Origin of the sequence: Mycobacterium sp. E740 (genome assembly GCF_001672895.1) — a bacterium.
In the GTDB taxonomy this organism is placed as follows: Bacteria; Actinomycetota; Actinomycetes; order Mycobacteriales; family Mycobacteriaceae; genus Mycobacterium.
In genome coordinates this window covers 1-45462 of the sequence record NZ_LZKP01000222.1, presented here as the reverse complement: position 1 = coordinate 45462, position 45462 = coordinate 1, and the positions used below count along the sequence as shown (strand labels likewise).

The 45462-nt window shown below is 68.2% G+C and carries 38 protein-coding genes and 1 pseudogene; 20 read left to right on the top strand and 19 right to left on the bottom strand.

Annotation, left to right across the window (positions count from 1 at the left end; genetic code table 11):
* A pseudogene (locus A5663_RS21665) lies at nucleotides 1–448 on the top strand (DUF4878 domain-containing protein); the annotation flags it as partial.
* A gap of 1 nt (nucleotide 449) precedes the next feature.
* On the opposite strand, the gene fbaA reads toward A5663_RS21665, so the two are convergent.
* Together fbaA and A5663_RS21655 are read right to left on the bottom strand one after the other, a co-directional pair.
* On the bottom strand, nucleotides 450–1490 hold the full coding sequence (fbaA, locus tag A5663_RS21660; RefSeq protein ID WP_068153781.1) for a class II fructose-bisphosphate aldolase: 1041 nt from the start codon (nucleotides 1488–1490) through the stop codon (nucleotides 450–452).
* A gap of 50 nt (nucleotides 1491–1540) precedes the next feature.
* A complete protein-coding gene (locus A5663_RS21655) occupies nucleotides 1541–2554 on the bottom strand; it encodes an alcohol dehydrogenase catalytic domain-containing protein (RefSeq protein ID WP_068153780.1) in 1014 nt (337 codons plus the stop codon).
* Nucleotides 2555–2622: 68 nt separating this feature from the next.
* On the opposite strand from A5663_RS21655, the gene A5663_RS21650 reads away from it, so the two are divergent.
* Nucleotides 2623–3249, top strand: coding sequence for a VTT domain-containing protein (locus tag A5663_RS21650; protein ID WP_068153788.1), 627 nt, complete (start codon nucleotides 2623–2625; stop codon nucleotides 3247–3249).
* On the opposite strand, the gene nhaA is transcribed toward A5663_RS21650, so the two are convergent.
* From nhaA to clpB, 7 genes are all read right to left on the bottom strand, one after another.
* Nucleotides 3246–5099, bottom strand: a complete 1854-nt coding sequence (gene nhaA, locus A5663_RS21645; protein ID WP_068153779.1) for a Na+/H+ antiporter NhaA — start codon at nucleotides 5097–5099, stop codon at nucleotides 3246–3248. The genes A5663_RS21650 and nhaA overlap by 4 nt on opposite strands.
* Nucleotides 5096–6205, bottom strand: a complete 1110-nt coding sequence (locus A5663_RS21640; protein ID WP_068153778.1) for a glycoside hydrolase family 76 protein — start codon at nucleotides 6203–6205, stop codon at nucleotides 5096–5098. Before A5663_RS21640 ends, nhaA begins: the two co-directional genes overlap by 4 nt.
* 15 nt (nucleotides 6206–6220) lie before the next feature.
* Nucleotides 6221–6865, bottom strand: coding sequence for an RNA methyltransferase (locus A5663_RS21635; RefSeq protein ID WP_068153777.1), 645 nt, complete (start codon nucleotides 6863–6865; stop codon nucleotides 6221–6223).
* Nucleotides 6858–7757: a hypothetical protein gene (locus tag A5663_RS21630; protein ID WP_068153776.1), complete on the bottom strand. Its 900-nt coding sequence runs from the start codon at nucleotides 7755–7757 to the stop codon at nucleotides 6858–6860. Before A5663_RS21630 ends, A5663_RS21635 begins: the two co-directional genes overlap by 8 nt.
* Nucleotides 7758–7769: 12 nt before the next feature.
* Nucleotides 7770–8546 carry an SDR family oxidoreductase gene (locus A5663_RS21625; RefSeq protein ID WP_068153775.1) on the bottom strand — a complete coding sequence of 259 codons (777 nt, stop codon included), beginning with the start codon at nucleotides 8544–8546 and terminating at the stop codon, nucleotides 7770–7772.
* Nucleotides 8547–8559: 13 nt separating this feature from the next.
* A complete protein-coding gene (ttfA, locus tag A5663_RS21620; RefSeq protein ID WP_068153774.1) occupies nucleotides 8560–9393 on the bottom strand; it encodes a trehalose monomycolate transport factor TtfA in 834 nt (277 codons plus the stop codon).
* Between the two features lie 80 nt (nucleotides 9394–9473).
* Nucleotides 9474–12044, bottom strand: coding sequence for an ATP-dependent chaperone ClpB (gene clpB / locus A5663_RS21615; RefSeq protein WP_068153773.1), 2571 nt, complete (start codon nucleotides 12042–12044; stop codon nucleotides 9474–9476).
* Between the two features lie 194 nt (nucleotides 12045–12238).
* Here clpB and A5663_RS23700 point away from each other — a divergent pair, with 194 nt between their 5' ends.
* Nucleotides 12239–12649 carry a hypothetical protein gene (locus A5663_RS23700; protein ID WP_068153787.1) on the top strand — a complete coding sequence of 137 codons (411 nt, stop codon included), beginning with the start codon at nucleotides 12239–12241 and terminating at the stop codon, nucleotides 12647–12649.
* The gene (locus A5663_RS23695) at nucleotides 12649–13299 is read left to right on the top strand and encodes a GAP family protein (protein WP_231976867.1); all 651 of its coding nucleotides are present in this window, start codon (nucleotides 12649–12651) and stop codon (nucleotides 13297–13299) included. The genes A5663_RS23700 and A5663_RS23695 overlap by 1 nt, the downstream gene beginning before the upstream one ends.
* Here the strand turns inward: A5663_RS23695 and A5663_RS21600 are convergent, their stop codons facing one another.
* Complete coding sequence (locus A5663_RS21600; protein ID WP_197503529.1) at nucleotides 13300–13941, bottom strand: TetR family transcriptional regulator; 642 nt, start codon at nucleotides 13939–13941, stop codon at nucleotides 13300–13302.
* A 97-nt stretch (nucleotides 13942–14038) separates the two neighbouring features.
* Here A5663_RS21600 and A5663_RS21595 point away from each other — a divergent pair, with 97 nt between their 5' ends.
* The 3 genes from A5663_RS21595 to A5663_RS21585 are packed head-to-tail and all read left to right on the top strand — an operon-like array spanning nucleotide 14039 to nucleotide 17178.
* A complete protein-coding gene (locus tag A5663_RS21595) occupies nucleotides 14039–15070 on the top strand; it encodes a hypothetical protein (RefSeq protein WP_068153771.1) in 1032 nt (343 codons plus the stop codon).
* A gap of 16 nt (nucleotides 15071–15086) precedes the next feature.
* Nucleotides 15087–16250 carry an FAD-binding oxidoreductase gene (locus A5663_RS21590; RefSeq protein WP_068153770.1) on the top strand — a complete coding sequence of 388 codons (1164 nt, stop codon included), beginning with the start codon at nucleotides 15087–15089 and terminating at the stop codon, nucleotides 16248–16250.
* Between the two features lie 25 nt (nucleotides 16251–16275).
* A complete protein-coding gene (locus tag A5663_RS21585; RefSeq protein ID WP_068153785.1) occupies nucleotides 16276–17178 on the top strand; it encodes an aldose 1-epimerase in 903 nt (300 codons plus the stop codon).
* On the opposite strand, the gene A5663_RS21580 is transcribed toward A5663_RS21585, so the two are convergent.
* From A5663_RS21580 to dnaK, 4 genes are read right to left on the bottom strand one after another with little or no spacing between them, the layout of a single operon-like run.
* Nucleotides 17175–17561, bottom strand: a complete 387-nt coding sequence (locus A5663_RS21580; RefSeq protein ID WP_068153784.1) for a heat shock protein transcriptional repressor HspR — start codon at nucleotides 17559–17561, stop codon at nucleotides 17175–17177. The genes A5663_RS21585 and A5663_RS21580 overlap by 4 nt on opposite strands.
* Nucleotides 17561–18742, bottom strand: coding sequence for a molecular chaperone DnaJ (dnaJ, locus tag A5663_RS21575; RefSeq protein ID WP_068153769.1), 1182 nt, complete (start codon nucleotides 18740–18742; stop codon nucleotides 17561–17563). Before dnaJ ends, A5663_RS21580 begins: the two co-directional genes overlap by 1 nt.
* 23 nt (nucleotides 18743–18765) lie before the next feature.
* Nucleotides 18766–19380 (bottom strand): nucleotide exchange factor GrpE, encoded by a 615-nt coding sequence (grpE, locus tag A5663_RS21570; RefSeq protein WP_068153768.1) that lies wholly within the window; start codon nucleotides 19378–19380, stop codon nucleotides 18766–18768.
* Complete coding sequence (dnaK, locus tag A5663_RS21565; RefSeq protein WP_068153767.1) at nucleotides 19377–21245, bottom strand: molecular chaperone DnaK; 1869 nt, start codon at nucleotides 21243–21245, stop codon at nucleotides 19377–19379. Before dnaK ends, grpE begins: the two co-directional genes overlap by 4 nt.
* Before the next feature lie 391 nt (nucleotides 21246–21636).
* Here dnaK and A5663_RS21560 point away from each other — a divergent pair, with 391 nt between their 5' ends.
* Together A5663_RS21560 and A5663_RS21555 are read left to right on the top strand one after the other, a co-directional pair.
* Nucleotides 21637–22506: an alpha/beta hydrolase fold domain-containing protein gene (locus tag A5663_RS21560; RefSeq protein ID WP_197503527.1), complete on the top strand. Its 870-nt coding sequence runs from the start codon at nucleotides 21637–21639 to the stop codon at nucleotides 22504–22506.
* A gap of 99 nt (nucleotides 22507–22605) precedes the next feature.
* The gene (locus A5663_RS21555; RefSeq protein ID WP_231976866.1) at nucleotides 22606–23430 is read left to right on the top strand and encodes an SDR family oxidoreductase; all 825 of its coding nucleotides are present in this window, start codon (nucleotides 22606–22608) and stop codon (nucleotides 23428–23430) included.
* Here A5663_RS21555 and A5663_RS21550 read toward each other — a convergent pair.
* Entirely contained in the window at nucleotides 23427–24752 is a 1326-nt protein-coding gene (locus A5663_RS21550) for a CdaR family transcriptional regulator (RefSeq protein ID WP_068153764.1), read from the bottom strand. The genes A5663_RS21555 and A5663_RS21550 overlap by 4 nt on opposite strands.
* A gap of 115 nt (nucleotides 24753–24867) precedes the next feature.
* Here A5663_RS21550 and A5663_RS21545 point away from each other — a divergent pair, with 115 nt between their 5' ends.
* The 10 genes from A5663_RS21545 to A5663_RS21500 all read left to right on the top strand — a co-directional run bounded on the left by A5663_RS21545 (nucleotide 24868) and on the right by A5663_RS21500 (nucleotide 38285).
* The gene (locus A5663_RS21545; protein WP_068153763.1) at nucleotides 24868–26349 is read left to right on the top strand and encodes a wax ester/triacylglycerol synthase family O-acyltransferase; all 1482 of its coding nucleotides are present in this window, start codon (nucleotides 24868–24870) and stop codon (nucleotides 26347–26349) included.
* Nucleotides 26346–27962 (top strand): long-chain fatty acid--CoA ligase, encoded by a 1617-nt coding sequence (locus tag A5663_RS21540; protein ID WP_197503525.1) that lies wholly within the window; start codon nucleotides 26346–26348, stop codon nucleotides 27960–27962. The genes A5663_RS21545 and A5663_RS21540 overlap by 4 nt, the downstream gene beginning before the upstream one ends.
* A 13-nt stretch (nucleotides 27963–27975) precedes the next feature.
* Nucleotides 27976–28572, top strand: a complete 597-nt coding sequence (locus A5663_RS21535; RefSeq protein ID WP_068153762.1) for a hypothetical protein — start codon at nucleotides 27976–27978, stop codon at nucleotides 28570–28572.
* 56 nt (nucleotides 28573–28628) lie between these two features.
* Nucleotides 28629–30968 (top strand): arylsulfatase, encoded by a 2340-nt coding sequence (locus tag A5663_RS21530; RefSeq protein ID WP_068153761.1) that lies wholly within the window; start codon nucleotides 28629–28631, stop codon nucleotides 30966–30968.
* Between the two features lie 206 nt (nucleotides 30969–31174).
* Nucleotides 31175–31624 (top strand): hemerythrin domain-containing protein, encoded by a 450-nt coding sequence (locus tag A5663_RS21525; RefSeq protein WP_231976865.1) that lies wholly within the window; start codon nucleotides 31175–31177, stop codon nucleotides 31622–31624.
* Between the two features lie 26 nt (nucleotides 31625–31650).
* A complete protein-coding gene (locus tag A5663_RS21520) occupies nucleotides 31651–32274 on the top strand; it encodes a TIGR03085 family metal-binding protein (RefSeq protein WP_068153759.1) in 624 nt (207 codons plus the stop codon).
* A 43-nt stretch (nucleotides 32275–32317) separates the two neighbouring features.
* On the top strand, nucleotides 32318–33250 hold the full coding sequence (locus tag A5663_RS21515) for an LLM class F420-dependent oxidoreductase (protein ID WP_068153782.1): 933 nt from the start codon (nucleotides 32318–32320) through the stop codon (nucleotides 33248–33250).
* Nucleotides 33251–33273: 23 nt separating this feature from the next.
* Nucleotides 33274–33753 carry a hypothetical protein gene (locus tag A5663_RS21510; RefSeq protein ID WP_068153758.1) on the top strand — a complete coding sequence of 160 codons (480 nt, stop codon included), beginning with the start codon at nucleotides 33274–33276 and terminating at the stop codon, nucleotides 33751–33753.
* A gap of 108 nt (nucleotides 33754–33861) precedes the next feature.
* Complete coding sequence (locus tag A5663_RS21505; RefSeq protein ID WP_068153757.1) at nucleotides 33862–37047, top strand: adenylate/guanylate cyclase domain-containing protein; 3186 nt, start codon at nucleotides 33862–33864, stop codon at nucleotides 37045–37047.
* 2 nt (nucleotides 37048–37049) lie between these two features.
* Nucleotides 37050–38285, top strand: coding sequence for a glycosyltransferase (locus A5663_RS21500; protein WP_068153756.1), 1236 nt, complete (start codon nucleotides 37050–37052; stop codon nucleotides 38283–38285).
* Here the strand turns inward: A5663_RS21500 and A5663_RS21495 are convergent.
* From A5663_RS21495 to A5663_RS21480, 4 genes are all read right to left on the bottom strand, one after another.
* Nucleotides 38282–39775 carry a dynamin-like GTPase family protein gene (locus A5663_RS21495; protein ID WP_068153755.1) on the bottom strand — a complete coding sequence of 498 codons (1494 nt, stop codon included), beginning with the start codon at nucleotides 39773–39775 and terminating at the stop codon, nucleotides 38282–38284. The genes A5663_RS21500 and A5663_RS21495 overlap by 4 nt on opposite strands.
* Before the next feature lie 53 nt (nucleotides 39776–39828).
* The gene (locus A5663_RS21490) at nucleotides 39829–41676 is read right to left on the bottom strand and encodes a dynamin-like GTPase family protein (RefSeq protein ID WP_068153754.1); all 1848 of its coding nucleotides are present in this window, start codon (nucleotides 41674–41676) and stop codon (nucleotides 39829–39831) included.
* Nucleotides 41677–41782: 106 nt separating this feature from the next.
* Complete coding sequence (locus tag A5663_RS21485) at nucleotides 41783–42793, bottom strand: IniB N-terminal domain-containing protein (protein WP_068153753.1); 1011 nt, start codon at nucleotides 42791–42793, stop codon at nucleotides 41783–41785.
* Nucleotides 42794–43110: 317 nt separating this feature from the next.
* Nucleotides 43111–43647: an IniB N-terminal domain-containing protein gene (locus A5663_RS21480; RefSeq protein WP_068153752.1), complete on the bottom strand. Its 537-nt coding sequence runs from the start codon at nucleotides 43645–43647 to the stop codon at nucleotides 43111–43113.
* Nucleotides 43648–43872: 225 nt separating this feature from the next.
* Between A5663_RS21480 and A5663_RS21475 the strand changes: the two genes are divergently transcribed.
* The coding region (locus A5663_RS21475; protein WP_156744599.1) for an Hsp70 family protein at nucleotides 43873–45462 on the top strand (1590 nt) is incomplete at its 3' end.

The window sequence follows — 45462 nt, the reverse complement described above, 5'->3', positions numbered from 1 at the left end:
GCAGCAACGCCGCAGCTGGGGTTGGGTGGTGGCCGTGGTGCTGGTCATCGCCGCGCTGGTCGCGATCGCGATTCTGGGCACGGTGCTGCTGACTCGCGACTCGAACAGCAGGGCGTCGCAGGAGCAGATGGTGCGCAGCAGCATCGAGGATTTCGACACCGCGATCCAGAACGGCGATCTGGCGAAGTTGCGCGGCATCACCTGCGGGACCAAACGGGACAGCTACGTCCGCTATGACGACAAGCGGTGGGCCGAGATCCACGAGCGGGTGGCCGCAGCCAAGCAGTATCCGGTGGTCGCCAGCATCGACCAGGTGGTGATCAACGGCGACCACGCCGAGGCCAATGTCACCGCTTTCATGGCCTACGCGCCGCAGACCCGGTCGACGCGCAGCTTCGACCTGGAGTTCCGTGACGGCCAATGGAAGATCTGCCAGGCGCCGCAGTGAATCACCGGCCGGCGGTGACTGATCGGCCTGCGCTGTGTAGATCCTGGCACGCTTCGACGACGCGTTCGCTCATCGACGCCTCCGCCTTCTTCAGATAGCTGCGCGGGTCGTAGACCTTCTTGTCCCCGACCTCGCCGTCGATCTTCAGCACGCCGTCGTAGTTGGTGAACATGTGCGCCGCGACGGGCCGGGTGAACGCGTACTGGGTGTCGGTGTCGACGTTCATCTTCACCACGCCGTACTTGAGCGAGTCCTCGATCTCGGACTTGAGCGAACCGGACCCGCCGTGGAACACGAAGTCGAAAGGCTTTGCGTCAGAAGGCAACCCGAGTTTGGCGGCGGCGACCTGCTGCCCCTCGGCGAGCACCTCGGGACGCAGCTTGACGTTGCCCGGCTTGTACACGCCGTGCACGTTGCCGAATGTCGCGGCCAACAGATATCTCCCGTGCTCGCCCGCGCCGAGGGCCTCGACGGTCGCCTCGAAATCCGCCGCCGTGGTGTAGAGCTTGTCGTTGATCTCGTGTGCCACACCGTCTTCCTCGCCGCCGACCACGCCGATCTCGATCTCCAGGACGATCTTCGCCGCGACGGCCTCGGCGAGCAGTTCGCGGGCGATCTCGAGGTTCTCGCCGATCGGCACCGCGGAGCCGTCCCACATGTGCGACTGGAACAGCGGTTGCCGGCCCTCGGCGACCCGCTGCCGCGAGATCGCCAGCAGCGGCCGGACATAGGTGTCCAGCTTGTCCTTCGGGCAGTGGTCGGTGTGCAGCGCCACCGTGACCGGGTACCTGGCGGCGACGACGTGGGCGAACTCGGCCAGTGCGACCGCGCCCGTCACCATGTCCTTCACCCCGAGGCCGGATGCGAATTCCGCTCCGCCCGTGGAGAATTGGATGATGCCATCGCTGCCCGCGTCGGCGAAGCCCTTGATCGCGGCGTTGATCGACTCCGACGACGTGCAGTTGATGGCCGGGAACGCGAACCCGTGTTCCTTGGCCCGGCCGAGCATCTCCGCGTACACCTCGGGCGTTGCGATGGCCATGAGCGGTCCTCTCGGCAGGTTGCGCCGATTATCCCACCGACCCGCCCGTCTCACATGGTCAAAACCATGCGGTACCGGGCCCGGCCCTCCTCCATCGCCGCGTAGGCCTCGGCGGCCTGCGCCAGCGGTCGCTCCTCGATCCGCGCCCGCACCCCGCTCTGGACGGCGAAGTGCATGGTCTCCTCGACGTCGCGCGACGTGCCCGACGGGTGACCGCTCACACTGAGCCCGTCGGTGATCAGCTGGATGGGCGCGATCGGCAGCGCGTCGGCGGTGACGCCGATGATGACGAGCTCACCCTGCGGTGCGAGCCCGCCGACGGTGGCGGCCATCGCCTGCGAGTTCGCCGCCGTCGCCAGCACCACCACCGCGCCGCCGAGGTCCTGCAGCGCCGCAGCGACGTCCACGGCCCGCGAGTCGATGTAGTGGTGGGCGCCCAACTCGCGAGCGTCGGCCTCCTTGTCCGCACCCCGCGCGATCGCCACGGTCTCGAAGCCCATCGCCCGGGCGAACTGCACCCCGAGGTGGCCGAGCCCACCGACGCCGAGCACGGCGACGGTGTCGCCGGACTTCGCCCTGGTCTGGCGCAGGCCGTTGAACGTGGTGACGCCGGCACACCCCATCGGGGCGGCCTCGGCAAACGACAGGCCGTCGGGGATGCGGGCCAGCGCGGTGACGGGAACGGTTACCGACTCGGCGTAACCGCCGGGATAGTGCCAGCTCGGCACCTGCATGCGCCGGCACTGCATGAACTGTCCTTTGCGGCACGGCACACACCGGTTGCAGTTGCCGCCGAACCATCCGACGGCCACCCGGTCGCCGGCCGCGAAGTCCTCGACACCGTCGCCGATCTCGGCGACCGTCCCCGCGATCTCGTGACCCAGCGTGATCGGCCAGTTCAGGTTCGGGAAGCCGCCTGCGACGAACCCGTGGTCGGTGCCGCACACCCCGCACGCTGCCACGGCGATGCGCACATGGCCGGGGGGCGGCGACGTGGTCTCGACATCGACGAGCGTGAGGAGGGCGCCTGCGGATTCGACGTGAACTGCCTTGTGAGTGGTCATACCCCGGACACTAGGTATGTTGGGGCCCTGTGACCACCGTTCTCGCCACGGGCGATCAGCTCGCGCTCATGCCCGACTTCCTGGATCCGATCAAGCTGATCGGCTACTTCGGGGCCTGGGCGTTGGTGGGCCTGCTGGTCGTGATCTTCGTCGAGTCGGGTGTGCTGTTTCCGATCCTGCCGGGCGACACGCTGTTGTTCGTCGCAGGCATGCTCGCCGCGGGTACCGCCGCGTCCGGGCAGGCCGACTTCCAGCTGTGGCAGCTGTTGGTGTTCATCCCGATCGCTGCCGTGCTGGGCGGCCAGGTCGGCTATTTCATCGGCCGCTACATCGGCACCGCGATGTTCAAGCCGAATGCGCGCATTCTCAAACAGAAGTACCTGGACGAGGCGCATGCGTTCTTCGAGCAGCGCGGCCCGTTCGCGATCGTGATCGCACGGTTCGTGCCGATCGTGCGGACGCTGGCGCCACTCACCGCAGGCGCCGCGCGAATGAACTACGGCGTGTTCACGCTCTTCAACGTCATCGGCGCTGTCGTGTGGGGGGTGGGGCTGACGCTGCTCGGTTACGGCCTCGGCCAGTTCGAGATCATCCAGAAGCTGCTCGAGCCGATCTTCATTCTCATCGCGCTGGCGTCCATCGCGCCGATGATCATCGAGTGGTACAAGCGACGCAGGGCGGCCAAACGCGCCTAACCGGGTCGGGCGTTCTCCAGCGCGCGGATCAAGCTGGCGGCGTCCCACGGCCCCTTGTGCCGCTTGCCGTTGACGAAGAACGTCGGCGTCGAGTTCAGGTCCATCACCTCGGCGTCCTGCGCGTCGTCCTGCACGTGGTGCAGCACCTTCGAGGCGTGCAGGCGCACGTCCTGGTCGAATCGCTCGATGTCGCAGCCCGCCGCCACGGCATAGCGGTACATGTCCGACCACTCCAGGTCGTCCTGGTGGTCGAACAGCTCGTGTGCCATCTCCCAGAACCTGCCCTGGCGGGCGGCCGCCTCGCTCGCCCGCGCCGCGTCGAAGGCCCGCGGATGCGCCCGTTCCAGCGGCAGGTGGCGCCACACGTACCGCAGTTCGCCACCGAAATGGTCGCGCACTTCATCGATCGCCCCGGTGGCGCGGCTGCAGAACGGGCACTCGAAGTCGCCGTACTCGACCAGCGTCAACGGGGCGGCGGGATCGCCCCTGATGTGGTCGCGATCCGGGTCGACCGGCCGCAGCAGTTTCAGCCCGACGGGCTCCGGCGGGCTGCGCCAGTCGGTGATCCGAAACATCACCCACCCCAGCGCGAACGCCACCACCGACGCGATCAGCACGCCGATGATGGCCTGCTGCTGGCGCGCCGGGTCATCGATCGCGATGTCGACGATGAAAAGCGAGATCGTAAAACCGATCCCGGACAGCGCGGCACCGCCGGCGATGCGGCGCAACGTCAGGCCGGGCGCCAACTCGCCGGCGCCCGTACGCCGCATCAGCCACGTCGAGGCGGTGATGCCGACGAACTTGCCGATCACCAGACCGGCGACGATGCCCCACGTCAACGGTGAGCGCAACGCCGCGGACACGCTCTGCCCGTCCAGTCGCACGCCGGCGTTGACCAACGCGAACAACGGCAGCACCAGAAACGACACGTAGGGCCCGACGCTGGTCTGCAGCCGTTCGTTGATCGATATCGAATCGCGAAGGCCGCGGGTCACTTCGCGGGCGTAGCGCGAGTTCGGGGACTGCCGGAACGCCCGGATGCGCGCGACGACCTCCTCGACCTGGGTGCGCTCGGGCAGGAAGACCGGGATCAGCAGCGCCAGGCCGACGCCCGCCAGCGTGGGGTGCACACCGGCCATGAGCAGCGCGACCCACAGCGAGAAGCCCAGCGCGGCATAGGCGGGCCCGCGGGCCGCGGGCAGATACCGCACCAACGCGATCGCCACGATGATCACCGCCGACGCGACGAGCGGAACGACCTCGATGCGTTCGGAGTAGAACAGCGCGATCACGCAGAGCGCGCCGACGTCGTCGACGACCGCCAGCGTCAGCAGGAAGATGCGCAGCCGGCCCGGGAACTTGGGTTTGATGATCGCGAGCGCGCCGATCAGGAACGCGGTGTCGGTCGAGATCACCACGCCCCACGCCTGCGCGTTCTCACCGGACGGGTTGAACAGCAGGAAGATCGCGGCCGGCACCGCCAGCCCGGCGATCGCCGCGACCACGGGGACGGACGCCCTCGCCCGGTCGGTGAGCTCGCCGATCGCGAACTCGTGTTTGACCTCCAGTCCGACGATGAAGAAGAAGAACGCCATCAGGCCGTCGTTGACCAGATGCTTGACGGTCAGCTCGAAGCGGTGCTCACCGAAGGTGAATCCGATGTTGGTGTCGAGGAAGTCCCAATAGCCTTGCGCCCAAGGTGAATTGGCCCAGACGAGCGCGACGAGGGTGAAGAGCAGCAGTAGACCGGCCGCGGTGTTCTCTCCGGTCCGGGCCGTCTTGGCGTCCCCGCTGAACCGTCTCGGCAGCAGCCGGACGATCCGCGGAACCGACTGTGAGTCGCTCACTCCTCGGCTGCGCTGCTGCACGCGTGCGCGGCTTCCATCAGCATCCAGCCCGACAGCTGCACGGACAGATCGCGCTCGGGCACCTCGGAGGCGTTCACCGCGCCCTCGACGAACTGCGCCTGCGCCCCCGCCGCGGCGGGAATCTCGGCGGTGCGGTCCCAGAACGCGCTGAACAGCGGCAGCCCGTCGACCGTCTGCCGGTTCTGCCACGCGGCTTCCGCTGAGGTGAGCACCAGCGAGCGGGCGGCGTCGCGCGCCGCGCCGTCGTCCTCACCGCGCTGCGGCAACGCGGTCGCGACCAGCGCGAGATAGCGAGCCAGGATGCCGTTGAACAGTCCGCCGTCACCGCCGCCTGCACCCTTGAGGACGCCGTCGGGGGCCATGTCGGCGGCGACCGCCGCGACCAACCGGTGCACCCGCGCGGCGTGCTGGGGGTCGTCGGTGCGCGCGGCGAGTTCGGTTTCCAGTCCCAGCACCACGCCCTGGCAGTAGGTGTACTGCGCCCGGACCAGCGATCCGCCCTTGATCCCGTCGAACACCAGGTGGCTGTCCGGGTCGATGAGGGTGTCGTCGATCCAGTCCGACATCTGCTGGGCTCGGCGCAACCGGTCGAAGCGGGCCAGGAAGATCGCCGCCGGGCCGTTGGCCGGGGCATTGAAGAACTGGTCCTGCTTGCGCCACGGAATGCCGCCGCCGTCTTCGGGCACCCATGCGTTGAGGAACTGCTCGGCCAGCTTGTTGCACGCCGTGGGCCGCTGCACCCCCGCCAGCCGCCCGGCCCGTTCCAGCGCCAGCGCCAGCCACGCCATGTCGTCGTAGTAGTTGTTGACCCACCGCAGGTTGTTGCGCAGCCGGTGGCCCCGGATCTGACGCGCGATCCTGGTCTGCCGCTCTGGCTGCGGGTCGCGCAGTTGCGCGTCGACCAGGTTGTCGAGCAGGTGCGCCTGCCACCAGTAGTGCCATGTTCCGAACAGCCGGTGCTGGCGGGCGGCCGGCCAGGCGACGACCCCCAACTGGGTGCCGGGCAGACCCCACAGCCGTCTGAGATGTCGCTTGGTGACCGCGGCCTCGGCGCTGGCTGCCCGGTTGGCCCAGAGCTGATCCATGGTGTCGATCCTGCCCTACCAGGCCGTCGAAAGGTCCCCGTGTTGGGTGATCCAGGTGTGCATCGCGATGCCCGCGGCGACGCCGGCGTTGATGCTGCGGGTGGAGCCGAACTGGGCGATGGACACGGTCACCGCGGCGCCGGCCCCGGCTTCGGGGGTGATGCCGGGGCCCTCCTGGCCGAACACCATCAGGCAGGCCCGCGGCAGCGCGGTGAGCTCGATGCGCGCGGCGCCGGGGATGTTGTCGACGGCGACCACGGTGAGTCCGGCGCGGTGGGCGAACTCGAGCAGCGCGGCGGTGGTGTCGTGGTGGCACAGCCGTTGGTAGCGGTCGGTCACCATGGCGCCGCGGCGATTCCAGCGCCGCCGGCCGACGATGTGCACGGTGTCGACGGCGAACGCGTTGGCGGTGCGCACCACCGCGCCGATGTTGGCGTCGTTGCCGAAGTTCTCGATCGCGATGTGCAGCGGGTGTCTTCGCGTGTCGATGTCGGCGATGATCGCCTCTCGCGTCCAGTACCGGTAGGCGTCGACGACATTGCGGGTGTCGCCGTCGCGCAGCAGCGCGGGGTCGTAGCGCGGGTCCTCGGGCAGCGCGCCCTGCCACGGGCCGACGCCGGGGCTCTCGCCCCATTCAGTCGGTCCCGCGGGTTCAGTCATCCTTCGTCCACAGCGCCGCGTGGGTGCCGACGAGCGAAACCGTCGCATACAGCAGGGCTTTGTTGATCTCGCCCTGCGTGCACAGCGACGCCCGGACCTGGACCGAGTCGCGGGAGATGTCGGGCAGCACCAGCACCGAGGAACCGTAGAGGCTGCAGGCCGGGTTCAGCCCCGGCGCGGGCAGCGTCGGCGAAACCAACACCATCGCGGGGCCGCCGCGCTGCTCGGAGACGTCGCGGTATTGCTCTGCGACACCGCCGATTTCGAGCCCGATCAGCATGTAGCCGTTGCCGGTGAACGCGTTCGGGTCGCCGAGCGCCGTCGGGCTGAGCATGGCGCCGTCGGCGCGGAACGCGTCGAGGCTCGTTGTCTTGATGGACAACCCGGTGTCGTTGTCCCGGACTGCGGGCAGCCCGACCGGAAAGGCCACCGGATGCGCGACGGTGGTGCCCGGCATCCGGTCGCCCGGCGAGTAGGCGTACACGCCTCGCACCTGCACCTGGTCGCGCGCCGGACCGATGCACACGGTGCCGGTGAGACGGTCGGGCGTAGGGGCCGAAAGTGGTTTGAGGTCAAGGCTTTTCACGTCGCGACAACTGCCGAGGGCGTTGGCCTCGACCGGGTGGGCCAGCGCCCCGTAGAGGCCGAACCGAATGTTCTCGGGCTTGGTGTGCGCGCCGCCGGCCTCCGACGGCGAAGCATCGACGTCGAACAGTACGTAGTCGCCGTCGAAACGCAGATTCGACACCGACATGTTCCAGCCCTGCGTCGCAAGCGATTCGCCGACGGTCGCGGTCTGAGCGGCGTACGGCCGGACCGGCCCGCCGTCACCCGAACAGGCCGAGGCCGCGACGACGACGATCGCTGCCAGCGCCGCGGTCAGCGCGCGCACGTAAGTGAAGCTCTACGTCCTGCTGCGGCCACGGCCGACCACCTTCGTCATCGCGCGCACCAGGTTTCGCGGCACCAGCCGGCCCCCGACGATCAACGCCTTGTACTGCAGGCCCGGCACGATCACGACTTTGCCGTCGGCGACGTCGGCGATGGTCTCGCTCACCACGTCGTCAACCTCGAGCCACATCCACGACGGGGTGCCGTCCATATCGATGCCTGCGCGCTCATGAAACTCCGTACGGACGAATCCCGGACACAGCGCGTGTACGCCGACGCCGGTACCGCCCAAGCCGTTGGCCAGGCCCTCGGAGAACGAGACCACCCACGCCTTCGACGCCGAGTACGTCGACCCGCGTCCGGGCACCAGGCCGGCGACGCTGGCCACGTTGATCACCGTGCCCCGGTGCGCGGCCAGCATGGGCGGTAGCGCGGCGTGCGTCAGTTGCATGACCGCGGTGACGTTGACGTCCAACTGGGACTGCAGCAGCGCCAGGTCGGCGGTCCAGAACTCGCCGGCCGTGCCGAACCCGGCGTTGTTGACCAGCACCTGCACGCCGGTCGCCAACCGGTCGGCGACCTTGGCCCGGCCGGCGGCCTCGGCGAGATCGGCAGTGAGCACCTCGACGTTCGCGCCGGCTTCGTCGTGCAGTTCGGCGGCCAGGCGCTCGAGGCGAGCGCTGTCGCGCGCGACGAGGACCAGATCGTGGCCGTCGCGGGCGTACCTGCGCGCGAAGCCCGCGCCGATGCCGGACGTCGGCCCGGTGATCAGTGCGACAGGGCGAGACATGCCCTAAGACTACTTAGCGCTGATAGTGCGGCGACTGCCGTCCGTTGCGCGACTGCGGCGGGCGCCTGCCCGCGTCCGGGCGGGCGGGCTGCTGGGGATAGCGAGGGGCATCCGGGCGCGCGGTTGCATCGGCGCGGCCGGCGGGTTCGGCGCGTCCGGGCCCGGGGGTGAGCGGGCGGCTCGGTGATGCGCTGCGTTTGGCCAGGGTGGCCTGGTTCGTCTGGCTCGCCATCGCCTGCGGAGTCGGCGGCAGCACCCGCAGCAGGTCGTTGAACTGACGAACCGTGCGCAACCCCTCGTCCCACTGGGCCCGCGTACTGGTCACCGGCATGGAGACCAGCGTCCAATGCTCTTCGTTCCACATGATCTCGGCGCAGTCCGGCGCGGTGTGCGCGAACGTCACCATCCGGCGGTCACACGCCCGTCGCGCGGCGTCGAGGTTGGTGGAGTAGACCATCCGCGGGCCGATCGCGCCGAGCAGCCAGATGTCGTTCTCCCGCGGCTCCTTGATGCCCTTGAGCCGCAGGTCGACGACCACGTGGGTGCCGACCTTGCGGTGTAGCGCGATCACGGTCGCGACGTCCTCGAGGTCGAAGATGTACACGGCCTCGCCGCGGATCTGGCCGAGCACGACGTTGCGGGCGGTGACGTCGCCGACGGTCGACATCACCCCGCGCTTCCAGCGGTTCAGGATGTCGTGCGACTCGTGCTCGTAGTCGAAGCCGTGCGACTTGGCCCACGACTTGCGACGGCGCCCCAGCCCGCGTCGACGGTCGATGTCGACGTACAGCAGCACCGCCGCACCCACGAAACAGAGTGCGGACAGCGTGAACCAAAGCGGAACCATTGCGCCCTAGCCTACTGGCAGGTAGTAGCAATCCCCGAACTCGTCCAGATCACAACCGCATCTCGGAAGCGTCAGCAAACTCAGCCCAGGACCAACGAGTCCCCGTCGGCGCTGACGTTGACCGGCACGACGTCGCCGTCGTGCACCTCGCCGGCCAGCAGCATCTTGGCGAGCTGGTCGCCGATGGCCTGCTGGATCAGCCTGCGCAGCGGCCGGGCGCCGTAGAGCGGGTCGAACCCGCGTTCGCCCAGCCACTTCTTGGCCGGCAGCGAGACCTCGAGCGTGAGCCGGCGCTGCGCCAGCCGCTTCGACAGCTGCTGCAGCTGGATGTCGACGATGTGCACCAGCTCCTCCGGGTTGAGCCCGTCGAAGATGATCACGTCGTCGAGCCGGTTGATGAACTCCGGCTTGAACGCCGAGCGCACGGCGGCCATCACCTGCTCCTCGGTCCCGCCGGCGCCCAGGTTGGACGTCAGGATCAGGATCGTGTTGCGGAAGTCCACCGTGCGGCCCTGACCGTCGGTCAGCCTGCCTTCGTCGAGCACCTGCAGCAGCACGTCGAACACGTCCGGATGGGCCTTTTCGATCTCGTCGAAGAGAATCACGGTGTACGGCCGCCGGCGCACCGCCTCGGTCAGCTGACCACCCTGGTCGTAGCCGATGTAGCCGGGAGGCGCACCGACGAGGCGGGCCACCGAGTGCTTCTCGCCGTACTCGCTCATGTCGATGCGGACCATGGCGCGTTCGTCGTCGAAGAGGAACTCCGCCAACGCCTTTGCCAGCTCGGTCTTGCCGACGCCGGTCGGGCCGAGGAACATGAACGAGCCCGTCGGCCGGTTGGGGTCGGCGACGCCGGCGCGGCTGCGGCGCACCGCATCCGATACCGCGGTGACGGCCTTTTTCTGCCCGACGACGCGCTTACCCAGCTCGTCCTCCATGCGCAGCAGCTTGGCCGTCTCGCCCTCGAGCATCCGGCCCGCCGGGATCCCGGTCCACGCCGACACCACGTCCGCGATGTCGTCGGGGCCGACCTCCTCCTTGAGCATGACATCCTCACGCGCCTCGGCCTGCGGTACTGCCGCGTCGAGCTTCTTCTCCACCTCGGGGATGCGGCCGTAGCGCAGCTCGGCGGCCTTCTCGAGGTTGCCGTCGCGTTCGGCACGATCGGCCTCGCCGCGCAGCGTTTCGAGCTGCTCCTTGAGCTCGCGCACGACGTCGATGGCGCCCTTCTCGTTCTGCCACCTCGTAGTAAGCACTGTGAGCTCGGCCTTTTTATCAGCCAGTTCGGCGCGCAGCTTCTCCAGCCGTTCTTTGGAGGCGGCGTCCTCCTCTTTGGACAGCGCCATCTCCTCGATCTCCAGCCGGCGCACCAGCCGCTCGACCTCGTCGATCTCGACGGGTCGGGAGTCGATCTCCATCCGCAGCCGCGAGGCGGCCTCGTCGACGAGGTCGATCGCCTTGTCCGGCAGGAAGCGGCTCGTGATGTAGCGGTCGGACAGCGTCGCTGCCGCGACGAGCGCGGAGTCGGTGATGCGGACGCCGTGGTGCACCTCGTAGCGGTCCTTGAGACCGCGCAGGATCCCGACGGTGTCCTCGACCGACGGCTCGCCGACGAATACCTGCTGGAAGCGGCGCTCCAGCGCGGCGTCCTTCTCGATGTACTTGCGGTACTCGTCGAGCGTCGTGGCGCCGACCAGGCGCAGCTCGCCGCGCGCCAGCATCGGCTTGATCATGTTGCCGGCGTCCATCGAGCTGTCGCCGGTCGCTCCCGCGCCGACGATGGTGTGCAGCTCGTCGATGAACGTGATGATCTGGCCCGCCGAGTTCTTGATGTCGTCGAGCACGGCCTTGAGCCGCTCCTCGAACTCGCCGCGGTACTTCGACCCGGCGACCATCGACCCCAGATCGAGGCTGACGACGGTCTTGTCGCGCAGGCTCTCCGGGACGTCGCCGGCGACGATGCGCTGGGCCAGGCCCTCGACGATCGCGGTCTTGCCGACGCCGGGCTCGCCGATCAGCACGGGGTTGTTCTTGGTGCGCCGGGACAACACCTGCACGACGCGACGAATCTCGTTGTCGCGGCCGATGACCGGGTCGAGCTTGCCTTCCTTCGCGCGCGCGGTCAGGTCGGTGGAGTACTTCTCCAGCGCCTGATACGTGCCCTCGGGGTCGGGGCTGGTGACGCGGGCACTGCCGCGCACCTTGACGAACGCCTCGCGCAGCGCCTGCGGGGAGGCGCCGTGCCCGGTGAGCAGCTTGGCGGTGTCCGAATCGCCTGCGGCGGCCGAGCCGCCCAGTCCTCCCGCGAGCCCGACCAGGAGGTGTTCGGTGGAGACGTACTCGTCGTCCATCTCGGTCGCCAGGTTCTGCGCGGCGGTGATCGCGGCGAGAGCCTGCGGGGACAGCTGCGGCTGCGAAGCCGCGCCGCTGGCGCTGGGCAACCGGTCGAGGAGCCGCTGCGTCTCCGCGCGGATGCTCGCCGGCTCGACGCCGACCGCCTCGAGCAGCGGGGCGGCGATACCGTCGTTCTGGGTCAGCAGTGCCATCAACAGATGGGCGGGCGTGACCTGCGGGTTGCCTGCGGTGGTCGCCGCCTGCAACGCCGCGGTCAGTGCCGCCTGGGTCTTGGTCGTCGGGTTGAACGAGTCCACGACACCTTCCCTTTCCTAGGTTCGTGAGCTTGGAGAAAAATGCTTGTCGGATTGATCAACGCCGTCAATGTTGAGTCTGTTCCGCTCAAGTCTAGCCAATTTTCCGCGCGGCAAACCTGGAGTCCCCGGCTCTGTAGCGCAACACGCCGCGCAAGTGTCACAGTTTTCACACCGGTATCGGCCACGCTGGACGCATGCGTCGACTCGTCGCTCTCACCACCTTCGCGGTGAGCACGACAATCCCCTGGACGGCGGTCGCACCGGCAAATGCGGCAGGCGACGCCGACCAGGTCCGCACCGTCCTCGAGGTGATGAACGGCTCGTACAACCGCTCAGACTTCACCTCCTTCGCCGAGCATGTCTGCACCGCCATGCGCCGTGCGGCGGATTTCGAGAAGAGCTGGTACGCGAGCCGACAGGCCGACGGGCCGACCCGGATCTCGGTCGACTCGGTCACCCTGGCCGGCCAGCCGGCGGCCTCGGCCGTCGCGACGGTGCGGTTCGCCGCGGCCAACCAGCCCGATGCCAAGACCTTCGACGTCGACTTCCTGCGGGAAGGCAGCGACTGGAAGGCCTGCCAGTACCACCCGACGCAAGCCGCATAGTGCTGACCGAGCTGATACCGCTGGCGCTGGTGATCGCGCTGTCGCCGCTGTCGATCATCCCCGCGGTGCTCGTGCTACACACTCCGCGACCTCGGCCGACCGGCCTGGCGTTCCTGGCCGGCTGGTTGATCGGCCTAGCTGTGCTGACGACCGTCTTCCTGCAGGTGTCCGGCCTGCTGGGCGGGCGCGGGGACCGGCCGCCCGGATGGGCGTCCTGGTTGCGCGTCGTGGTCGGCGCGGCGCTGATCGTGTTGGGCTTGTACCGCTGGTTCACCCGCAAGCAGTCGGCGCACACGCCTCGCTGGATGCAGAGCCTGAGCAAGTTGACCCCGGTTCGCGCCGGCGGCGCCGCGATGGCGCTGACCGTCGTCAACCCGAAGGTCCTGTTCATCTGCGCCGCGGCGGGTTTGGCGATCGGCACGGCCGGCGGCGGTTCGCGCGACGACTGGGTCGCCGTGGCGTGGTTCGTCGTCGCGGCCGGGTCGACGGTGGCGGCGCCGATACTGGCTTACGCCGTATCCGGCGACCGTCTCGACGATCCGCTGGCGCGGCTCAAGGACTGGACGGAGCGCCAGCATGCCGCCCTGGTCGCGGCCATCCTGGTGGTCATCGGATTGTTGGTGCTGTACAAGGGAATTCACGGCCTGTAGCTAATCGGCGGCCGGCAGACCGAGCTCGGCGGCCTCAGCGGTCAGGTATCGCGTCACCGTCGGCGCCAGCAGCCGCACGAGGTCGTCGTCGGGCAGCGTTGCCAGCGGCTCGATCCTCATGACGAAGCGCAGCACCGCGGTGCCGACGAGTTGGCCGGCAGCCAACAGTGCGCGCAGCCGGGCCTGCTGCCCGCCGCCGAGCTCACCGGACACCGCGGTCAACACGTAGTTCTGCATGAACCCGCGAAACGCCTCGTGCGCGTCGGGATTCGACGTGGCCGACTGCAGCATCGCCACCATCGTCGGGCCCGACTCCGGGGACTGCCAGATTCGCAGATAGGCCCGCACCATCCGGGTGCCGATGTCGGGCTCGTCGTCCGACGCGCCGGCGACGGCCGATGCCAGCTCCGCCGGGTCGACGATCAGGCTCAGCGACTCGCGGAAGAGGTCGGCCTTGGAGCCGAACAGGTACAGCACCATCGACGGGTCGACGTGGGCGTCCCGCGCGATCGCGCGCAGCGTGGTCTTCTCGTAGCCCTCGGCGCCGAACCGCTTGCGAGCGGCGGCCAGCACGGCGTCCCGAGACACCGGTTCACCTTGACGACGTCCGCGACGCCGCGCTGTTTTGCCTGGTGAAGCCATCAGACGATGCTATCATTTCAATGGGTGTTGAAATGTCGACGGCGCCGAGTTACGCTACGATCAGGTAATTCAACGTCGAATGAAAAAGGTGTCCGCCATGTCCACCGAAACGGCCGCCGGGCCCACCCATCACTCCTCACCTGCTCACGAGCAGCCGGCCGCGGTCCGCGCGACCGGTGTTGTCGTCGTGCTCACGGTCGTGATCGCGATCGTGGCGCTGGCCTTCGCGCTGCCCGCGGCACGCACCGCGCCGCACGACGTGCCGATCGGCGCAGCGGGTCCGCAAGCTGCGGGCGGTCAAGTCGCGGCGACGCTGGAGCAGCACTCGCCCGGAGCTTTCTCAGTCACCTACTACCCCGGCGAGACCGCTCTGCGCGACGCGATCCGCAACCGCGACGTCTACGGCGGCATCGCTTTCGGGCCCGACGGGCCGACGCTGCTGGTGGCCACCGGCGGCAGCCCGATGATCGCCCAGATGCTGACGCAGATCGGCAACGGCATCGCCGCGCAGAGCGGGGCGCAACTGCGCGTCGAAGATTTGGCGCCACCGACCGTCGACGATCCGCGTGGCGCCGGGCTGGCGGCGTCGGCGCTGCCCATCACGCTCGCCGGGCTGCTGCCCGCGGTGGCGCTGCTCTTCGCGTTCAAGCGGGAGGTGTGGACACGGTTCACCACCGCAGTGGTCTTCTCGGCCGTGGCCGGCATGTCGATCGCCGCGCTGTTGCGTTGGGTGCTCGGTTCGATCGACGCGAACTTCTGGGGCGTCACGGGCGCGTTGACGCTCGGCATCCTGGCCACGGGGCTGACCCTGCTGGGCCTCGGGTCGTTGTTCGGCCGGGTGGGGCTGGCGCTCGGCGCGGTGACGGCCCTGCTCGTCGGAAACCCGTTGTCTGGCCTGAGCAGCGCCCCGGAGTTGCTGCCGAGCGGCTGGGGCCAGTTCGGGCAGTTCCTTCCGCAGGGCGCCAATGCCACCCTGCTGCGGTCCGCAGCCTTCTTCGACGGTGCCGGCGGCGCGGTGCCTGTCATCGTGCTGACGTGCTGGGCCGCGTTCGGCGCGGCGCTGATCGTCGTCGCGGCACTTCGCGGGCACCGGACGCGAGCGGACGACCCGGCTCCGGCGGCCACCTGACTTACACTGGGGCGGCGTGGGACTCGACGACCGTGACGCGCTGCGAACGCTGCGCGACGCGGTCGATCCCGCGCTCGGCGACGACGAGCTGGTCCGGCGCTTCTACACCCACTGGTTCGCGATCGACACCTCAGCGCGCGACCTGTTTCCGCCAGACATGCAGGCCCAGCGGCACCGCTTCGCGCGGGCCGTCAGCTGGGTGCTGGGCGAACTCGCCGCCCGGCGGGCCGAGGAGCCGGTCGCGTTCCTCGCCCAACTCGGTCGCGACCATCGCAAATACGGTGTGGCACAACGTCATTACGACAGCTTGCAGACCGCGCTGTACAGCAGCTTCCGCCGTCATCTGACCGACCGCTGGGATGACCGGCTTGCCGGGACTGCCCGGGACGCCGTCGCGTTGATGGTCGGGGTGATGCGGGGCGCCGCGGACGCCGAACAGGGCCCGCCGTTCTGCGACGGGACGGTGATCGAGCACATCCGCGCCACCCGGGACGTCTCCGTCGTGCGGTTGCAGTTGGACCGGCCGCTGTTCTACTACCCCGGGCAGTACGTCACCGTGCAGGTTCCGCAGTGGCCGCGCCGGTGGCGTTATCTGAGCCCGTCGATCCCGGCCGACGACGCCGGCCACATCGAGTTCCATGTCCGCTCGGTGACCGGCGGGATGGTGAGCACCGCGATCGTCGGCGAAACACGCGTCGGCGACCGTTGGCGGCTGTCGCACCCGCACGGCAACTTGCACGTCGACCGCGAAGAGGGTGACGTGTTGATGGTCGCGGGCAGCACCGGCCTGGCGCCGCTGCGGACGCTGATCATGGACCTCGCCCGCTGGGCCGTGAACCCGCGGGTGCATCTGTTCTTCGGCGGCCGCTACCCGTGCGACCTCTACGATCTGCGCACGCTGTGGCAGATCGCCGCGCAGAACCCGTGGCTGTCGGTCACGCCGGTCTCGGAGTTCAACACCGACCCGCCCTGGGCGGCCGACTATCCCGACGTCCGGCCGCCACGCGGCCTGCATGTGCGACAGACCGGCAGATTGGCCGACGTCGTGACTCGCTACGGGAACTGGGGCGATCGGCAGATCCTGATCTGCGGCGGCCCGGAGATGGTCGCGGTGACGAAAGCCGCGCTGATCGCCAAAGGTGCGCCCGCCGAACGTATTCAGCACGATCCACCGCCCTGAGCGCGCGGCGTGGCACGATCGTGTGATGGACGACCTCGAGACCGTCACGCTGGCGGATCCGTCGTCGTCGCTGACCGCGTCCTTCGTTCCGGCCGCCGGCATGGTGGGCGTCTCGCTTGCCGACGGCGGCGAGGAGTTCCTCGGCCAGCGTCGCGGGCTGGCCGCCTACGTCAACAACGGAAAGACGATGGGCATCCCGATCCTCTACCCGTGGGCGAACCGGTTGAGCGCGAACACCTATGAGGTCGACGGCGCCGTCGTCACCGTGAAACCCGGGACCAACGGCGTGCGCCCCGACGAACACGGCACACCGATGCACGGCGTGCTCGCGGCCTACCCCGGCTGGGAGGTCAGCGAGCGGACCGCAAACAGCCTGACCGCCGTGCTCGACTACGGTGCCGATCCCCGACTGCTCGTGTCGTTCCCGTTTCCGCACCTGCTGACCCAGCGCGTGACGCTCGACGAGCAAACGCTCACCGTCGAGACCACCGTCACGCCCGCCGCGTCGTCGTCCGTACCGCTGTGCTTCGGATATCACCCGTATCTGAAGCTGCCCGGTGTCTCCCGCGAGGAGTGGACGCTGAGCAGCCCGACGATGCGCCACCTACCCGTCGACGACAACGGCATTCCGACCGGCGCGCACGCGCCGTGGCCGGACAAGACCGAGCAACTGGGAACCACCGCATACGACGACGGCTTCGACGAGGTCCCCGACGGCGCCGTGTTCACCGTGACCGGCGGTGCGCACCGCATCGACGTGACGTTCGAAACTGGTTATCCCGCAGCGCAACTCTTCGCACCGACCAACGACGACCTGATCGCGATCGAGCCGATGGCCGCACCCACCGACGCGCTGCGGCGGGGCGGCTACCGAAAAGCGGCCCCCGGCAAGCCGGAGACCGCTCGGTTCTCGATCAGGGTCGCTTAACGTTTACTTCGCGGTTGCCACACCACGACTGCCGTGCTCTTCGGCAGCACCGCGAGATCACGGCGCTGAGCCCCGCGCAGCGAGTCGACCTCGTCGGTCAGCTCCCGCACCCTCGCCTGAAGCGCCTCCACCTGGTTCGTCAGCTCGATGATGCGCTTGATGCCCGCGAGGTTGACGCCTTCGTCCTGGCTGAGCCGCTGCACTTCACGCAGCAGGTCGACGTCGTGCTGCGAGTAGCGCCTACCTCCGCCCGAAGTACGTTGCGGGCGCACCAGCCCCAGCCGGTCATAAGTCCGCAGTGTCTGCGCGTGCATGCCCGCCAACTCGGCGGCGACGGAGATCAAAAAGGTGCGGGCCTCATCGTTCGACCGTTTCGCGGCCATCACGCACCCGCCCATCCGGCCCGCGGATCGAACCCGCTGGCCCGCTCCGCCTTCGCGTAGGCCTCCAGCGCCTCGGCGGCCTCTCCCTCGAGGTTCGGCGGCACCGCCACCTTGACGGTCACCAGCAGATCCCCGTGTCCGCCCGAGCGTTTCGGCACACCCCGTCCGCGCACCCGCAGGATGCGTCCGTCCGACGTGCCCTTCGGCACCCGAACGCCCACCTTGCCTTCCAGCGTCGGCACCGAAAGCGTTGTCCCCAAAGCCAATTCGTGGAAGCTGACGGGAATGGTGACGGTCAGGTCGTCGCCGTCGCGACCGAACACCCTGTCCGGCCGCACATGGACGGTCACGTACAGGTCGCCCGACGGTGCTCCGCGCAGACCCGCTTCGCCCTGGCCCGCCAACCGAATCCGCTGGCCGTCTTCGACGCCCGGCGGAATCCGGACGTTGATCGTGCGGGTGCGAGTCGTCACGCCTGTGCCTTTGCACTCCTGGCACGGGTGTTCGATGATCGACCCGCTGCCGCGGCATTCGGTGCACGGCTCGGAGAACCCGAACGCGCCCTGGTTGCGGTTGATCACGCCGGACCCGTTGCAGCTCGGGCAGACCTTCGGGCTGGTGCCCGGGCGCGCCCCGCTGCCGTGACAGTTCGTGCACGGCGCGGGACTGGTGAGCCGCAACGGCATCGCCACGCCCTTGGTGGCCTCGAGGAACGACAGCTCGGCCTCGGTCTCGAGGTCGTTGCCGCGGCGGGGTCTGCTGGGCCGCGGCTGCTGAGCACCGCGCCCGAAGAGCCCACCGAAGAGGTCGCCGATGTTGGCGCCGCCGGTCTGACCGGCCGCGTCGAACAGGTCGTTCAGGTTGAAGTCGCCGCCATCGGCACCGCCGAAGCCACCGAAACCACCGCCACCGCCGCCGAACCGGCCGCGGCCGAAACCGCCGTTGGCGAACAACCGCCGGGTCTCGTCGTACTCTTTGCGCTTGGCCGGATCGGTGAGCACCTCTTTGGCCTCGGATGCGGCCTTGTAGGTCTCCTCGGCCTCGGTGTTGCCCGGGTTCCGGTCCGGGTGGTTGTCGGCGAGGATCTTGCGGGCCGCCCGCTTGATCTCCTTCTCGTCGGCATCGGAGGAGACGCCGAGCACCTTGTAGAAGTCCTTCTCGACCCATTCACGCTGGGCCATACCGCGTCACCTCCTCACCTCGGTCAATCGTCGTTTGATTCTGCGGGTTGAGCACCCGCCGCGCCGGCGTTATCGCCCGCGCCGGGCACCGTGTCGACCACACCGACCATGGCGTGGCGCACGACCTGCTCGCCCACCTTGTAACCGCGTCGCATCACGGTGCCGAGCACGGGATGCGTGCCCTCACCCTCGTGCTGCACCGCTTCGTGCAGCTCAGGGTCGAACTCGTCGCCCTCGACGCCGAAGGCCGAAAGGCCCAGGCCCTCGAGCACGCTGACCAGCTTGTCGGCCATCGCCTTGAACGGTCCGCCCTCGAGGTCACCGTGGGTCCGGGCGCGGTCGAGGTCGTCGAGGATCGGCAGCAGCTGCGAGATCACCGAGGCCTTGGCCCGGTCGGCCGCCAACTGCTGATCGCGCAGCGCCCGCTTGCGGTAGTTCGTGAAATCGGCCTGCACACGCTGCAGATCGGCGAGCAGTTCGGAGGCCTTGTCGGCCTCCGCGCCCTGCGCTGCGGCGTCGCCCGGTGCCGGCCCCGAGGGGGCCGGTCCGGAACCTGCTTCTCTCACTTCACCGGTGACCGGATCGACGCGCCGTTTGTCGGTGACCGTCACCGGCTCGTGCGGATCGTTTCCCGTCACTTGTTCTCCTTGCCGCTGTCGGAGTCGTCGTCGACGACCTCGGCGTCCACGACGTTGTCGTCCGCCGGCGCACCGGCATCCGCGCCGCCGCCGGCCGCCTGCTCGGCCTGAGTGGCCTCGTAGATGGCCTGGCCGAGAGCCTGCGACTCGACGCCCAACTTCTCCATCGCCGACTTGATCTCACCGATGTCGGTGCCTTCCAGCGCCCTCTTGGCATCGGCGATCGCGGAGTCCACCTTGCTCAGCGTCTCCTCGGGAACCTTCGAACCGCCCTCGGCGCCGCGCTGATCGGAGACGAACTTCTCCGTCTGGTAGACCAGCGACTCGGCCTGGTTGCGGACGTCGGCCTCCTCGCGCCGCTTCCGGTCCTCCTCGGCGTGCGCCTCGGCGTCCTTGATCATCCGGTCGATCTCTTCCTTGGACAGGCCGGAGCCCTCCTGGATGCGGATCGTGTTCTCCTTGCCGGTGCCCTTGTCCTTCGCGGTGACGTGCACGATGCCGTTGGCGTCGATGTCGAACGTCACCTCGATCTGCGGGACACCCCGCGGAGCCGGCGGGATACCGGTCAGCTCGAAGCTGCCGAGCAGCTTGTTGTGCGCGGCGATCTCACGCTCACCCTGATACACCTGGATCTGCACCGACGGCTGGTTGTCGTCGGCGGTGGTGAACGTCTCCGAGCGCTTGGTCGGGATCGTTGTGTTGCGCTCGATCAGCTTGGTCATCACGCCACCCTTGGTCTCGATACCGAGGGACAGCGGCGTGACGTCAAGCAGCAGAACGTCTTTCACCTCACCCTTGAGCACGCCGGCCTGCAGCGCCGCTCCGACCGCGACGACCTCGTCGGGGTTGACGCCCTTGTTCGGCTCCTTGCCGCCGGTCATCTCCTTGACCAACTCGGTGACCGCGGGCATCCGCGTCGAGCCGCCGACCAGCACCACGTGGTCGATGTCGGACACCGAGATGCCGGCGTCCTTGACCACCTGCTGGAACGGCTGGCGTGTGCGGTCCAGCAGATCCTGGGTGATGCGCTGGAACTCTGCGCGCGTCAGCTGCTCGTCGAGGAACAGCGGGTTCTTGTCCGCGTCGACGGTGATGTAGGGCAGGTTGATCGACGTGCTCTGGCTGGAGCTCAGCTCGATCTTGGCCTTCTCGGCGGCCTCACGAAGCCGCTGCATCGCCATCTTGTCCTTGGTCAGGTCGATGCCTGAGGTGCCCTTGAACTTGTCGACCAGCCACTCGACGATCCGGTCGTCCCAGTCGTCGCCACCGAGGTGGTTGTCACCTGAGGTGGCACGCACCTCGACGACGCCCTCGCCGATCTCGAGCAGCGAGACGTCGAACGTGCCGCCGCCGAGGTCGAAGACCAGGATCGTCTGTTCCTTCTCGCCCTTGTCCAAGCCGTAGGCCAGGGCGGCCGCGGTCGGCTCGTTGACGATGCGCAGCACGTTGAGGCCGGCGATCTGGCCGGCTTCCTTGGTGGCCTGACGCTGGGCGTCGTTGAAGTAGGCCGGCACGGTGATGACCGCGTCGGTGATGTCCTCACCGAGGTAGCTCTCGGCGTCGCGCTTGAGCTTCTGCAGCGTACGGGCGCTGATCTCCTGCGCGGTGTACTTCTTGCCGTCGATCTCGACGGACCAGTCGGTGCCCATGTGCCGCTTGACCGAACGGATGGTCCGGTCGACGTTGGTCACCGCCTGGTTCTTGGCGGGCTGGCCGACCAGCACCTCCCCGTTGCGCGCGAACGCGACGACGGACGGCGTGGTGCGGGAGCCCTCGGAGTTTGCGACCACGACGGGATCGCCACCCTCCAGTACCGCGACGACGGAGTTGGTGGTCCCGAGGTCGATTCCGACCGCACGAGCCATAGTTGTTCCTCCTGGATAGTCCCTATTAGGTTCTGAGTGCACCTCACTCAAGCCTGCGCCGACGAACCTTACCCTGTCAACCCAGACTTGAGTCTGGCTCACTCAAGTGTCAGTGCGTCCAACGGGGTCGGTACCCGTTTTGTTCCCGCGACCTATGGAGTTGCGCGGCTCTGGAGGGGTTGGACGCAGCTTGCCGGGGCGCCTGTTGTGTTCGCGCCACAAGAACCCCCCGGAGTTTCGTCCAGTCGCGACGAGCGAGTGCGCTGAGCGGTAGCTAACTTCTGGTCAGACAATCAGTGCCGTGATGACGAACCGACTGCCGCAGCGAAAGACGAAGAGGACGATGCCCGTAGCCCCGAGGCGCCGAGCCGGCACATGGCTCGCCGCCCAGTTGGCGCAGCGCCTGCTGCCGCTCATCCGCACCCAGCGCAACTTCCACTTCGCCACCCGCCAGGTCGCAGCTCCGGCGACTGTCGACGTGCCGACGCGTCACGGAACCGTCCGGTGCCTGGTCTACCGACCGCATCCAGACGCGCCCCTTGCCAAGGCCAGCCCAGACGGCCCTCCAGTCCACTTGCATTTGCATGGCGGCGCATTCATCGTGCGCAATCCGCGGCAGGAGGAGTACATCGCGCAATTCATCGCCTCGGAGGTCGGCGCGGTGGTCGTGCTGGCTGACTACGCGACGGCGCCCCAATCTCGATATCCGGTGGCCGAACACCAATGCTTCGATGTCGCGCGCTGGCTGCGCGCCGAGGCTTACGCACGCGGGTGGGATGTCTCTCGAATATCGGTGTCCGGCGCAAGCGCGGGGGCGAAGCTGGCGCTCAACGTATGCCAGCAGGCACACTCTGGCGGCGAATTCGCCCTGCGCGCAGCGGTGTTGGCCTTCCCAGTCGTCGACCTCTCCCGCACCGATCGGACGTCCGCTAAGAAGCGCCCACGGATCTCACCGCTGATCCAGCGCCTCGCCATCGATGCCTACGTCGTCGACCCGAGCCTCCGCCACCAGCCGCTGGCGTCCCCTGTGTTCGACGCCGGACTGCCGGACGCCTTGCCGCCTACGCTGATCATGACCGGAGAGCTCGACACCCTTGGCCCCGAAGGCGACGATCTCGCAGCACAATTGGCTCGCAGCGGTGTCGCGACCACCCACCACCGCTTCGCGGCCACGGACCATGGATTCACCAAGTCGCAAACCGCGACCGCCCACGCGGCGATGAAACTCATTGGCGCCCACCTCGTCCGGCACTTGGCGTGAGCGCAACGGCGGACCGTTGTCGCTGCGAAACAACGGACGACGAACATGTTGGCGCATTAGTACGAGCAATCCGCCGCGATGCCGCCCTAGCGTCTTCTCATGCCTAGATCTCGGATGCAACTGAATGGTCGACGCGCTCTGGTCACCGGCGCGACGGGAGGGCTCGGTCAGGCCATCGCACGCGAGCTGGCGTCGCGCGGATGCGAGCTGACGGTCACGGGTCGGCGCGACTTGGAGCTCAAGCGATTGGTCGACGAACTCGGACCGACCACGCGAGGGTTCACCGCGGACCTCACCAACCTTGACGAGGTGCGCGATGTGATGGACCGCGCGGGGCCGGTGGATTTGCTCGTCGCCAATGCCGGCGTCGGCATCCCACACGATCTCGCGATGTTGAGCGACATCGAGATCGAGGAAGCGATCCGCATCAACCTGCTGGCTCCGGCGGCTCTCGCGCGCGCGGCGCTGGCCCCGATGATGCAGCGTGGTCAAGGGCACATCGTGTTCATCTCATCGGGAGCGGGCCTGATTGCGACACCGGGAAACGGCACCGTGTACACCGCCACCAAGTGGGGGCTGCGCGGGCTCGGCCTCGCCCTACGACAGGAACTGTACGGCACACGCGTCGGTGTCTCCACGATCTTTCCCGGACCCATCCGCGATGCCGGGATGCTGGCGGACACCGGGGTGGCCCTGCCGCGTGGGTTCAGTACGAGTTCGCCGCAGGATGTCGCGCGGGCGGTGGTCCGGGCGATCGAGCAGGACAAACCGGAGACGACGGTCGCGTCGGCCAGTGTGCGCCTCCTCGTCGCGGTCGGCGCCGTCGCCCCGGTCCGGATAGGCGAACTCGCCCGGTTGGCCGGAGTGGGACGCGTTCGCGACGCAATGCTTGGCCGCGTCGAGCCGGTTCGAGCTGACCGCTAGTTGGCCGGCCGCAGCGAACCGGCGTCGGTGAGAACCGCTGCCGCGGAGTCGGGCGGCTCGGCGATTAGTTCGGCCAGTGCCAAGGCGGCGCGCAGTTCGAGGGTGCGCTTGTCCAACGATCGCCCCAGCAGCTCCTCGGCCTGGCGAATCCGGTAGGCGACGGTGTTTTCGTGGACGTGGAGCCGCTTGGCGGTTCGTCCGCGACTGCAGTTCTCGTCGAGATAGGTGCGCAGCGTGGCCGCCAGCCGGCGGGTGGTTCCATCCGTCGACCCCAAGCGGCCCAACTCGCGTCGCACGAAAACCACGGCCTGCTGGATGTCGACACTGGCGAGGGCGCGCAGCGAGATGTTGTGGTAGCGGGTGACGCTGCCCACGGGGCGCTTGGTCAGCTGGGCGATTCGCCGGGCTTCGAGCGCCTCGAGATGGCTGGCCCGAAAGCCCGCGATACCGCGCGCGGGTTCGCCGACGGCGACTCGCACGCCGGGTGCCGTGGCAGTCCGAAATCGCAACTCATCCAAGACTTTTGACGGGACGTCGCTGTGAGAGCCGAGCCAGGCCGCGACCGACAGGATGCCGAGACTGTGCACGACGGGTTTCTGATCGCCGATCACGGCGCCGATGTCGCGGACGGCGGCTTCCAGGAGGGCCTGGGTGTTGCGCCCTTCTTCGTGGGATTCGAGCCAGGCGATCGCGGCGACGTGCACACGGCGAACGTCCTGGCGGAGCCGCCTGCTCGCCACCTCACTGTCGATCGGCCGTCCGGCCAGGATGGTGTCGATGGTCTCGGCCTGGCTCGCTGCGGCGGTGCGCAGCCAACGGTCACGCTCGGCGGTGTACACCTCCTCGACGCGACACAGCGCGGCGTCGACGTAGGCGAACATCCACGCCGAGCCCAACTCGGCTGCCGAGTTGCGCTGCTCGGCATTGCGCGCGTGTGTCTCCAGGATCGCGTTGAAGTGGCGCGATGTCGCGGCGTGTGCGAGCCGATAACTGCGCATCAACGTGGTCAGCGGTACGCCGTGCTGCGCGCCGTCTCGGGCATAGGCGAGAGTCGGCGGGGTCAGCCGCACCGCCTCGGCAGGATCGGCCCCGGCCTGCAGCACCTGGGCGAAGTCGCGAATGCTGGCTTCGGTGCTCGCGCGGTTCACCTCGAGCGCCTCCGCGCTGGCGAGCAACTCGGGCAACCGCTCGCTGGTGTAGTCATTCACCGCGCACGAGATCTCACCGGCTCGCTCCGCCAGTTCAGCGGCTGCCGGACACAGCACCGCCGACCACACGTGCCGCTCGTCATCGCCGCGCACGCCCGTCCAGGCCGGCTCCATGGGTTGCACGGTATCGCCGCGTCCCTGCCGCGGTGCGCAAATTCCACAACGACCGGCCACAACGTTGGCGCTCGCAGACAAGAGAAAGCTCGGCTGCGAGACGGACCATCGTCACATGCGACAACTGACCAGCCTCGACGCCCAGTTCCTGGCCATGGAGAACGACCGCGTCCAGGGCCACGTCAGCGTGCTCGGGATCTACGACTCCCACACCGCAGCCGGTCGACCCCTGGATGCATCCCTGGTTCGGGACGTGATCAGTGAACGACTGCATCTGCTGCCCACCTTTCGCTGGCGGCTGGCGAAAGTCCCGTTCGCCCTTGACTACCCGTACTGGGTCGACGACGGCACCTTCGACATCGAGTACCACGTCCGCGAGCTGGCGCTGCCCTCGCCCGGCGACACGCGCCAGCTCGCCGAACAGGTGGCGCGCATCATCGGCCGCCAGCTCGACCGGGCGCGGCCGCTGTGGGAGGTGTACGTGATCCACGGACTCGACGACGGCCTCAAAGATGGCGCAGTCGCGGTACTGACGAAAATGCATCACGCCGCGGTCGACGGCGTCTCCGGCGCCGAGGTGATGAGCATCCTGCTCGATGACACGACCGGGCGCGAGCGGGAACCGGCGCCCGCAGTCGTCGCGGAGAGCTTTCCGTCCGAAGTGGAGATGCTCGGCCGCGGCCTGGTCGGCCTGATGCGTCAGCCGCTACGGGTCCTGCGTGCGGGGCCGACGGCATTGCCGCATCTCGACGACGTCCCGACGATTCGACATCTGCCCGGCGTGAAGGCCATCGCGCGCAGCGGCCGGCTGGTCAAGCGAGCCGTGGGCGCCGACACCAACGGAGCGAGCCTGCGGGTCCGCGACGTCACGGCGCCGCGGACCCGATTCCAGGCCCGCGTCTCGCCCCACCGCCGCGTCGCCTTCGCCTCGCTGCCGCTGGCCGAGGTCAAGGCCATCAAGAACACGCTCGGCTGCACAGTCAACGACGTCGTGCTGGCGATCTGCACCGCCGGGCTGCGGTCCTGGCTGGGTGAACGGGCAGAGCTGCCGGACCGACCGCTCGCCAGTTTCATTCCGATGTCCGTGCGCACACCGGAACAGAAGGGCACCTTCGGCAATCGGGTCTCGGTGATGATCACCGAGCTCCCGACCGACGAGGCCGATCCCGTCGAGCGCTTGCGCCGCATCAACGACGCGATGAGCGATGCCAAGGAGCGACACCGCGCGTTGCCGGCGTCGTTGCTGCAGGACGCGAACCACTTCATTCCACCGGCCCTGTTCGCACAGGCGGCCCGTGCCACGTCCCGGTTGGCAGGCGTGCGCGGCCTGAATCAGCCGGCCAACGTGATGATTTCGAACGTCCCGGGTCCGTCGACCCCGTTGTATCTGGGTGGTGCCCGTCAACGCGCGCAGTTCCCGGTCTCCGGCGTGCTGGACGGGATCGGCATCAACATCACCGTGATGAGCTACCAGGACTCGCTGGAGTTCGGGATCGTCGTCGACCGCGAGCTCGTCGACGACCCGTGGCAGATCCTCGACGCCCTGCGGGCAGGCCTGGACGAGCTGCGTGACGCCGCGGGGAGGGCGGCGTCATGACCGCAAACATGTTGAGCAGCAACAGCATGGACGACTACGGACTCACCCTGACCCGCATCGTCGAACGCGCCGAGCGGTTCCACGCCGATCGGGACGTCGTCTCCCGGCGCCCGTCAGGGGCGATCTCGCGCACCACCTTCGGCGCGTGCGCTGACCGAGCCCGGCGCCTGGCCGGCGCGTTTGCGGAACTCGGTGTGCGCGAAGGGGACCCGGTGGCCACGCTGTTGTGGAACCAGAGCGAACACCTGGAGTTGTACTTCGCCGTTCCAGCTATGGGCGCCGTCATCCACACGCTCAACCCCCGGCTGTGCCCGGAGGAGCTCGCCTACATCGTCGACGACGCCGACGACAACGTGATCGTCGTCGACGAGTCGCTGCTGGACGTGTTCGAAAGCTTCCGTGCCGGTCGCGAGTTCCCGCACGTCATCGTCGTCACGCGCACCGGCGAGGCCCCTGCCGGAACGTTGGACTACGAGGCCCTGCTGGCGGGCGCCGAGCCCGTCGAGTGGCCCTCGTTGGACGAAAATCGCGCGGCGGCCATGTGTTACACGTCTGGCACCACCGGCCGGCCGAAAGGTGTCGTGTACTCGCACCGGGCGCTCGCCCTGCACTCGCTCGTTGCGGCGCTGCCGGACCAGCTTGCGGTATCGGCGAGGGACACGGTCCTTCCCATCGTGCCGATGTTTCACGCCAACGCCTGGGGCCTGCCGTACGCCGCGGCGCTGGCCGGCGCCCGCCTGGTTCTGCCGGGACCCCGTCTCGACGCGACAAGCGTGCTCGACCTGTGCGCCGATGAGCGGGTCACCATGACGGCGGGTGTGCCGACCGTGTGGATGGGGATGCTCGCGGCGCTCGATGCCGAACCGGGCAAGTGGAACTTATCGGAGCTCGACCGGCTGATTGTCGGCGGCGCCGCCGTGCCGCGGTCGATGTTCGAAGGGTTCGACCGCCACGGCCTCACCGTCATCCAGGCGTGGGGAATGACCGAGACCGCACCCTTGGGCGCGGTCTGCCGCCTGACCACACGCCTCGATGAGGGCGAGCGCGACGAGCAGTACGGCTACCGCAGCCGCCAAGGCGCCGCGAGCCCGTTCTTCGACATCCGGGCCCGTGACGACACCGGTGAAGTCATCGCGTGGGACGACGCGGCCATGGGTGAACTCGAGGTGCGTGGCCCCTGGGTGGCGACGGGCTACCACGGCGGCCGAGGTGCCGACAGTTTCACCGCCGACGGCTGGTTCAGGACCGGCGATGTGGTGCGCATCGATCCGCACGGCTGTATCCGGATCTGCGACCGCTCAAAGGATCTCGTCAAGTCCGGCGGTGAGTGGATCTCCTCGGTCGACCTGGAGAACCAGCTCATGTCGCATCACGCCGTTGCGCAGGCCGCCGTGATCGCCGTACCCGACGACCGCTGGGGCGAGCGCCCTCTGGCCGTCGTGGTGCTACATGAAAGCGGCCAGGTCACTACCGACGAGCTACGCACACATCTGGCCCACGAGTTTGCCAAGTGGCAGTTGCCGGACCGCTTCGAGTTCGTGGCGGCGATTCCGTGCACCGCCACCGGCAAGTTCAAGAAATCCGAACTGCGAAACCTGTTCACCACGCCCTGAAAGGAACCCGAACATGAGCCGCTTCGACATCACCCAGACCAACCGCGCCGTGGAGCGCCTGATCGAGACCACGGACAACCCGCGTCATCTGTACCTGCTGCACGCTTACAACCGGCATCGTTACCTGGAAATGGCCGGGCGCTACGAAGAGATCTTCGCTCCGGACATGACGGTGGAAAAGCCGGTGTACCACTTCAACATGCTCGGCAAGAGCGTCACCGTCGAAGGCACCGAGGCGGTCAAGGCGCTCTACCGTGAATGGAGCGGCACAGCGCAGTGCGTCTTCTACGCCGATGACGAGAGGTTGGCGATCAGCGACGAAATGATCGTTTCGACGTCGTTGATCTACCAGCAGACGCCGGGGCGGGTTCTGATTGCCGAGGGCCTACCGGTGGACCCCGACGCCACCTATCTTGTGAAAACCGCCGAGCACATGATCTGGCCCTATGAGCGGGGCCTGCTGGTCGGCGAAGACGTCTGGGAGTACGACGAATCGGCGCGGGAAGTCATCGAGCTCGAGCCCACCGATGTTCTCACCGTCGAACAGTCCGCGAGGCTGCTCGATCCCCTGATCAAGCCACTGCCGGAGCACAATCCGTTCCTCGGGTGAGCGCCACGATGACTGTCTAAAGTGACAACGTCAGCGAAACCGGCGAAAGGACGGCAATGGCCGACGGCGTAGGCAACGACGCGGTGGCTCCGAAACTGCCGGGCGGCGAGGTGCTGCCGTTCGCGGCCGTCCCGTCGGCCAGTGTCGCGGGCCGCACACTGGGCGAATCCACCTACACCCAGCGGGTGGTGCCACGTCGCCTGCACGACGATGCTCCCAACATCGTCATCGTGCTGATCGACGACGCCGGGCCGGGCCTGCCGACGACGTTCGGCGGCGAGGTCCGCACCGACACCATGGATCGCGTCTGCGCGGAAGGATTGTCTTACAACAGGTTCCACACCACCGCGATGTGTTCGCCCACCCGGGCGTCGTTGCTGACCGGGCGTAACCACCACGAGATCGGCAACGGCCAGATCGCCGAGCTGGCAAACGACTGGGACGGGTATGCGGGCAAGATCCCGCGCTCCAGTGCCACGGTCGCGGAGGTGCTCAAACAGTATGGGTATGCCACCTCGGCGTTCGGGAAGTGGCACAACACCCCCGCCGAGGAGACGACGGCCGCCGGGCCGTTCGAGAACTGGCCGACCGGTTTGGGTTTCGAGTACTTCTACGGGTTCCTGGCCGGCGAGGCCTCGCAGTACGAGCCGCATCTGGTGCGCAACACCACCGTCGTCGCCCCGCCTCGGACACCGGAAGAGGGGTATCACCTGTCGGAGGACCTGGCCGACGACGCCATCGCGTGGTTGCGCAGGCACAAGGCGTTCAACGCCGACAAACCGTTCTTCATGTATTGGGCCAGCGGCTGTCTGCACGGCCCGCACCACATCATGAAGGAATGGGCCGACAAGTACGCCGGCAGGTTCGACGACGGCTGGGACGCGTACCGGGAGCGCGTGTTCGCCCGCGCCAAGGAGAACGGCTGGATCCCGCCCGACTGTCAGCTCACCGAGCGCGATGATTCGTTGGCCTCCTGGGACAGCATCCCTGACGACGAGAAGCCCTTTCAGCGTCGTCTCATGGAGGTGGCCGCCGGCTACGCCGAGCACGTCGACGTACAAGTCGGCAGAATCTCCGACGAACTCGACCGCCTCGGGTATGGCGAGAACACGCTGTTCTTCTACATCTGGGGCGACAACGGCTCCTCGGGCGAGGGGCAGAACGGCACGATCGCCGAACTGTTGGCGCAGAACGGCATTCCCACCACCGTGCGCCAACACATCGACGCCCTCGACGAGCTGGGCGGGTTGGATGTGCTGGGCTCTGCACTGGTCGACAACCAGTACCACGCCGCGTGGGCGTGGGCGGGTAGTACGCCCTACAAGGGCATGAAGCTGCTTGCCTCCCACCTCGGCGGCACCCGCAACCCGATGGCGGTCAAATGGCCGACCAAGATCACGCCCGACCCCGCACCGCGCGACGTGTTCGTGCACTGCAATGACGTCGTTCCCACCATCTACGACATCGTCGGTGTCCAGCCACCGCGGGTCGTCCACGGCGAGCCGCAGATCCCGCTCGCCGGAGCGAGTTTCGCGCACACGCTCACCGACCGGTCCGCGCCGGGCGGAAAGAAGACGCAGTACTTCGAGATCATGGGCAGCCGCGCCATCTACCACGACGGGTGGATGGCGTGCGCGCGCGGGCCGCGGCTGCCGTGGGTTCCCGGACAGCCCGAGGGCATCGCCACCTGGACCCCCGACGACGACACCTGGGAGCTGTATCACCTCGACGAAGACTGGTCGCAGGCAAACGATCTCGCGGCCCAGCACCCCGACAAGCTCACCGAGATGCGGGAGGTGTTCGCCATCGAAGCGGCCCGGAATTCGGTGCTGCCGATCGGCGGTGGTTTGTGGGTGCCGGTGTATCACCCCGAGTTGCGGATCGCCCCGCCCTACCGGGAGTGGGAGTTTTCCGGGGACACGGTGCGCATGCCCGAATTCTGCGCACCGTCGTTGGGCAACAAGAACAACGTCGTCGCCATCGATGCCGACATTCCCGCCAACGCCAACGGCGTGCTGTACGCCCTTGGAGCGGCCGCCGGCGGGCTGACGTGCTACCTCGACGGAGGCCACTTGTGCTACGAGTACAACTTGTTCATCCTCTCGCGCACCAAGATCCGATCCTCCGAGAAGCTTCGGCCGGGACGCACCACGATCACCGTGCAGACGCGGTATGCCGAGCAGCGCCCCGCCGGACCGCTCGATATCACGCTGGCGGTCGACGGGAACACCGTGGCGTTCGGGCAGGTTCCGGTCAGTGCGCCGCTGTTGTTCACCGCCAATGACTGCCTCGACATCGGTACCTGCCTCGGCTCGCCGGTATCGCTGGACTATCGCGATCGCGCTCCGTTCCCGTTCGAGGGGCTCATCCATCGCGTCCACGTCGCCTACACCTGACAGCTGCAGTGCGGTCGGTGAAGAGAACGGCTTGCTTAGTTAGCTAGGTCCACACCGTGGTCAAGGTCGGCCAGCCACCCGTTCCGGCCAAGACACATCGTCGCCGTACCGCGCAGCACGCAATGATGCCGGTTGTCGACATGGCGTGAGCATCTGCTTGCCGAGTAGCGTCGGTATCGATGTGCCAGTACTGCGGTTGCCGGGATATGCCGCTCATCCGCGACTACATCGCCGAGCACGCGCATGTGCTCAACCTCGGCGCCGACGCGGTCCGGGCGATCGACCGCGGCGACCTCGAGTCCGCGCGACGGCTGCTCGCCGAGATGGCCGCCGAGCTCCGACGGCATTGGCGAGGTGAAGAGAACGGCCTGTTCACGGTGATGGCACGCGAGGAGATGTTCGCCGAGCACATCGCCCCGCTCATCCGCGAACACCGCGAACTCGACGAGCTGCTCGCCACCGTGGACCTGACCCGCCCCGAAGATCAGGCCACGATTCGCGACGCGGTGGAAGAACTGTGGGAGCACACCAGAAAAGAGGAGGACGGCATCTTCCCGGCGGCGCTGACCTCTCTGGACGGCGACGAATGGGATGCCGCGATCGAGGCCTGGCACGACGCCCACCCCGGCCGGGAGATGGTCAAGTGGAGCGTCTGACACCCGCTCGTCCCTAAGGTGGACCGATGACCGCAGCACAACGGGAGCGCGCCGCGCTCGTCGAAACCATGCGCAGCGTCGGACCGGATGCGCCGACCCTCTGCGGCGACTGGACCACCCGCGACCTCGCCGCACACCTGGTGGTCCGTGAGCGGAGGCTCGACGCCGCCCCCGGCATCATGATTCCCGCCCTGGCCGGATACACCGACAAGGTGCAGCGGCAGACCGCCTCGAGCACGGAATGGAACGACCTGCTCGACAAGGTGGCAGCAGGACCGCCCGTCTACTCGCCGTTCAAACTTCTCGACCCGGTGGCCAACATGGGCGAGATGTTCATCCACCACGAAGATGTCCGCCGCGCCCAATCCGATTGGGAGCCAAGGCCACTCGATGACGCGACAGTCGGGGCGCTCACCCGGACGCTGCCGCTCATGGCCAGGATGACGTTGGCCAAGGCGCCCGCGCGGATGACGCTGCAGACACCGCAGGGCAAGGTGATCGCCACGGTCGGAAAGGGTCCCGCGCTGACCATCACCGGTGAACCGTCCGAACTGCTGCTGTTCATCTCCGGCCGCGACGCCGTTCGACTCGAGTTCGACGGCGACGCCGGGACCGTGGCCGCGGTCCGGGCCAACCGTCGCGGGCTGTGACGTCGACCCGCCGCGTCCTAAGCTGGCGGCCGTGAGCTCACCGCTGGATTTCCGGGTTTTCGTCGAACCTCAGCAGGGCGCGACTTACGCCGACCAACTTGCCGTCGCCCGCGCCGCCGAAGACCTCGGCTACTCCGCGTTTTTCCGGTCCGACCACTACTTGGCGATGAGCGGTGACGGCCTTCCCGGTCCGACCGACTCCTGGGTCACGCTGGCCGGAATCGCCCGCGAGACGCCGACGATCCGGCTCGGGACCATGGTCACCTCGGCGACGTTCCGTCATCCCGGGCCGCTGGCCATCTCGGTCGCACAGGTCGACGAGATGAGCGGTGGCCGCGTGGAATTCGGTATCGGTGCGGGTTGGTTCGAGGCCGAACACCAGGCGTACGCGATTCCCTTTCCGCCGCTACGCGAACGATTCGACCGGCTCACCGAGCAGTTGGAGATCATCACCGGCCTGTGGACGACGCCGCAGGGCCAGACGTTCGACCACTCCGGTGCGCACTACACAGTCGTCGACTCCCCGGCGCTGCCGAAGCCGGTCCAGTCGCCGCACCCGCCGATCATCATCGGCGGACAGGGCGCGAAGCGGACGCCGGCGCTGGCCGCGCAGTTCGCCGCCGAGTTCAACGTGCCGTTCGTGCCGCTGGAAACGGCGAAGACGCAGTTCGAGCGCGTCGCCGCAGCGGTATCGGCAGCTGGGCGGTCCGCCGACTCGATGACCTATTCCGCGGCGTTCGTCCTGTGCGCGGGGCGCGACGACGACGAGATCGCCCGCCGGGCCGCCGCGATCGGCCGCGAGGTGGACGAGCTGCGCAGCAACTCCCCGACGGTCGGCACGCCCGCCGAGATCGCCGACAAGCTCGGCCCGTTCGTCGACGCCGGTGTACAGCGCGTCTACCTGCAGGTGCTGGACATGTCCGACCTCGCCCACCTGGAGTTCTTCGCCGGCGAGGTCATCCCGCAGATCCGCTGAGCGAGCGCCTACTATCAATTCCCGTGGCGCGATACGGACCTCCAGAGGACCCGAACTACCCCGACAACGAACCCACGGCCTACATCGACTACGGCGACGGCGGCTACCCGCCGCCCGAGGAACCGGTCCCGTGGTACCGCAAGCCGGCCGCGCTCGTGGCGCTCGGCGCGCTGGGCGCGCTACTGATCGCCTTGATCGTGTGGCTGCTGGCCAGCCTGATCACCGGCGGCGGCGACTCGACCCGGCCCACCACGCTGACGCCACTGACCACCACCTCCCGATCGGTCAGCACCACCACGACGACGACGGAGGTCACTGAGACCACCGCGGTCACGACGACGACGGAACCGACGACGACGACGACAACCACTACGACGGCGCCGACCACCACGACCACCACCACGACGACAACCACGACCACCAGCCCCACTACGAGCATCAGCACGAGCACCGAGACGATCACCGAAACCGTGACGGCCCCGCCGGCGCCGCCGGGCGCCTGAGGGGCGGTTGCCCACCGCCGGACCCCCGGCTTGCCGGTTATCGGCCGCTTCGCCGCGCGATTTGCGATCATCGGAAGTGGTAATTGACGGCGCGGGAGATACCGGGGGATGGCCGTTCCATCCAGTGACATCGCGAACCTGTGTGGGCCGTGCGGCCACGGCCTGCGGGATGGTGCGCGCTTCTGTGACGCCTGCGGTGCCCCGGTTTCCCGTCCGCGGGACGACGGTGAACGCAAGAACGTAACGGTGTTGTTCGCCGACGTGGTCGGCTCGATGAAACTCGCGGCACGACTGGACGCGGAGCGACTGCGAGAGCTCATGAACGACCTGCTCAACCGCGCCGGCGCGGTGGTGCAGCGCTACCAGGGCACCGTCGACAAGTTCACCGGCGACGGCTTGATGGCCCTGTTCGGCGCACCGCGGGCTCTCGAAGACCACGCACTGCGTGCGTGCATCGCCGCGCTGGAGATCCAATCGGCCACCCGAGAACTCGCCGGCGAAGTGCTCAGCCGCGACGGGGTCGCGCTGCAGCTGCGTGTCGGCTTGAACTCCGGCGAGGTCATCGCCGGCGAGATCGGCTCCGGCCCCGGCAGATACACCGCGATCGGTCATCCCGTGGGCATGGCCCAACGAATGGAGGCGGCCGCTGCGCCGGGCGCGGTGTTGTGCTCGATGTCGACAGCTCAGCTGGTCGCAGACACCGCACGACTCGGTCCGGTCCGCGATATCGCGATCAAGGGCAGTGACACCCCGGTGCCTGCCCGGGAGCTTCTCGCCGTCCGATCAGACCGAATCATCCTGGGCCGCAACGACGGAGTGATGCTGGGCCGCGCCGCCGAGTTGAACCGGCTGCAGAATCTCTTCGAGAGCCGTCGCACGGCGCTGGTCGGGATTGTCGGAGCCCCGGGTCTGGGCAAGAGCCGACTGATTCGTGAGTTCAGCACGGTGGCGGCCGGCAGAGGCGCCGATGTGGTGACCGCCCGGTGCGATGCGCATACCACGACGCTCGCGTTTCGCGCCGTCACGCGCCTGCTGCGGGCCATGTTCGAGGTCGACGAGCAGACCGATGCCGATGCGCGCACGAAGACATTGGCCGCCTCTGACCTCGAACCGGACTCGGCGGATGCGCAGATCCTGTTCGACGTCATGGGAATTGCCGATCCGAGCGCACCTCCCGTGCAGATCGGCGTCGACGGCCGGCGGCGACGCCTGGTCGATGTGATGACCCGGGTCGTGCGGGCGCATCCGAGGAGAATCGTGTTCGTCCTCGACGACGCTCACTGGATCGACGAGCCGAGCGACGCCGTCCTCGCCGATTTCGCCGCCACGCTCACCCAGACCACGTCGATGTTCGTGACAACCTATCGTCCCGAGTTCCACGGGGCTCTGCACCACGATGCGCACTACGTCCTGGCGCTGGAACCACTGACCAGTTCAACGCAGCTCGAGCTGATCGGCCAGATTCTCGGTACCGGCTCCTCCCTTGACGGTGTTGCCGAGCGGATCGCCGACGCCGCGGCCGGCTATCCGTTGTTCATCGAGGAGATAGTGCGTGACCTCGCCGGTCGCGGCGTACTCGCCGGAAGCCGCGGCAACTACCGGCTGGCTGCGAGTATCGGCGAGATAACCGTTCCCCCAACGGTTCAGGCGGTGCTCGCGGCTCGCATCGATCGGCTGTCGGCCGAGGCGAAGGCCATCCTGAATTCGGCGGCTGTGATCGGAACGCAGTTCGATGTCGACACCCTCAAGGTGCTGCGTCCCGAAGTGCCGCCACAAGGCTTGGTCGAACTGGTCTCCGCCGAGCTGATCGATCAAACGGAATTCGCGCCGCGACAACGCTATTGCTTCCATCATCCGCTGGTACGCACGGTGGCCTACGACTCACAGCTGAGCAGCACCCGGTCTCGGGCGCATCGCCGCCTGGCCACCGCCATCGAAACCCACGATCCGAGTGCCACCGACGAGAACGCGGCGCTGATCGCCGCGCACCTCGAAGCGGCCGGTGACCTGCCGGACGCATACCGCTGGCGCATGCGGGCAGCTGATTGGCTCCGCCAGCTGGATCTGCGCGCCGCCCGCGTGGAATGGGAAAGCGCCCGCCGCATCGCCGACGAACTCAGCGACGATCGTGCCGGCGTCATCGACATGCGCGTCGCACCGCGCGCCATGTTGATGTCCACCCTGCTCTACACCGGTGACTCGTCGAATACTGACGAACAATTCGAAGAGTTCCGTGACCTCGCGACAGCGGCCGAGGACCTCAAGTCACTCGCCCTGGGCACAGCCGGCCGCATCTTCTCATTGAGCATCAACGGCTTTCGAATCTCCGATGCCGCGGCGATGTTGCCGCAACTTGATGCTCTTGCTGCCAGCCTCGAGGTCGACGCCGACACCAGGGGGATAATTCTGAACGCAGTGGCTTATGTCCGATTCGCCAACTGCGAGTTCGAGGCAGCTCTGCGAACCGTCCGCGCGATCATCGACCAACCGGATGTGTCGACGGTAGAGATGGCGCCCGCGGTGGCGCTTCGCGGGGTTGTCGAGACATGCCTGGGCTACCCCGCGGTCGGCCGGCGCAATCTCGTTGCGGGAACTCGTGATGCGCGCTCGCTGCCGGCGGTCAACTATGCGTCGGTGCAGATCTACTGGGCGGTGCTGCTGACCCTCGGCTTGTGTGAAACAACCGATCTGGTCGGCGACATCCGCGATGCCCTCAGCCGCGCAGAGGCGTTCGGCGACATCTGCGGAATCGTCATCGCACAGTGGGCCTGCGGCACCGTCTTGCTGCGGGACGGCCGCGAGCACCGCGACGAAGCAGTCGATTTGTTGAGGAGCGCGCGGACGAACATCCTGAGACACCGGGTGGGCGTCGTCGGATTGACCACGATCATCAGCGATCTTGCGGTGGACGCCGCACAGCATGGAGCAAGAGACCGGGCCATCGACGAGCTCCGGGCACTGCAGTCGACAAGCACCGGGGGCTCGCTGGTGTTCGGCGTCGTCCCGACAGAGGCTCTGGTGGATCTTCTGGTCGAGCGAGGGACAGATGACGACCTGATGGAGGCAGGTCGAATACTCGATCAGTGGCCCGAACGCAGTCCCGGCATACCAGCACTCGAACTGTGGTGGCTGAAGTGTGGCGCGCTGCTGGCCAGAGCCGAGAACCGGCCGGCTGCCTACGCTGAACTGGTCGGCAGGTATCTCGACCTGTGCGAAACGCTGGATGCGCGAGGAAGATTGGCCGAAGCACGCATGCTTTTCGACGAGTCGGTCGCGCAAGCGCGCACGGTCTGAACATGGCGACGATACTGGCCTACACCTCGCCCGCACTGGGTCACATGTTGCCGATCAGCGCACTGCTGGCGGAGTTGTCGCGCCGCGGCCACACCATCCATCTGCGCACGCTGTCCAGCGCGGTCGAGATGGCGGCGGGCATGGGCTTCGACGCCGCAGCGATCGACCCACGCATAGAAGCCATTCCGCTCGGCGACGGGAACACGACCGACCCGCGTCGGGCCTTGAAGATCGGTGTCGCCGCTTTCGGCCGGCGCGCCGGATACGAAGTCACCGACCTCACAGCAGCCATCGCGGACGTTGCACCCGATGCGCTGCTGATCGATGTGAACTGCTGGGGTGCGAGGTCGGCCGCCGAGGCCGGTGACCTTCCCTGGGCGTGCTTCTCGCCCTACACGCCGCCGATGCGGTCGCCCGGCGTGCCGCCGTTCGGACTGGGCCTCAAACCGATGCGGGGAGTGCTCGGCCGAGCGCGCGACGCGGCGATCGACGCTGTGGTCACGAGATCGATCGAACGGGCAATGCTGCCGTCCGTCAACGACATTCGTGCCGGTGTAGGCCTGGCCGCGGTCCCGACCGCCGACGAGTACCTACGGCGGGCCCCCCTCATGATGGTGGCCACCGGCAAGCCGTTCCAGTACGAGCAGACCGACTGGGGCGACGCCGTCCACATGATCGGGCCCTGCGCACTGGATCCCGGTGGTGACACCACCCCCGATTGGTTGGCCCGAATCGACCGGCCGATTGTCCTGGTGACCACGTCTTCCGAACCACAGGCCGACGCGAAACTCGTCTCGACAGCGGTGGCCGCCTTGGCCGATGAACCCGTACACGTGGTCGCGACTGTCCCGGCCGGCCCGCCGACGGCGTTACCGACGGCAGCCAACGCCACGGTCTGCGAGGTGGTGCCGCACGGAGCCGTCCTCGCCCGTGCGGTGTGCGCGATCACCCACGGCGGCATGGGCGCGACCCAGAAGGCGCTGTGGCACGGCGTACCCGTGTGCGTCGTGCCGTTCGGACGGGACCAGTTCGAGGTCGCGCGCCGCGTCGAGGTGGCGCGATGCGGCACCCGACTGCCCGCGAAGAAACTCTCGGTACCGCGGCTGCACGCGAAAGTGCAAGAGGCACAGACCATGACGGAGGGCGCGCGGCGCGTCGCAGCGGGATTCGCCGCCACGGGCGGCACCGCCCGGGGCGCGGACCTCTTCGAACAGCGGGTGCTGGCTGGGCGTCGCTAGGCTCCGCGCGCCGCGTAGGCGGCGACGAGCGCCTCGGCACTGCGCACCGCCGCCCGGCACGCCCGCGCTGTGAACGGGTCGTTCAACGGGTGGTCGGCGCGCCTGCGCCAGCGCTGCGCGGCCGCGAACGCAGCGCGTGGGCCGTCGTACGGATTGTCCGGTTGCAGACCCAGCCGGCTGGCCGCGTCGGTGCCTGACCCACCGATGATCCGGCGCAGCGACGCCATCTCGTCCTCGTTCAAAGTCGTTGGCCGTGAACGTAACTGGCTCAGCAGCCGAAGCTCCTCGAACGCGTGGGTGTCGGCCAGCAACGGGTCGATGTCGGCCAGGATGTAGGGCGTCGCATAGATCGGATTGTGCTGCACGAACTGCCGCAGCGACACCAGCGCGGTGTGCGCCTTCAGCAGATCCGAGCGCTGCGCGAACTGCTGGTCGATCACGTCGCGCAACGCCACCAGGCCGCTGCGCTCCAACAACTCGTCGGCCAACGCGACCGAATCACCGACCCCGGCGCGCAGCACCGCGATCGAAATCCGGATGCCGAACATGCCGAACCGGTCCAGCAGCGCAGCCCGCGTCGCGGCGTCCACCGGCAGCGAGCTGTCCTCTCGCACAAAGCGGTCCGCCGACAACATCGTCTTCGTCAGCTCGGCCGCGTCGACCGCGGCGAGTTTCTCCAGCGCGACGAATTCGCTCTGCCGCAAAGTCCGCGCCGTCAACGCGAGCAGGCCTGACACCGGCACCACCGCCTGACAGGTGCCGGTCCGTTCCATCTCCGCGGTGAACCGGGTCGCGACGTCCTTGGCCGAGAGCATCGCGTCGATCCGTCCGGCCCCGATCTCGTCCGCGCGCGACGCGACCCCGATGACACCCAGTGCGCCGGTCGAGCCGCCCACCAACTCGCCGATCTGCTTGAGCAGCGCGATATCCGCGGCGTTGAGCGTGCGCAACAGGAAGACCACGGCATCGACACGCGGCACCCCGTCGTCGGGTACGAGCAGGCGCAGCGTGCGTTCGGACACGTCGCGGTTCAGCGACGACGTGCCGGGGGTGTCGATGATCGTGGTGTCGATCAGTTCGGCGGCCGGCCACTCGACGTCGAGGTCGAGGACGTCCTCGGCGTCGAGGGCGGCGAAGTCGAAGGTCAGCCCGCCCGCGGCCGGATCACGCCCGATCGGCACATTGGACCGCCTGCCGCCACGGTGATTCGCCGTCACCTTCGGCGTGGGCCCGTGCCGGAACCACGTCACGATCCGGGTGGCCTCCGTGGCGTCGGTCGGCGCAATGTCCTCCCCCACAAGGGCATTCACCAGTGTCGACTTACCGGCCTTGAGGGTGCCCGCCAGCGCGATGCGGATGGGCTGGTTGAGCCGGCCGCCGATGCGTTCCAACTCGTTGTGCACGTCGGGCCGCTGACGGTACGCAGGGTCGGCCCGGTAGGCCTGAATCGTTCCGCCCAGGATCGCGCGCACCTGATCGCTCGTGCTCATCGCGCTCCTCGGCTCTCCTCCCGCCCGGGAGTCCAGCTTAGATACCGATGCTGCTAAGTCGTCGCCACGGGTTCGCGAGCGGAGTCGGTGGGCATCAGCTTCACCGCGTGCTCGGTGACCTGGTTGAGGATGTTGAGTTGACGCTGCAGTTCCTTGATCCGGTTGTTGCGTTCGGCCTCCTCGACCTGCGCCGCCGCCACCGTCGCTTGCAGCGACTCGTTGAGCGACCTGGTCGTCTGGTTCGCGATGCCGCGGTAGTGGTCGCGCAACTGGCGCTGGATCGCCTTGAGCCGGTCGCGTGATTCCTTGCCGACTGCGAACTGAGTGTCGTCGATGAACCGGCGGGTGTTCGCCTTGGCCTCGTTACGCACCCGCAGCATCCGGTTGTCCATGTTCTCGCGGTACGCGGTGCGGCCCATCAACAGACCGGCGCCCAGCGAGATCGGGTTGAACATGCCCAGGCCCGCGAACGAGGTCATCATGCCGAACATCAGCACGCCGCCGTAGGAGCCCTGCATGCCCATGGTCAGCTTGCGGCCCTTGCCGACCGGCTTCGCCTCCAACCGCGCCAGCGACTTCATCTCCCCCAGGTTGGCGCCCATGTGGCTGGGGTCCAGCTGCGGCATGCTGACCGCATCGAGACCGGCCTCGACGAACGTGCGGCCGACTTCGGCGGCCAGCACCTCAGCTCGCTGGTATGCCCACACGAAGTTGTCGCCGACCGCCGTGGCGACGGCGTTCTCGAGCTCGGCGCCGATCTCGGCCCAGTGCTGGGTGGGGTCGCACGTGTCGATGACCTTCTCGATGTGCTGGCTGATCAACCGGAACCGTCCGCGCAGGTCGTGGTCGACATCGGCGGTCAGATCGGCGATCCCGTCGTTGAGCACCTGTTGCCACAGCGCCGTCTGCTGCAGCGCGTCCTGGGCCTCCTGCTTGCGCCGCTCCAGATCTGCCCTGAGCCGGTCGCGGGCGTCGGGGTCGTCGAGCGCCAACAGCTCCGCTTTGACCTTGAGCGTGAGATGCTCTGCCGCAGCGTAGATTTCGTTGACGACGTGATCGCGGATCCGGTCCTTCTGGCGCCCGAGCACCTGCTCGGTGAGGAACCTCACGATCGCGGGGAAGTTCGACTCCTCGTTGAGTTCCTTGTCGTTGAGCTGGATCGCATGACTGCGCAGCAGTGACGACGCCGGGATCACCGGAACGGCCAAGCCGGCACGCTGCAGGTGAGCCTTGTTCGCCTCCACGATCTGGCGCCAGTGCGGATAGAGGTCGGTCTTGGTCGCGACGACCGTTGCGACAGGGCAGATCTCGAAAGCCTGACGCATGAACGTCATCTCGGGTTCGGTGAACTCCTGGCTGGTGTCGCTGCACATCAATATCGCGTCGGCGTCAGGCAGCAGCCCCAGGGTCGCCGAAAGATGCGGCTGGCCATGACCGCCGACACCGGGGGTGTCGACGAACGCCAGGCCGTTCTTGAGCAACGGGCCGGCCGCGGTGACCTCGACGCGGATCACCTCTCGCCCGCGCGCCTGCGGCGCCCGGCGCAGATCGGTCTTGATGTCGGCCATCGGGACCTCGACGGCTTCGGGCTCCTCGCCCTCGCCCCGCGCGACGATCAGCTTCGCGCTCGCCGTCTCGCCGTAGGTCACCACCGTCGCCAGCACCGTCGTCTCGTCGTCGCCGACCCGCGCGACCGGGACACTGAGCAGAGAGTTCAGCAACTGGCTCTTGCCCTGCTTGAGCTGGCCGGCGACCACGACCCGGATCTGCGGGTCGGCGATGCGGGTCTTGGCCCGGGCCAACCGCTCGACCAGATCGCCGCGATCGTTGGCATCGGCGATCTTGCTGGTGTGGTCGATCAGCTCGACGATCACCTTGCGGGGGTCGGTGGGTTGCGTCATGGAGTCCTCATGTCTGAGCGGCGGGTCGGCCGCTGAGTCAACGGTAAACGTGCCAACTGGCGGGGATCGCCGATTGATCCCCGCCAGTTGTGCGCTGCGCTCTTACTCAGAACAGGCCGGCGTCGACGTCGGTGTGGACGTCGGTGTGCGCGTCGATGTCGGTGTGCACCTGACCGGAGTTGTCCACCGAGTGGTCCTGCACCGAGTTGTCGACCGAGTTGTGCACCGAGTGGTCGATCGAATGGTCGTCCTCGATGCTCGCCCCGCCCGAGATCCCGCCGGACACGCCGCCGTCGATGCCGCCGACGGTGGTCTGGTTGCCATCGACGTGGCTGGTGGTCGTGTCGCTGTCGTTGATCACGATGCCCCCTCCGGAGCCACCGGCCCCGCCGGCGGCGTTGCCGCCGTCGTTGCCCAGCCCGATCAGGCCGCCGCCGCCGTGGCCACCGGCCGCCCCGCCACCGTTGCCGCCGCTCATGTCGACGTCGTTGATGACCGGGCCGTGGTTGCCGGAGACGACGTTGCCGCCTGCTGTCTGGTCGCCGCTGTCGTCGAGGCGGTTGTGCTCGCCCATGTTGACGTTGGAGTGGTCGATGTCACCGGTGTTGACGTTGCGGTTGCCGTCGCCGACCACATTGCCGTCACCTTCGACGGAGGTGGCGTCGATGTGGCCCGCGGTGCCGGTGTTGACGACCCCGCCGTCGGTGGCGGTGTTGGTGGTCTTGTTGCCGAGGGTGATGTCACCGAAGTCCAGGTCGAAGTTGCCGACGCCCTGCTGCTGGTCCTGGCCGGCGTGGTTGACCATGTTGGTCTCCGGGCTCATGAACCGGGTGTCGTTGTGGCTGAGCGTGTCGTTGTTCGACCACAGATCGGTCTGCCGCTGCGGAGCGAACGCGATGCCGTGCGTCTGGGCAACCGCCTGCTGCAAACCGAGCACGGGATCACCGCCGCCGTGCATCACCGCAGCCGGCGCCACAGTGGCGGCGACGGCCTGCACCTGTGCCGCCGAGACGTTGCCGAAACCGGCCTGATGCAGTTCGCGGTCGGGGTCGGCGACGAACGCCGCGGCGGAGACGGGATCGCGGAAGAGGTTCAGAAACCAGTCGATGAGGTTCATTGTCGGTCCTTTCAAGAGGCTGGCCACCGGGTGGTCCGGCGAACTGATGACCACGGTATGGGCGGCGGGACGGAGCAGAAACGGGGTCGCAACCCCTGCCTGCGGCCTCCCGCCCGGGGATGGGACTGAGGGGTTCATTAGGGGATTAGGGGGACCCGCGGGGTTCTCCCCGCCGGCGAAATGGCTGGGCACCGCGCTTTCGTCACGAATTGTGCGGCTGGCGACGCGACACGCCGAGACAGTGTCGGAGAACGCACAATCGAAACGCAGAAATGCGCGGCCCCGGCGAAGGGACCGCGCACCGGCGTCGCTGATCGTCAGTCGAAGATGTCGAAGCCACCGGCGTCGACGTTCAGCTCGTGCAGGTGGGCCACCCCGTCGCTGAAGTCTTCGATCGTCGGCACGTCGTGGACGGCCGGCTCGTCGATGACCGGATGGTCGATGACGGGATGGTCGAAGTGCACTGAGCCGTCGGCGACACCGGCGGTTTCCGGTACGTCCGGATGCAGGCCCGCATCTGCGCCCGGGTCAGCGATGACAGCGGTGTGGACGTCGTCGAACGCGTCGGCGGGCAGATGGTCCCCGAACGCGTCGAACGCGGCGGTGGCCGCCCCGCTGCTCCACACGTTGCCGGCCGCTTCGACGATGCCGCCGTCCAGCCCGTGGGCCGGAACCGTGGTCGGCAGCGAGGACAGCGACTCGGACACCACCGGGATCAGGGCGTGGACATCGGCACTGGTCACATCCGGCAGGTGGGCGTCGAGAAGAGCCTGATCAGGGTCGGCGGCGAAGCGGGCCGCAACATCGGGATCCCGAACCACCGACATCACGAAGTCGAGCAACTCGTTGGCCATGAAACGCCCTCCTCCCTCGAACAGATAAGTGACTAGATGTCTGAGAACCGATGCTATCGGCGGTCCCCTGCTTCGGCGATCGGTGCGGAGCCCAGCTCCGAGGCCGAGCCGTTAGGGGGCGGACCGTTAGGGGATTTCGCCGCACTAGGGGCAGCTCCCAGGTTCGACCGGGCTCAGCCGCTATCGTGATGGACGGGCCCAGAGCACCCAAACGTAAAGGTGGAGATGAGCGACTCACTCGGGTTGTCGATCGGATCGACCAACTTGGTGGCGGCCCGAGTCGGCCGCCCACCGGTCATGCGCCGTTCGATCCTCACCGTCTTCGACGATCGTGCGCCCGAGGTCGGCATACCCGGCGAGAACCCCAACCTGAACCAGCCCGGAACGGTGCTGAGCGGCTTCGTGGAACGGGTCGGTGACCCGGTCCCGCTGGTCGCGGCCGACGGCTCGCCGCACCGCGGGGAGCGGGTGCTGGTCGAGGCGCTCGACGCGATGGCTCGCACGGTCGGCGGCGGCGCGCCCGTCGTGATCGCGGTGCCCGCGCACTGGGGGCCGGCCACCGTGGGTGCCCTGCGGGGCGCACTGCGCGCGGCTCCCGCCCTCGCTCCCGAAGGGGTGGCACCCGCGCTGGTCGCCGATTCGGCCGCCGCGCTCGCCGCTCTGCAGGCCGCGCCGGGGCTGCCGTCGGACGGCGTCGTCGTGCTGTGCGATTTCGGCGGCAGCGGAACCAGCATCACGCTGGCCGACGCCGGCGCCGACTTCGCCTCGATCGGGGAGACGGTGCGCTACGCCGACTTCTCCGGTGACCAGGTCGATCAGGTACTGCTCAACCACGTCGTCGCGGGCATCGCGGCGGCCAACAACGCCGACCCTGCCGGCACCGCAGCGGTCAGCTCGCTGGCGCGGCTGCGCAACGAGGCGCGGCAGGCCAAGGAGCGGCTCTCGGCCGAGACCGCAGCCGTGGTGCACGCGGAGCTGCCCGGTTTCAACTCGGATGTACGGGTGACGCGCACGGAGCTGGAGCGCCTCATCGAGGGACCCCTCGCCGGCGTGCTCAACGCGGTCGAAGAGGCCTTGCAGCGCAACAACATTGCGCTGAGCAACGTGTCGGCGGTGGCTACCGTCGGTGGCGGTGCGAACATCCCGCTGGTCACCCAGCAGCTGTCGACGCGCCTGCGTGCGCCGGTGATCACCACTCCGCAGTCCCAACTGAACGTCGCCGCGGGCGCTGCGCTGATCGCCGACGCCGCCGACGCTGCGACCGGTATGGCCGCGGTGGCCGATGCCCCGACCGGGATGGCGCCGACGAGCATGTCGGCCGCGGCGTGGGCGGCCGGCGCGGCGGGAGTGGCGGCCGCGGAGTCAGCGTCAGACGGAGCGGGTTCTGCGACGTTCCGGGCGCTGGCGTGGTCCCAAGACGACTCGCCGGCAGGCGAGCCGGTGCCCTACGCCGGTGAGGACTACACGTTCGAGCCGGGCGTTACCGGTGCTCGCCCCGCGATGGAATTCGCCCACGAGGAAGAGCGGTACGAGCCCGAGCCCGCGCCGCTGCCGTGGTATCGACGGCCCGTGGTGCTGTTCGGCGCCGCGGCCGCGGCCGCCCTGTTGGCCGCCGGCGGCCTCGCCGTCACGCTGACGAGCACCAGCGGCGACACCGGCCCGGTGACCGTAATGGTCTGCGGCGCAGCCGAAGTCGTTCGTCCGGGGGACGGTCCCGTTTCGACCGTCGTCGCGGTCTCGGTCACCGGGCCGGTGTCGCCGCTGGTGCTCGTCAGCGTGACGGCGAGGCCGCCGGCGGCCAACAGGGCGGCCGCG

Coding starts and splice junctions, on each gene's coding strand:
- fbaA (WP_068153781.1), bottom strand. CDS start 1,490: ATGGCCATCGCAACGCCCGAGGTGTACGCGGAGATGCTCGGCCGGGCC.
- A5663_RS21655 (WP_068153780.1), bottom strand. CDS start 2,554: ATGACCACTCACAAGGCAGTTCACGTCGAATCCGCAGGCGCCCTCCTC.
- A5663_RS21650 (WP_068153788.1), top strand. CDS start 2,623: ATGCCCGACTTCCTGGATCCGATCAAGCTGATCGGCTACTTCGGGGCC.
- A5663_RS21640 (WP_068153778.1), bottom strand. CDS start 6,205: ATGGATCAGCTCTGGGCCAACCGGGCAGCCAGCGCCGAGGCCGCGGTC.
- A5663_RS21635 (WP_068153777.1), bottom strand. CDS start 6,865: ATGACTGAACCCGCGGGACCGACTGAATGGGGCGAGAGCCCCGGCGTC.
- A5663_RS21625 (WP_068153775.1), bottom strand. CDS start 8,546: ATGTCTCGCCCTGTCGCACTGATCACCGGGCCGACGTCCGGCATCGGC.
- ttfA (WP_068153774.1), bottom strand. CDS start 9,393: ATGGTTCCGCTTTGGTTCACGCTGTCCGCACTCTGTTTCGTGGGTGCG.
- A5663_RS23700 (WP_068153787.1), top strand. CDS start 12,239: ATGCGTCGACTCGTCGCTCTCACCACCTTCGCGGTGAGCACGACAATC.
- A5663_RS21600 (WP_197503529.1), bottom strand. CDS start 13,941: ATGGCTTCACCAGGCAAAACAGCGCGGCGTCGCGGACGTCGTCAAGGT.
- A5663_RS21595 (WP_068153771.1), top strand. CDS start 14,039: ATGTCCACCGAAACGGCCGCCGGGCCCACCCATCACTCCTCACCTGCT.
- A5663_RS21585 (WP_068153785.1), top strand. CDS start 16,276: ATGGACGACCTCGAGACCGTCACGCTGGCGGATCCGTCGTCGTCGCTG.
- A5663_RS21580 (WP_068153784.1), bottom strand. CDS start 17,561: ATGGCCGCGAAACGGTCGAACGATGAGGCCCGCACCTTTTTGATCTCC.
- dnaJ (WP_068153769.1), bottom strand. CDS start 18,742: ATGGCCCAGCGTGAATGGGTCGAGAAGGACTTCTACAAGGTGCTCGGC.
- dnaK (WP_068153767.1), bottom strand. CDS start 21,245: ATGGCTCGTGCGGTCGGAATCGACCTCGGGACCACCAACTCCGTCGTC.
- A5663_RS21555 (WP_231976866.1), top strand. CDS start 22,606: ATGCCTAGATCTCGGATGCAACTGAATGGTCGACGCGCTCTGGTCACC.
- A5663_RS21550 (WP_068153764.1), bottom strand. CDS start 24,752: ATGGAGCCGGCCTGGACGGGCGTGCGCGGCGATGACGAGCGGCACGTG.
- A5663_RS21545 (WP_068153763.1), top strand. CDS start 24,868: ATGCGACAACTGACCAGCCTCGACGCCCAGTTCCTGGCCATGGAGAAC.
- A5663_RS21540 (WP_197503525.1), top strand. CDS start 26,346: ATGACCGCAAACATGTTGAGCAGCAACAGCATGGACGACTACGGACTC.
- A5663_RS21535 (WP_068153762.1), top strand. CDS start 27,976: ATGAGCCGCTTCGACATCACCCAGACCAACCGCGCCGTGGAGCGCCTG.
- A5663_RS21530 (WP_068153761.1), top strand. CDS start 28,629: ATGGCCGACGGCGTAGGCAACGACGCGGTGGCTCCGAAACTGCCGGGC.
- A5663_RS21525 (WP_231976865.1), top strand. CDS start 31,175: ATGCCGCTCATCCGCGACTACATCGCCGAGCACGCGCATGTGCTCAAC.
- A5663_RS21520 (WP_068153759.1), top strand. CDS start 31,651: ATGACCGCAGCACAACGGGAGCGCGCCGCGCTCGTCGAAACCATGCGC.
- A5663_RS21505 (WP_068153757.1), top strand. CDS start 33,862: ATGGCCGTTCCATCCAGTGACATCGCGAACCTGTGTGGGCCGTGCGGC.
- A5663_RS21500 (WP_068153756.1), top strand. CDS start 37,050: ATGGCGACGATACTGGCCTACACCTCGCCCGCACTGGGTCACATGTTG.
- A5663_RS21495 (WP_068153755.1), bottom strand. CDS start 39,775: ATGAGCACGAGCGATCAGGTGCGCGCGATCCTGGGCGGAACGATTCAG.
- A5663_RS21490 (WP_068153754.1), bottom strand. CDS start 41,676: ATGACGCAACCCACCGACCCCCGCAAGGTGATCGTCGAGCTGATCGAC.
- A5663_RS21485 (WP_068153753.1), bottom strand. CDS start 42,793: ATGAACCTCATCGACTGGTTTCTGAACCTCTTCCGCGATCCCGTCTCC.
- A5663_RS21480 (WP_068153752.1), bottom strand. CDS start 43,647: ATGGCCAACGAGTTGCTCGACTTCGTGATGTCGGTGGTTCGGGATCCC.